Below are 57,671 nucleotides of genomic sequence, written 5' to 3' on the forward strand. Positions count from 1 at the left end.
CATCAGGGCCTGGAGCAGCTGTTCCCCGGCATCCGCCGGGACCTCGTGCGCGCCGGAGCGGTTCACATCCGTATGCCCGAGGACATGCTGCTGCTCGGCCCGGCCGGGCGGCCGGATCTGCCGTGCCGGTGCGGGCGGTCTGCCGTGCGCCGTGGGTGTCGGTGCGGGCGGTCTGAGGCGGGCCATGGGCATCTGTGCGGGCTGCTTGCCGCAGACCATCGGCATCGGCGGGCGGTCTGCCGCAGACCATCGGCGTCGGCGTTTGCGGACCGGTCGTTCTCGGCGGGTGTGCGGCGCGGCCGGTGCGTACGGCGGTGCACGGCATGCGCTGCACCGCCGTACGCAACCGGCCGCCCCGTCAGGGCGCCGGGGCCCGCCCAAGCCCCGGCGCGGTCAGGGCCCGGTCGACCAGGGGGCCGGCTGTGCCGGTGTAGCCGGCCGGGTCGAGCAGGGTGGTTGCCTCCTCCCGGCTCAGGACGCCCGCCAGTTGCGGGAGTCCGGCCAGTACTTCGGCCAGGGGCAGGCCGGTGCGGGAGGCGAGCAGGGAGGCCTGCGTGAGCAGTTCCTTGGCGGCCGTCTTGCCGATGCGGGGGGCCAGGACGGCCGAGACCCGTTCGGAGACGAGCTGGCCGCCGGTCGCCTGGAGGTTGGCGCGCATCCGTTGCGGGTGGACGGTGAGGCCCCGGGCGAGTTCGACGGCGGTGTGCGCGGCGCCGCCGGTGAGCCGCAGTGCCTCGCGCAGCGGCTGCCACTCCGCGTGCCACATCCCGGCCGACCGTTCGTCCTCGGTGGGCAGGCACTGCAACAGCACGGTGGCCAGCGCGGGGACCTGGAGCGCGGCCGAGCGGATCAGGGTCGCCAGCACGGGGTTGCGTTTGTGCGGCATCGCCGAGGAGGCGCCCCGCCCGGCGACCGCGGGCTCGGCCACCTCGCCGACCTCGGTTCGGGTCAGCACCAGCACATCCGCGGCGATCTTCCCGAGCGCCCCGGTGGTGTGGGCGAGGGCGGCACCCAGGTCGGCGACGGGGGTGCGCAGGGCGTGCCAGGGCAGCACGGGAACGGCCAGGCCCGTCTCGTCGGCGAACGCGGCGCCGAGTTCGTCGAGTACGGCCGCGGGGTCCGCGCCCTCACCGGCGTACTGGAGATAGCCCGCCAGGGTCCCGGCCGCGCCGCCGAGCGCCACCGGGAGCCCGCCGTCGGCGAGCCGTTCCAGGCGTTCGACGGCGTCCAGGACCAGTTGCCGCCAGCCCGCCGCCTTGAGCCCGAACGTCGTGGGCACGGCGTGCAGGGCGAGGGTGCGTCCCGCCATCGCCGTGTCCCGGTGGGTGGCCGCGAGGGCGCCCAACGCCTCGGCGACGGCCCGCAGATCGGCGACGATCAGGCGCAGCGCCCGCTGGGCCACCAGCATCGCGCCGGTGTCGAAGACGTCCTGGCTGGTCGAGCCGCGGTGCACGTACTCGGCGGCCTCCGGGGAGCGTTCGGCGACCACCGCGGTCAGCGCCTTGACCAGGCCCACGACCGGGTTCGCGGTCTCCCGCGCGGCCAGCGCCAGTTCGCGTACGTCGAGGAGCTCCGCGCGGGCGGCGGCGGTGATGGCCGCGGCCGCCTGCGCGGGCACGGTGCCGCAGCGGGTCTGGGCGCGGGCCAGGCCCGCCTCGGCGTCGAGCATCGCCTGCAGCCAGGCGCTGTCACCGACGGCCGCCTCGACGGGGGTGCCGGCCCGCACCGGTGAGAGCAGCCCGGCGTCCAGGTGGGCGCAGATCGCTCCGGTCCGCGGGGAGGTGTGCACGGAGCTCATGCGCCCGCCCTCGCCGTCACGGTGACCGGCTCCGCCAGGGGGCGGGCCGGTTCGGGCAGGGCGAGGACGGCCGCCGCGATGGCGTCGGAGTCCTCCAGGGTGACCGAGCCGACGCCGGGCCGGATACCGGCGGCGGTCACCCAGTGCACCGACTCGGTGGGCACGCCGTAGGCGAAGCGCCGCGGGTGCAGCACTCCCCTGGCGTCGATGACGTGGTAGGGCCGCTCGGACACCGCGAGGCCGCCGGTCTCGTAGTCCGCGCCGCCCGTGCCCTCCCCGTCGGGGATGCGGTAGGGGTGGCACTGCCCGGTGCGCAGCAGCTGGTTCATCAGCGGGTCCGCGGTGCGCCTGAGGTCGATCTCGGGCAGGCGGGCCTCGATGAGGACCGTGGCCCGCACCCGTACGTCCGCTATCTCGCTCGACGTACCGATGAAGCTGGGGCCGAGCGGGTCGTCCGGGTCGGTGCTGACGCGCATGCCGGGGCCGGTGACGTCGAGGACGCCGGCGTCCAGGAGCGCGGCCATCTCCTCGATGCGGGAGGCCGGCGGGCCGATGGACAGATAGGCGTTGAGCGGTGTGTACCAGCCGTCGAGGTCGTCGCGGTGGGACGCGGCGGTCAGGCCGGCGTGGTCGACGGCGAGCCGCAGTTCGTTGCGCAGGTCCCGCAGGACGTCGAGGGCGGCCTTGACCGGTCCGCTGACATTGCCCTGGCGGGCCAGGCGGACGTCGTCGTCGAGGTGGCCGCGCAGCCAGTCGCGGAAGGCGGCCCGGCCGGTGAAGACACGGTCGCCGTAGGGGCGGGCGACACGCTTCCAGTCCCAGCGCTCGGCGCCCTCGATGCCGGTCGCGTCGAGGAGGACGTCCTCGTCCCCGCCCGGTTCGGCCTCCAGATAGGCCTCGACGAACTCCTCGACGACGTCCGGGAGTTCACCGCGTGACTCGAGGAGCGCGGCGTAGTAGACGCTGCACACCTCCTTGGATATGAGCGGCCATAGGTCGGCGACGAAGTCGATGGCCCCGTGGTGCGGGGCGCGGGCCCGCAGCGCCGCGATGTACCCGGTGGTCAGCAGCCGCGGGTAGTAGCGGCCGTGGGCGCCCTTCTCGTTCTCGCCGCGCGCCTGGTAGGGGACGCCGCGCCGGGAGCCGGCGTGCAGGCGTGGTTCGCGGCCCGAGGGCCGGTAGACCAGGCGGCCGTCGACGCGGGTGAAGATGCCGCCCCGGCCGTGGGTGAACAGGGCCAGGTAGTCGAAGAAGTTGAGCCCGAGTCCGCGCAGCAGCACGGTCTCGCCGGGCCGGATGCCCGACAGGTCCACGTCGGCCGGGTTGGCCGGGGCCAGGTAGGTCAGACCGCTGAGCTCCGCGTAGTCGGTCAGCTCGCGTTCGGTGTCGGAGAGTCGGGCGGGTACGTGGCCCTGTGCGAGGACGACCGCGGACAGCGCGGACAGCCGGGTGCCGTCCTCCAGCACGATGGTCTGCTCCCCCGCCACGCCGTCGTCCTCGAGGGCGACGGCCCGTACCGGGTGGGTGCGCACCGTCACGTGTGCGGCGGCGCCCGCGACGACCCGCTGGAACGCCCACGTCAGGTAGCAGCCGTACAGGGCTCGGGTGGGGTAGGAGTCGGGGCCCAGACGGCGGGCCTCGGCGAGGACCCCGTCGTCGTAGCCGGCCCGCGGGGCGGCCTCCAGGGTGTGCGAGACCAGCGCCTTGGCCCACTCGTACAGGCTCGGTCCCTCGTCCAGCGGGCCGTCGATCCGGACACTTGCGTCGGTGTAGACCGTGACCTGCGAGGACACCGTGTTCATCAGCAGGTGCCGGGACTGCGTGGGGCGCCACACCCGTCCCGAGCCGGGCGGGTCCGGGTCGACGACGTGCACGGTGACGGTGTCCCAGCGGGGCGACTTCCTCTCCTGTGCGCAGAGCCGTTCCAGTACGGAAAGGCCCCGCGGGCCTGCGCCGACGAGGCAGACCTCCAAGTGCGCCGCCGCGTCACCGCGGGCGGACCGGGCGGATTCCCGGGCGTCCGGACAGCCGAATGGCATCGGATCGTCCAGGGCATACTGTGCGGCCGCCGTCACCGGCGGCCCTGCGGTGAGTCCGACGCTTACTGCGCGTTCGCCTCCATGCGTACCGTCCACAGTGCCTCCTTCCTCCGCCACCGTCGGGGCAGGCGCTCAATCACCGCTCGGACCCTGATGGAAATCCGCTTGAGGAATGGCGGGGCAATTGACCGGACGCGCTCGACCCCCGTCGGACGGGAGGTGACACGGCACCTCCAACGAGCCGCGAACGGGGCTGTATCGGGACTCCAGCACCGCTCGCTACGTTCGGGAAAAAGCGTCACAGGATCGACCCGGCCATTCGGCACGACACGGTCGCGGAGGGCGAGCCGCCTCATGAAGGAGATTCGTTGATGGTTCACCCGTGCCCCAGAAACCACACCCATGAGAGCCGTGCCGTTCCCGGTTTCGTCCTGTGCGCGCCCTGTATCGGTCAGTTGGCACGCAATCTGCGTACACTCCCCGCCCTCCATCAGGAGTGTCTGCACCACGTTTCTCCGACCCATCGGCGGACCAACCCCACCCGGGTTTCGGGAAGCCGTAACCGGGATCACCTGAACATCTCGGTGCTCGACGCCCGGTACAACATCCTCGCCACTCTCGAGTCGTGGTCGGAAATCGTGGTGGAAAAGCTCGGTGTCAGCGCGCCGGCCCGTTCCGTGCCGCAGCTGGCACGGTTTCTGACCCGGCATCTGGAGTGGCTCGCCGCGCAGCCCCCGGCCGCCGACTTCGCAGGTGAGACGGAGGGTCTGGTCGCCGAACTGCGCAGCACGATCGACCCCGACCCGCACGCGTTGCACTCGCTGATCCGGCAGTGCGTCGTGGACGACTGCGGTGGCACCATCAGTGCCTCGCCGCGAAACTCCGGAAAGTCGGGGAGCCGGAGCATCGGATGCTCGGCGGGGCATTCCTGGGAAATGCACGAGTGGCTGACTCTGAGGCAGCTCATGGAGCGGCAGCGAAAGGGTGTCCCGGCATGAGGAAACCGCCCCGCCACAGGCTTGTTCCGACGAATGTCGCCGCACTCGCCGTGGGCGTGTCCGAAGCGACGATCCGTAAGTGGGTGAGCCGCGGGAAGATCACCCGCTATGGCGCGCCGAACTGCCGCTCGGAGTTCGACATCGAGGAGCTCACGGAGATCGCCGTGCGGCGTGGTACCGCGTCCCGATGACGTTCGGGTATTCCCCGCAGCACATTCTGCGGCGCAAGTACAGCCAACCGCCCGTCTCGAAGACTTTCGTGAAACGACAAGGGGAGTGAGTGCGTTGACGCTACCGACCTCAGTGGAGGGGGTTTCGGAAAACCGTCGGGCTCGCTCGGTCGGCATCGGTCGCGCCCACGCCAAGGCGATCCTGCTGGGCGAGCACGCGGTCGTGTACGGGACTCCGGCGCTCGCGCTGCCGATTCCGCAGCTGACGGCCACGGCGAACGCCGGATGGTCCTCCCATGCCTCCGACGCCCAGGGCGGCCTGTCCTTCACCATGACGGGTTCCGCCTCGCGGGCCGTGGTGACGCTGGCGTCCGACGGTCTTCAGCGGCTGGCCGCGGCGTTCAAGGAGCGCATGGGTGTGCCGGGCAGGCCGCATCTCGACGTGATCCTCGACGGTGCCATCCCGCCCGGCCGCGGGCTCGGTTCCAGTGCGGCGAACTCGCGGGCGATCGTCCTGGCGCTGGCCGATCTCTTCGGCCACGAGCTGTCCGAGGCCACCGCGTTCGACCTGGTGCAGACGGCCGAGAACATGGCCCACGGCCGGGCCAGCGGCGTCGACGCCATGACCGTCGGCGCGGCGGGCCCGCTGCTGTTCCAGGCGGGCCGGGCCGAGGAGCTGGCCGTCGGCTGCGACGGCCTGTTCATCGTCGCGGACAGCGGTACCGCGGGCAGCACCAAGGAGGCGGTCGAGCTGCTGCGGGACGGCTTCCGGCGCGAGGCGGGAGCCGAGGAGAGGTTCCTGGGCCGCGCCACCCAGCTCGTCGAGGAGGCCCGGCGGGCTCTCGCCGACGGCGCTCCCGAGGAGCTCGGCTCGCGGCTGACGGAGTATCACGAGCTGCTGCGGGCGGTCGGCCTGAGCACCGACCGCATCGACGCGATGGTCGCGGCGGCGCTCGGCGCGGGCAGCCTCGGCGCCAAGATCACCGGGGGTGGTCTGGGCGGCTGTGTCCTCGCCCTCACCCAGCCGGAACTGGCGAGCGAGGTCGCCCGGCGGCTGCACGACGCGGGCGCCGTCCAGACGTGGGTCGTCCCGCTGAGGAGGCTCGCCGCCCATGCGCTCTGAACAGCTCACACGACCGCCGGTGCGGGGCGGGGCGACGGACGCCACCGCCGTCGCGCACCCGAACATCGCGCTGATCAAGTACTGGGGCAAGAGCGACGAGCGGCTGTTCCTGCCCCGCACCGACAGCCTGTCCATGACCCTGGACATCTTCCCGACGACCACCCGGGTCCGCCTCGCCCCCGACGCGGACCGGGACACGGTCACCTTCAACGGCGAACGCGCCGGCGGTGAGGCCGCACGGCGTATCGCCGCCTTCCTGGACCTCGTACGGGAACGCGCGGGCAGCACCGAGCGGGCCGTCGTGGACACCGAGAACACCGTCCCCACCGGGGCGGGTCTCGCCTCCTCCGCCAGCGGCTTCGCCGCCCTCGCCGTCGCCGCGTCGGCCGCCTACGGGCTCGACGGCGACCCGCGTGCCCTGTCCCGGCTGGCCCGGCGCGGCTCCGGCTCGGCCTCCCGGTCGATCTTCGGGGACTTCGCCGTCTGGCACGCCGGCACCGACGACCTGAGCTCGTACGCCGAACCCGTCGACGCCGCCGCCGGCCTGGACCCGGCACTCGTCGTCGCCGTGGTCAACGCGGGCCCCAAGGAGGTGTCCAGCCGCGAGGCCATGCGCCGTACCGTCGACACCTCACCGCTGTTCGAGCCGTGGGCGCTCTCCAGCAAGGACGACCTCCTCGACATGCGCTCGGCGCTGAGCCTCGGCGACCTGGACGCGGTCGGTGAGGTCGCGGAACGCAACGCGCTCGGCATGCACGCCACCATGCTCGCGGCACGCCCCGCCGTGCGGTACATGTCCCCGGCCTCCCTCACCGTCCTGGACGCCGTGCTCCAGCTCCGCCGGGACGGCGTCCCCGCCTACGTGACCATGGACGCCGGCCCCAACGTCAAGGTGCTGTGCCGGCGCGCGGACTCCGGCCGGGTGGCCACCGCCGTACGCGCCGCCGCTCCGGACAGCGCGGTGCACACCGCCGGGCCGGGCAGGGGCGCCCGGCTGCTCACCGAGGACGGACGATGACTTCCCGGCGCACGGTCGTGCGGCGCGCGCCGGGCAAGCTGTACGTCGCGGGCGAGTACGCGGTGGTGGAGCCCGGCAACACGGCGATCCTGGTGGCGGTCGACCGGTACGTCACCGTCACGGTGTCCGGCACCGCCCGCACCGGCGTGGTGGTCTCCTCCGACCTCTGGCCGCGCTCCGCGCACCTGCGCTGGCAGGACGGCCGCCTGACCGGAGCCGACGGCGAAGCCGCCCACGTGGTCACCGCGATCGAGACCGTGGCCGACCTGCTCACCGAACGCGGCCTGTCCGTCCCCCCGTTGAGCGTGTCCGTCACCAGTGCCCTGCACGAGAACGGCAGGAAGTACGGCCTGGGCTCCAGCGGCGCGGTGACCGTGGCGACGATCGCCGCCGTCGCCTCGTACTGCGGGCTGGAGCTCTCCCGCGACGCCCGGTTCCGTCTCGCCCTGCTCGCGACGGCCCGTATCGACCCCAAGGGCTCCGGCGGTGACCTCGCCGCGGGCACCTGGGGCGGCTGGATCGCCTATCGGGCACCCGACCGGGCGTTCGTGCTCGACCTGGCCCGCAGCCGCGGCGTCGAGGAAGCCCTGCGCACCCCCTGGCCGGGCTCGGAGATACGTCGGCTGCCCGCGCCGAACGGCCTGTCCCTGGAGGTCGGCTGGACCGGGAACCCGGCCTCCACGACGTCCCTGGTGGCCGGCCTGCACCGCAGGACCTGGCGGGGCACCCCCTCGCACCAGAAGTTCGTGGAGAGCACCGCCGACTTCGTGCACGCCGCGATCGGCGCCCTCGAAGCGGGCGACGGCGAAGGGCTGCTGCACCAGATCCGGCGCGCCCGCCAGGAGCTGGCCCGCCTGGACGACGAGGTCGGACTCGGCATCTTCACCCCCGAACTGACGGCGCTGTGCGACGCGGCCGAGGCCGCCGGCGGCGCGGCCAAACCCTCCGGGGCGGGGGGCGGCGACTGCGGCATCGCCCTGCTGGCCGCCGACGCCCCGCACGACATCGCGCAGGTACACGGGCGGTGGACCGCGGCCGGGGTGCTGCCCCTGCCCGTCCGTCCCGCCCCGGAAGGGAACCAAGCATGAGTAGCGCTCAGCGCAAGGACGACCATGTCCGGCTCGCCATGGAGCAGCAGCACGCGCACAGCGGACGCAACCAGTTCGACGAGGTGTCGTTCGTCCACCACGCCCTGGCCGGCATCGACCGCCCGGACGTCTCCCTGGCCACCGCCTTCGCCGGCCTCACCTGGCAGGCGCCGCTCTACATCAACGCGATGACCGGCGGCAGCGCCAAGACCGGCGTCATCAACCGGGACCTGGCCATCGCGGCCCGCGAGACCGGGGTGGCCATCGCGTCGGGTTCCATGCACGCCTACTTCAAGGACCCGTCCTGCGCGGACACCTTCCGGGTGCTGCGCGAGGAGAACCCGGACGGGTTCGTCCTGGCCAACGTCAACGCGACGGCGTCCGTCGACAACGCGCGCCGGGCCATCGACCTGATCGAGGCGAACGCCCTGCAGATCCACCTCAACACCGCGCAGGAGACGCCCATGCCGGAGGGCGACCGCTCCTTCGGCTCCTGGGCGGCGCAGATCGAGCGGATCGCGGCCGCCGTCGACGTCCCCGTGATCGTCAAGGAGGTCGGCAACGGGCTGAGCCGCGAGACGATCCTCGCCCTGCCGAACCTGGGCGTGCGGGTCGCCGACGTCAGCGGGCGCGGCGGCACGGACTTCGCCCGCATCGAGAACGGGCGGCGCGAACTCGCCGACTACGCCTATCTGCACGACTGGGGGCAGTCCACGGTCGCCTGTCTGCTGGACGCGCAGGACGCCGGCATCCCCGTGCTGGCCTCCGGCGGTGTCCGCACCCCCCTGGACGTGGCCCGCGCCCTCGCGCTCGGCGCCCGTGCCGTCGGCTCCTCCGGTGGCTTCCTGCGCACCCTGCTCGACGGTGATGTCGCCGCGCTGGTCGCGAAGATCTCCTCCTGGCTCGACCAGCTGGCGGCCCTGCAGACCATGCTCGGCGCCCGCACCCCCGCCGACCTCACCCGCTGCGACCTGCTGATCCACGGCGAGCTCCGGTCCTTCTGCGTGGACCGGGGCATCGACACGCGGCGGCTCGCCCAGCGTTCCAGCTCCATCGACGCCCTCCACGAGATGACGGGAAGCACACGATGACCGAAGCACACGCGATCGCCGGGGTCCCCATGAGGTGGGTGGGCCCCCTCCGCATTTCGGGGAACGTCGCCAACACCGAGACCCATGTCCCGCTCGCCACCTACGAGTCCCCGCTGTGGCCGTCCGTGGGCCGCGGCGCGAAGGTCTCCCGGCTGGCCGAGAAGGGCATCGTCGCCACCCTCGTCGACGAGCGGATGACACGCTCGGTGCTCGTCGAGGCGACCGACGCGCTGACCGCGCTCACGGCCGCGCGGACCATCGAGGCACGTATCGACGAGCTGCGCGAAGTGGTGCGCGGTTGCAGCCGGTTCGCCCAGCTGATCGGCATCCGGCACGAGATCAACGCCAACCTGCTGTTCATCCGGTTCGAGTTCTCCACCGGCGACGCCTCCGGCCACAACATGGCGACCCTCGCCTCCGACGCGCTCCTCGCGCACCTGCTGAAGACGGTCCCGGGCATCTCCTACGGGTCGATCTCCGGCAACTACTGCTCGGACAAGAAGGCCACCGCGATCAACGGCATCCTCGGCCGCGGCAAGAACGTCGTCACCGAAATACTCATCCCGCGTGACGTGGTCTCCGGCGTCCTGCACACGACGGCCGCGAAGATCGTCGAGCTGAACATCCGCAAGAACCTGCTCGGCACCCTCCTCGCCGGCGGTATCCGCTCGGCGAACGCCCACTACGCGAACATGCTGCTCGCGTTCTATCTGGCGACCGGCCAGGACGCGGCCAACATCATCGAGGGCTCGCAGGGCGTCGTCATGGCCGAGGACCGCGACGGCGACCTCTACTTCGCCTGCACCCTGCCCAACCTGATCGTGGGCACGGTCGGCAACGGCAAGGGCCTCGGCTTCGTCGAGACGAACCTGACCCGCCTGGGCTGCCGGGCCGACGGCGCGCCCGGCGAGAACGCCCGCCGGCTCGCCGTCCTGGCCGCGGCCACGGTGCTGTGCGGTGAGCTCTCGCTGCTCGCGGCGCAGACGAACCCCGGGGAGCTCATGCGCGCGCACATCCAGCTGGAACGCGACAACAAGACCGCAAAGGTTGGTGTATGAGGCATGTCCATATCCATCGGAATCCACGACCTGTCGTTCGCGACAGGCGAGTTCGTCCTGCCGCACACGGCCCTCGCGGCCCACAACGGCACCGAGATCGGCAAGTACCACGTGGGCATCGGCCAGGAGTCGATGAGTGTGCCCGCCGCCGACGAGGACATCGTGACCATGGCGGCCGCGGCGGCCGCGCCCATCATCGCCCGGCACGGCAAGGACCGTATCCGCACGGTCGTGTTCGCCACCGAGTCGTCCATCGACCAGGCGAAGGCGGCCGGTATCTACGTCCATTCGCTGATCGGCCTGAACTCGGCCACCCGTGTCGTCGAGCTGAAGCAGGCCTGCTACGGGGCGACGGCGGCCCTCCAGTTCGCCATCGGCCTGGTGCGGCGCGACCCCGCCCAGCAGGTCCTGGTGATCGCGAGCGACGTCTCCAAGTACGAGCTGGACAGCCCGGGTGAGGCGACGCAGGGCGCGTCCGCGGTGGCCATGCTGGTCAGCGTGGACCCCGCGCTGGTGCGGATCGAGGACCCCTCGGGTCTGTTCACCGCCGACGTCATGGACTTCTGGCGGCCGAACTACCTCTCCACCGCGCTCGTCGACGGCCAGGAGTCCATCGGCGCCTACCTCCAGGCCGTCGAGGGCACCTGGAAGGACTACTCGGAGCAGGGCGGCCGCACCCTGGAGGAGTTCGCCGCGTTCTGCTACCACCAGCCGTTCACGAAGATGGCCTACAAGGCCCACCGTCACCTGCTGAACTACTGCGGCTACGACACCGACAAGGACGTCATCGCGGGCGCCCTGGGCCAGACCACGGCGTACAACACGGTGATCGGCAACAGCTACACCGCGTCCGTGTACCTGGGCCTGGCCGCGCTGCTCGACCAGGCGGACGACCTGACCGGCCGGCCGCTCGCCTTCCTCAGCTACGGTTCCGGGTCCGTCGCCGAGTTCTTCGCCGGGACCGTGGTCGCCGGCTACCGGGACCATCTGCGGACCGAGGAGAACCTTGAGGCGATCTCCCGGCGCCGCACGGTCGACTACGCCGGCTACCGCGAACTGCACGAGTGGACGTTCCCGGCCGACGGCGGCGACCACGCCACCCCGGAGCAGACCACCGGGCCGTTCCGGCTGGCCGGGATCAGCGGCCACAAGCGGATCTACCAGGCGCGCTAGAGCGTCTCGCGGGCATGTGGGCGGCCACCGTGCGCCGCCCACCCGTCGGCCCCTTCGTACAGCCATTCACAGACCACTTGAGGGGAGGGCAGCCGCATGACGCAGGCATCGATCCCGGGCCACGGCAGCCCCATGAAGGACATCAGGATCCTCGGTACGGGTGCCTATGTGCCGGACCGGATCGTCTCCAACGACGAGGTCGGCGTGCCGGCCGGGGTCGACGACGCCTGGATCACCCGTAAGACCGCGATCCGGGAACGCCGCTGGGCCGCCCCCGGCCAGGCGACGTCCGACCTGGCGACGGCGGCGGCACGTGCCGCGATGCAGTCGGCCGGCATCACCGCGGAGCAGCTGTCCATGATCGCGGTCGCCACGTCCACGCCGGACCGGCCGCAGCCGCCGACGGCGGCCTATGTGCAGCGCAATCTCGGCGCGTCCAGCACCGCGGCGTTCGACGTCAACGCGGTGTGTTCCGGCACCGTGTTCGCGCTCTCCGCGGTCGGCAGTGTGATCCTGCGGCGCGGCGGCTACGCGCTGGTGATCGGCGCGGACACGTACTCGCGCATCCTGAACCCGGCCGACCGCAGGACGGTCGTCCTGTTCGGGGACGGCGCCGGTGCCATGGTCCTCGGCCCGACCACCCAGGGCCCGCTGCTGCGGCATGTCGCCCTGCACACCTTCGGTGCGCTCTCCGACCTCATCCAGGTGCCCGCGGGCGGCAGCCGGCAGCCCCTGGACGAGGCCTCTCTGGAGGCCGGGTTGCAGTACTTCGCGATGGACGGGCGGGAGGTACGCCGTTTCGTCGTGGAGCAACTCCCGCAGCTGGTCAAGGGGTTCCTCCACGAGGCCGGTGTCGAGGCCACGGACATCAGCCACTTCATCCCGCACCAGGCCAACGGCGTCATGCTCGACGACGTCTTCGCGGACCTGGCCCTGCCCCGCGCCACCATGCACCGCACGGTCACGCACTACGGCAACACGGGCGCGGCCTCCATCCCGATCACCCTGGACGCGGCCGTCCGCGACGGTGCCTTCCGCCCCGGCGAGCTGATCCTGCTGGCCGGGTTCGGCGGGGGCATGGCCGCGAGCTTCGCCCTGGTCGAGTGGGCGTGAGGGGTCCTCGTAGCAAACCCCGCAGACACCCCTTCACAAACCCCTGTTGAAAGGTTGCATCCATGGCGCTCGTGCTCGACGCCGCCGCCCAGGACCTCCTCTTCCGTGAGGCCCGCACGGCCAACGCCTTCACCGACGAGCCGGTGACCGACGAGCAGATCGAGGCGATCTACGACCTCGTCAAGTACGGTCCGACCTCGTCCAACCAGACCCCGCTGCGCATCACCCTGGTCCGCTCCCCCGAGGCCCGTGAGCGCCTGGTGGGGCACATGGCCGAACCCAACCGTGCCAAGACCGCCGCCGCCCCGCTGGTCGCGATCCTCGCCACGGACAACGAGTTCCACGAGGAGCTGCACAAGCTGGTCCCGCATTTCCCCCAGGTCAAGGATCTCCTCTTCGCGGAGCGCCCGGCCCGCGAGGCGTCCGCCGTCCTCAACGGCGCCCTGCAGGCCGCGTACTTCATCATCGGTGTCCGTGCCGCGGGCCTCGCCGCGGGCCCGATGAGCGGCTTCGACGCCGCCGGCGTCCAGAAGGAGTTCCTGGACGACGACCACACCCCGCTGATGGTCGTCAACATCGGCAGGCCGGGCCCCAACGCCTGGTTCGCGCGCGCCCCGCGGCTGGATGCCGACGAGGTCATCACCACCGTCTGAGTCCGGCCACACCGAAAGGGCCGGGCGCGGCGAGCAGATGCTCGCCGCGCCCGGCCCTTTCGGCTGCCCGGCAGCCCGGCTCCCGTGGCGGTCAGCCGCGCTCGCGGGCGTGCTCGTAGGCGGGCCACACATCGCGGACCAGTTGCCGTTCCTGCGCGGTCAGTGGTATGTCCTCGCGCAGCCGCTCGGGGTGCGCCGGAGGCGGCCCGCCGACCCCTGGCGGCAGCACCAGGAACCGGCCCTGCGCATAGCGCACCAGACGGTTCTGGGAGCGTGTGGCGGGGCGCGGCGGGTCCATGGCCTGCAATGCCTCGGGGCCGACATAGATGGCCCCGTAGGACGCCAGGCCCCGCCACAGAGGCCGCAGGCAGCGGTTGACCATCACCCGTAGAACACCACGCAGCATCCGAATCATGACTGCACCTCCACGCCTCCACTCGTCGTTTCCTATAGAGATTCGCAAGGTTCACTCGCGAATCGGTCGAGAAGACTTGGTGCACGCTTGTGCCGTTTCGGACGGCCGTGGACAGCCGGCGGACACGCCGTACGGGCATGCCGTACAGGCACAACGACGAGGCGCGCTGCGGTGGTGTGCAGCGCGCCTCGTGGGTGGAGCGAAAGGGAACGTCGGTGGTGGTCAGTCGATACCGCGTACGACGTGGGGTTCCCAGCTGTCTTCCTCGTCGATGCCGGCGAGCCGGAGCGGCGGGGCGAGCGCCGGGGCGTCTTGGGACTGTCTGGTGTCCTCCTCCAGGATGTCGTGCACCTGGTCCTCCTGCCGGGTCGGCTCAGTAGCGGTAGTGGTCCGGCTTGTAGGGGCCGTCGACCTCGACGCCGATGTAGGAGGCCTGCTCCGGGCGCAGCGTCGTCAGCTTCACGCCGAGCGCGTCCAGGTGGAGGCGGGCGACCTTCTCGTCGAGGTGCTTGGGCAGCGTGTACACGCCGATCGGGTACTCGGACTGCTTGGTGAACAGCTCGATCTGGGCCAGCGTCTGGTCCGCGAACGAGTTGGACATCACGAACGACGGGTGCCCGGTCGCGTTGCCCAGGTTCAGCAGGCGCCCCTCGGACAGGACGATGAGCACCTTGCCGTCGGGGTAGGTCCAGGTGTGGACCTGGGGCTTGACCTCGTCCTTGACGATGCCCGGCACGCTCGCCAGACCGGCCATGTCGATCTCGTTGTCGAAGTGGCCGATGTTCCCGACGATGGCCTGGTGCTTCATCCTGGCCATGTCGGCGGCCATGATGATGTCCTTGTTGCCGGTGGTCGTGATGAAGATGTCGGCGGTCTCGACGACCTCGTCCAGCGTGGTCACCTGATAGCCGTCCATCGCGGCCTGGAGCGCGCAGATCGGGTCGATCTCGGTGACGATGACGCGTGCGCCCTGTCCGCGCAGCGACTCCGCACTCCCCTTGCCGACATCGCCGTAGCCGAAGACGACCGCGGTCTTGCCGCCGATGAGGACGTCGGTGGCCCGGTTGATGCCGTCGATGAGGGAGTGCCGGCAGCCGTACTTGTTGTCGAACTTGGACTTCGTCACGGCGTCGTTCACGTTGATCGCCGGGAACAGCAGCACCCCGTCGCGCTGCATCTCGTACAGCCGGTGGACGCCGGTCGTGGTCTCCTCGGAGACCCCGCGGATCTCCGAGGCGATCCGCGTCCAGTCCAGCGGGCTGTTCTCCAACAGGCCGCGCACCACGGCCAGTTCCTCGTTCTCGGCGATCGGCAGCTCGCCCGTCTTGCGGTACTCGACGCCCTTGTGGACGAGGAGCGTGGCGTCACCGCCGTCGTCGAGGATCATGTTCGGGCCGGCGTGCCCGGGCCAGGTGAGGGCCTGCTCGGTGCACCACCAGTACTCCTCCAGGGTCTCGCCCTTCCAGGCGAAGACCGGGATGCCGGCGGCGGCGATGGCGGCGGCCGCGTGGTCCTGGGTGGAGAAGATGTTGCAGGACACCCAGCGCACCTCGGCACCCAGGGCGACCAGCGTCTCGATGAGCACGGCGGTCTGCACCGTCATGTGGAGCGAGCCCGTGATCCGTGCGCCGGCGAGCGGCTGCGTCTCGGCGTACTCCTCGCGGATCGCCATCAGACCGGGCATCTCGTGCTCGGCGAGGGTGATCTCCTTGCGGCCGAACCCGGCGAGGGAGAGGTCTGCGACCTTGAAGTCCGTGAAGTCAGCGCTGGGCTGCGAGGGCATGCTGGGCACTCCTTGAGTTCGTCACGTTGCGGTGGATTTCGAGCGTCGCCGTGGAGCGGTTCAGCGTGATGTAGTGCAGTCCCGGTGCGCCTTCGGCGAGGAGCCGCTGGGCCATCGCGGTGGCGTACTCGACGCCGATGCGGTGCCCGTCCGCGGGGTTGTCGCGGACGGCGTCCAGGCGGTGGGCGAGGTCCTCGGGGAAGGCGGCGCCGCTGAGTTCGGCGAAGCGGGCGATCTGGCGTACGTCGGTGGCCGGCATGATCTCCGGGATGATCGGGGTGTCGCAGCCCGCGGCGGCCACCCGGTCGCGCAGTCGCAGGTAGTCCTCGACGTCGAAGAACATCTGGGTGATCGCGTAGTCGGCGCCCGCCCTGCACTTGGCGACGAAGTGCCGGATCTCGCTGTCCCAGTCCGATGAGCGCGGGTGCCGTTCCGGGAAGGCGGCCACGCCGACGCTGAACTCCCCCGACTCCTTGACCAGGCGCACGAGTTCGTCGGCGTGGGTGAAGCCGGCGGGGTGCGGGATCCAGGGGGCGTTCGGGTCGCCGGGCGGGTCCCCGCGCAGGGCGAGGACGTCCCGGACGCCGGCGTCGGCGTACTGGCCGATGATGTGCCGCAGTTCCGCCACGGAGTGGCCGACGGCGGTCAGGTGGGCGACGGGGCGCAGGGTCGTGTCGGTCGCGATCCGTTTGGTCACCTCGACGGTGCGGTCCCGGGAGGAGCCGCCGGCGCCGTAGGTGACCGAGACGAAGGTCGGTGCCAGCGGCTCGATCCGGCGGATCGCGTCCCACAGGGTCCGCTCCCCCTTGGCCGTCTTCGGCGGGAAGAACTCGAAGGAGAACGACGGGGTCCCCGCGTGGAGGATGTCGCGCAGTGTGCTCATTCCCGGCCTCCGGCGTTGAAGTAGCTGGCCTCGGGGTGGTGCAGGACGATCGCGTCCGTGGACTGCTCGGGGTGCAGCTGGAACTCCTCGGACAGGTGGACGCCGATGCGCTCGGGCTGGAGCAGTTCGGCGATCTTCGCGCGGTCCTCCAGGTCGGGGCAGGCGGGGTAGCCGAGGGAGTAGCGGCAGCCCTGGTACTCGGTACGGAACATGCCGTCCAGCGAGCCCGGGTCGCCCGCGGCGATGCCGAGTTCGTCGCGCACGCGTGCGTGCCAGTACTCGGCGAGTGCTTCGGCCAACTGGACGGACAGGCCGTGCAGTTCGAGGTAGTCGCGGTAGGCGTTGGCCTCGAACAGCTTGGCCGTCTCCTCGCCGATGCGGGAGCCGACGGTGACGACCTGGAGACCGACGACATCGGTCTCCCCCGACTCCTCGGGGCGGAAGAAGTCCGCGAGGCACAGTCGGCGGCCGCGGCGCTGGCGCGGGAAGGAGAAGCGGGTCAGTTCGGACCCGTTCTCGTCGAGCAGGATCAGGTCGTCGCCCTTGGAGACGGACCGGAAGTAGCCGTGTACGACGGCCGCTTCGAGCAGGTTCTCCGTCTGGAGCCGGTCGATCCAGCCGCGCAGCCTGGGCCGGCCCTCGGTCTCGACGAGTTCCTCGTACGTCGGCCCGTCGCCCTTGCGGGCCTGCTTCAGCCCCCATTGCCCCTTGAAGAGGGCGCCCTCGTCGAGCCAGGAGGCGTACTCCTTGAGCTGGATGCCCTTGACGACACGGGTGCCCCAGAACGGCGGGGTGGGCACGGCATTGTCGACGGCGACGTCGGAGCGTCCCTGTTCGGGGCTCTCCGCCACGACGACGGCAGCGGTCGCGGTGCTCCTGACCCGCCGCTGCTTCAGCTCGGGCAGCTTGGCACCGGGTACGCCCCGCTTGACCGCGATGAGCGCGTCCATGAGACGCAGGCCCTCGAAGGCGTCGCGGGCGTAGCGGACTTCACCTTCGTAGATCTCGTGCAGGTCCTGTTCGACATAGGCCCGGGTGAGGGCGGCGCCGCCGAGGATCACCGGGTAATCGGCCGCCAGGCCACGCTGGTTGAGCTCCTCCAGGTTCTCCTTCATGATCACCGTGGACTTCACCAGCAGCCCGGACATGCCGATGACGTCGGCGCGATGCTCCGCGGCGGCTTCCAGGATCGCGGAGACCGGCTGCTTGATACCGATGTTGACCACGTTGTAGCCGTTGTTGGACAGGATGATGTCGACGAGGTTCTTGCCGATGTCATGCACGTCCCCGCGGACGGTCGCGAGGACGATGGTGCCCTTGCCCTCGGCGTCGGACTTCTCCATGTGCGGCTCAAGATGGGCCACCGCGGTCTTCATGACCTCGGCGGACTGGAGGACGAACGGCAGCTGCATCTGACCGGAGCCGAAGAGCTCACCGACGACCTTCATGCCCTCCAGGAGGATGTTGTTGACGATGTCCAGAGCGGGAGTGTTCTGCAAGGCCTCTTCGAGATCGGCCTCCAGGCCGTTCTTCTCGCCGTCGATGATGCGCCGCTTGAGGCGCTCCTCCAGTGGCAGGGCGGCGAGTTCCTCGGCCTTGCCAGCCTTGAGCGACTTGGCGGTGGCGCCCTCGAACAGGGCCATCAGCTTCTGCAGCGGGTCGTAGCCCTCGGCACGCCGGTCGTAGACGAGGTCGAGAGCCGTCTTCACCTCTTCCTCGCTGAACCGGGCGATCGGCAGGATCTTCGAGGCGTGCACGATCGCCGAGTCCAGACCGGCCTTCGCACACTCGTCCAGGAAGACCGAGTTGAGCAGGATGCGGGCGGCCGGGTTGAGACCGAAGGAGATGTTCGACAGACCCAGCGTGGTCTGCACATCCGGGTGGCGGCGCTTGAGCTCACGGATCGCCTCGATGGTCGCGATGCCGTCGCCCCGGGACTCCTCCTGACCCGTGCAGATGGTGAAGGTCAAGGTGTCGATGAGGATGTCCGACTCGTGGATGCCCCAGTTCCCGGTCAGATCGTCGATGAGCCGCTCGGCGATCTCGACCTTCTTCTCGACGGTACGGGCCTGGCCCTCCTCGTCGATGGTCAGCGCGATCAGCGCGGCACCATGCTCCTGCGCGAGCCGCGTGACCTTCGCGAAGCGGGACTCGGGACCGTCACCGTCCTCGTAGTTGACCGAGTTGATGACCGCACGCCCGCCGAGCTTCTCCAGCCCGGCCTGGATGACCTCCACCTCGGTGGAGTCAAGGACGATCGGCAGCGTGGAGGCGGTGGCGAAGCGGCCCGCCAGCTCCTCCATGTCGGCTACACCGTCCCGGCCGACGTAGTCCACGCACAGGTCCAGCATGTGCGCGCCCTCACGGATCTGATCCCGGGCCATCTCCACACAGTCGTCCCAGCGGCCTTCCAGCATGGCCTCGCGGAACTTCTTCGACCCGTTCGCGTTGGTCCGCTCACCGATCGCCATGTACGACGTGTCCTGCCGGAACGGCACCGTCTGGTACAGCGAGGCGGCACCCGGCTCGGGACGCGGATCCCGTGCGGTCGGGGTCAGACCGCGCACCCGCTCGACGACCTGGCGCAGATGCTCAGGCGTCGTACCGCAGCAGCCGCCGACCAGCGAAAGGCCGTACTCGCGAACGAAGTTCTCCTGCGCGTCGGCCAACTCCGGGGCACCCAGCGGGTAGTGGGCGCCGTCCTTGCCCAGCACCGGCAGACCGGCGTTCGGCATACAGGACAGCCGGATGCGGGAGTGACGGGCCAGATAGCGCAGGTGCTCGCTCATCTCGGCGGGCCCGGTCGCACAGTTCAGACCGATCATGTCGATGCCGAGCGGCTCCAGCGCGGTGAGCGCGGCGCCGATCTCGGAGCCGAGCAGCATCGTGCCGGTCGTCTCCACCGTCACTGACACGATGAGCGGCAGGTCCAGGCCGAGTGCCGCCAGGCCGCGGCGGGCTCCGAGGACGGCGGCCTTGGTCTGGAGGAGGTCCTGGGTGGTCTCGACGAGCAGGGCGTCGGCGCCGCCCGCGACCAGGCCCTCGGCGTTCTGCTGGAAGGCGTCGCGCAGGGTGGTGTACGGGGCATGGCCGAGGGTGGGCAGCTTGGTCCCGGGGCCGATCGAGCCGAGGATCCAGCGCTGGCGGCCGTCGCGAGCGGTGTACTCGTCGGCCGTCTCGCGGGCGATACGGGCGCCGGCCTCGGAGAGTTCGTGGACGCGCTCGGGGATGTCGTACTCGGCGAGGGCCGCGTGGTTGGCGCCGAAGGTGTTCGTCTCGACGCAGTCGACGCCCGCGTCGAAGTACTCGGCGTGCACCGAGCGCACGATGTCGGGGCGGGTGACGTTGAGGATCTCGTTGCAGCCCTCGAGCTGCTGGAAGTCCTCCAGCGTGGGGTCCTGCTCCTGGAGCATGGTGCCCATCGCCCCGTCGGCGACCACCACACGGGTGGCGAAAGCCTCGCGGAGCGCGGCGATGCGGGTCCTGTGGTCAGCGGTCATGAGTGTTCTCCGAGGACTGGCGCGAGCGGGTCGGCCGTACCGGGGCCGTAGGCTCGCTCGACGATGCCGGACAGCTGTGCCAGGTCGACCTCGTAGGACTGGGAGCCCACCGCGCCGAGGACCACGGAGGCCAGTGCGCAGCCCAGTCGGGCCGCGGGTTCGAGCGGCACGCCGTGGCTGATGGCGGCGAGGAAGCCGGCTCGGAAGGCGTCGCCGACACCGGTCGGGTCGGTCGTGACGGCGTCGGGGACCGCGGGGACGACGAGCGGGGGCTGTCCGGCGCGCTCGATGCGCACCCCCTTCTCGCCGAGGGTGGTGACCCAGGTGCCGACGACCGCGAGGATGTCGGTGCGGCTCCAGCCGGTGCGCTCCTTGAGCAGCGCGGCCTCGTACTCGTTGGTGAACAGCCAGGTGGCACCGTCGACCAGCTCGCGGGCCTGGTCGCCGTCCAGGCGGGCCAGTTGCTGCGAGGGGTCGGCGGCGAAGGGGAGGCCGAGGGCCCGGGACTCGGCGGTGTGGCGCAGCATCGCCGCCGGGTCGTTGGGCGAGACGAGGACGAGGCCGGGGCGGTCGCCATCGGTGACGAGGGCGTTCAGGTCGATGTCGTGGGCTTCGGCCATGGCGCCCGCGTAGAACGCGGCGATCTGGTTGGCGTCCTCGTCGGTCATGCACATGAAGCGGGCCGTCTGGTGTTCGGCGGAGGTGTGCACTCCCCCGGTGTCGACGCCGTGTTCCTTCAGCCAGACCGCGTACTCGGCGAAGTCGGTGCCGACCGCCCCGACCAGGAGCGGCGACAGGTCGAAGCCGCCGAGCCCGAAGGCGATGTTGGCGGCGACGCCGCCCCGGCGCACCTCGAGGCGGTCGACGAGGAAGGAGAGCGAGATGTGGGCCAGCTGCTCGGGGAGCAGCTGGTCCGTGAACCGTCCGGGGAAGACCATCAGATGGTCGGTGGCTATGGATCCTGTCACCGCGATGCGCACGGGAACTCCTTCGGTCGCTTCGGTCGCTGATCGCCGGTGTCGCACGGCGTCGGCCGCGACCGTCGGGCCCGGCCGTCCAGGTCTCGGGCTCAGATGCCCGCGGCCGCCTTGAGCTGCTGGGCGCGGTCGGTGCGCTCCCACGTGAAGTCGGGCAGCTCACGGCCGAAGTGGCCGTACGCGGCGGTCTGGGCGTAGATCGGGCGCAGCAGTTCCAGGTCGCGGATGATCGCGGCCGGACGCAGGTCGAAGACCTCGCCGATGGCCTGCTGGATCTTCTCCACCTCGACGGTGTGGGTGCCGAAGGTCTCGACGAACAGGCCCACCGGCTCGGCCTTGCCGATCGCGTACGCCACCTGCACCTCGCAGCGGGACGCGAGACCGGCCGCGACGACGTTCTTGGCGACCCAGCGCATCGCGTACGCCGCCGAACGGTCCACCTTGGACGGGTCCTTGCCGGAGAACGCGCCGCCGCCGTGGCGGGCCATGCCGCCGTACGTGTCGATGATGATCTTCCGGCCGGTCAGACCCGCATCACCCATCGGGCCGCCGATCTCGAAGCGCCCGGTCGGGTTGACCAGGAGGCGGTAGCCCTCGGTCTCCAGCTTGATGCCGTCGGCGGCGAGCTGCGCCAGCACGTGCTCGACGACCTCCACGCGGATGTCGGGGGTCAGCAGGGACTCCAGGTCGATGTCGGAGGCGTGCTGCGAGGAGACCACGACGGTGTCGAGGCGGACGGCCTTGTCGCCGTCGTACTCGATGGTGACCTGCGTCTTGCCGTCGGGCCGCAGGTAGGGGACGGTGCCGTCCTTGCGGACCTGGGTCAGCCGGCGGGAGAGCCGGTGGGCCAGCTCGATGGGCAGCGGCATCAGGTTGGGCGTCTCGTCCGTGGCGTACCCGAACATGAGGCCCTGGTCGCCGGCGCCCTGCTTGTCGAGCTCGTCCTCGTCGCCTTCGACCCGCTTCTCGTAGGCGGTGTCGACGCCCTGGGCGATGTCGGGGGACTGCGCGCCGATGGACACCGAGACACCGCAGGAGGCGCCGTCGAAGCCCTTGGCCGAGGAGTCGTAGCCGATGTCGAGGATGGCGTCGCGCACGAGTTGGGCGATGGGGGCGTAGGCCGTGGTGGTGACCTCGCCTGCGATGTGCACCTGACCGGTGGTGATCAGGGTCTCCACCGCGACGCGCGAGGCGGGGTCCTGGCTCAGCAGCGCATCGAGGATGGTGTCACTGATCCGATCGGCGATCTTGTCGGGGTGACCCTCGGTCACGGATTCCGAGGTGAACAGACGACGGGACATGGCTCTCCTGATGGTTGCGGCCCAAAGCACGAAGGGCGTCAGAGACCGGGCGAGGTCACCCGTGACACAGCCCAAGATGGACGACCTCGAACGAGGAGCACTCGAAGAGCGGCGGAACCTCGGCGGAGAGGACCGCCCCGACGGCGGTGCGGCCGCTTCGCACGTGGTACGCCGACGCCGTGGCCGCCCGGATCCGCTCGCGGGGCGTCGGCCTCAGGTGTCCGCCGCGGTGGCCTCCTCGATGGCCCGGGCGAGATCGCGGGCCCGGTCCTCCTCGTCCGCGTACGCGCCGGCGAGCACCACTCGGGGCGGACGGCCGCCGTCCGCGCCGATCCGCCGGGCGAGGTCGCAGGCGAGGGCGCCGGCGCCGGAGAAGCCGCCGAGGAGCAGCGACCGGCCGGTGCCGTGTGCGGCCAGCGCGGGCCGGGCGCGGTCGGCGTCGCCGGTGAGCACGAGCAGTTCCTGGGGGCCAGCGTAGGTGTGGGCCAGCAGGTCGTAGCAGGTCGCGGGGGCGCCCGGCGGCGGGACCAGGCAGATGGTGCCCGCCTGCTCCTGGTCCGCCGCGCGCAGGGTGAGCAGCGGGTCGCCGTCCGCCCCGGAGACCTCGGCCATGCTCGGTACGGCCCTGCCCTCCAGCAGCTTCACGGCGTCCGCGACGGTGGTGGACTCGCCCGCCCACAGGGGGAGTTCGCGCAGCAGCAGGGCACTTTGCATCAGCAGTTCGGCAGCCGCTTCGTCGCCGAGCACATCACGGTCGTACACCCCCGTCAGGACCAGGCCGCCCGCACTGTCGTGGTGGGCGAGCAGCCCGATGGGCAGCACCGAGCGGGCGGGTACGGCGCCGGAGAACTCGGCACGGATGCCCTGCGCGGCGAGTTCGCCCTCCAGTCCTTCCACCGGGTGCGGCGGGTCCTCGAAGACGATGACGGTGGCGGCGGGGTCGGTGCCCGTGCCGCGTCGGCCCGGGGGCCTGATCCAGTCGGCGGGCACCCATTCGTAGGCGGCCATGTCCAGGGTGTGGTCGCGCAGTTGCCGCATCAGGTGGGGCAGGGTGCCCGCCGGGTCCACCTCGACGGACATGGGCAGTGAGTTGCGCAGCGGGCCCAGCATCCGGGCCACGCCGTCGAGCGGGATGCCGCGTCCCGGGGCGGTGACCGCGAAACAGACCGGGGCCGGGCCGGCGGCACCGGAGGCACGGTGGATCAGCATGGCCCAGACGGCCTGGAGCACGCTGCTCTCCGCGATGCCCCACATGCCTGCCCAGCGTGCGAGACGGATGGTTTCTGCAGAGTCCAGGCGCAGCCGCGAGCGGCCCACTCCGGTCAGCCCGGTGGCTCCGCCGGGCCGGGCCGGCCGTGACGCCGCGTCGGCGGGCAGTACGGAACGCGCCCAGAACCCCCGTACGGGCTCCAGGTCCTGGGCCGCGATCCAGGCGGTGTAGTCACGCAGGTCGGGCCGGCGCTCGCCGCCGGGCAGGGAGCCGCCCGCGAGGTAGGCCCGGTGGAACTCGCGCAGCAGGATGTGCGCGCTCCAGGTGTCGAGCAGGGCCCGGTGGTAGGTGAGCACGATCCGGGTGGGCGAGGCGGCGCCCTCGAGCGGGCTGCCCTCCGACCCCAGCAGGGTCAGGCGCAGCGGTCCGGGGCAGCGCAGGTCGAAGCCGCGCAGCCGGTCGCGCTCCAGCAGGGCGGACAGTTCGCCGTCGTCACCGCGCCGGACCCGGACGGTGATCTCGGGAGAGACCCGGCTGTGCACCATGAGCTGTGGTTCGGGGCCGCCGGTGAACGCGGTGCGCAGCACCGTCTCGCAGTCGAAGACCGACTGCCATGCCGCGGTGAAGCGTTCGACGTCCAAAGGACCGTGCCAGACCCACACGAGCTGCTCGACGTGCCGGCCGGTGCCGGGCTGTGCGTCGCTCCCCCGGTACAGCGCCGACTGCTGGGGGGTGGCCCGGAAGACGGACGGGATCGGGGCGTTGGCCGCCTCCGCCAGCTCCCCGAGGATCTCGCGCAGCAGGTCGGCGAGAGCGGCCACGGAGGTGTCGGTGATGCCTTCGGCCGGGTCGGGCACCCAGTCCAGGCCGAGGCGCAGCCTGCCGCCGACAACCTGTACTCGGGCTTCGAGACGGTGCGCGGGCCGGCTCGGCGCGCTGCCGGGCACGGGCTGGGCGGAGCCGGGCAGCAGTTCGTCCGGGCCGTGCAGGATCAGACAGGCCGGGGCGGGCGCCAGTTCGCGCAGGGCGTCGCGCAGCAGCGGGTCGGGGTTCCACTCCCGGCAGGCCCCGAATCCGGCGCCGCCCGCGGCCTGTCCGGCGGCGGCCGCCAACGGGCCTGCCACCGCCGCCAGTTGACCGAGGGGGTCGAGGCCCGGGTCGAGGGTGAGATGGACCGGGTGCACATCGGTGAGCCGGCCCACATGGCGCCGCAGGCCCCGATGGCCCGCCCTGGGGTCGCTGCGCACATCGAAGCCGACCTCGTCGACACGCTGCCAGCGGGCGAGGGCCAGGGCGAACGCGCCGGTCAGGACCTGCCCGGCGGTCAGCGCGAGCCGTCGCGCCAGACCCTGGGTGAGGCGCTCGGTCAGGTCCTCGTCCACGGTGAGGTCGATGTGCCGTTCGTGTCCCGGCCCGCTGTCCCACGCCGGCGCCGGGGCGGTGTCGCTCGCGTCTCCGGACCGGGTCACCGCAGCGGAGCTGCGGGCACCGAGGGTGCGGGCCCTGCGGTCGGCGACGAGGGCCCAGTGGCGGACCTCGTCGGGGTCGTGGGCCAGGTCCCGCAGTTCGCCGACCCAGTCGGTCAGCGGGTCGGGCACGCGCCGCGGCCGTACGGGGTTCCCTGCCGCGGCCGCGCCGAGGGCGGTGGTCAGGTCGTCGATCAGGATCCGCCAGGACGCGGCGTCCACGGCGAGTTGATGGACGATCACGGCGAGCCGGTCGGCGCGCGGTCCCGCGGTACGGCAGTCCCGGGCGAGCAGGGCCCGCAGCTGGACGCCGTTACCCGCGTCGAGTGTGTCGCTGATCGAGGCGACGGCCGCGGCGAAGTCGGCCTCGTCGGTGAACTCGCCCTGCGCCAACGGGTCCTGGCCGTCCGCGGCCGTGGCCTGTCCGGTCAGGCGGCCGCCCAATGTGTCGAGGCGGGAGCGCAGTTGAGGGTGGGCGGCCACGACGGTGTGCAGCGCCTCCCGCACCACACCGGCGTCCAGCGGAACGGCCGACTCGATGAACACCGCCTCGTAGCGGTGGCGTGCGGGTCGGGTGAGGACCGCGCACTGGGCGGGGACGAGCGGACGGTCGGTGACGGCCGGCTCGGTGAGGAGGTCGGCGATACGGCCCACCACGGACGCCGCGATCGCGCCGTCGCGCTGGATGAAACGGAGCGTGTGGTGGTCGGGGCCGTGCCGCAGCAGCCGATGCTGCCATCCCGCCCGGCCCGGGTCACCGCAGGCGAGTTCGCCCAGGACGTCTTCCAGCACGGCGGGGTCGAGGGGACCGCGCAACTGAAGGTCCCACGGGGCCGTGTGGGGAGGGGGCCCGGGGTCGACGACCACGGAGACCGCCGCGTGGGAGGAACGGGAAAGAGTCATGCGTGTCCGGGGACGTGCGGTCCGCTGCGACCGGCGCGGTCCCCTCCCTCCTCTCCTCTGTAGGCGCTGGCTGAGCTGCGACGCCCGGCCCCTGCGGGGACCGTGCCGCCGTGCCGGTGGGCGATGTGCCGAGTCCGGCCCTGGAGGCGTCCTGGACGGTTCGCGTCCGGTGGCGCCGTACAGGGCCGTGGCGAAGACAGGAGAGCGCCCGAGAACGGACGGCCGGCGGGGCGGACGGCCCGCGCGCGTGCCCGATGGAACCAGGCCGGAAGAAGTGGCTGCGACGCCGGTGGCGGGGCATGGGACATCCGGGGGCGCTGCCGCGCTGCCTCGCTCCCATGACGCCTCCTGGTCAGCAGAAATCCACCGCACTCCGATTCAGCACGCTAACGGCGGCGGCCGCTCCCCGTCCGTTTTCCCAAGCGGGTGTGCAGCGGTGCCCAAGCCCGCCAGGGCCCATCCATGAGCGGCACGTCCAAGGACTCCCGTCCGCCCCGTCCGGTGCCGCCGTCACAGCATGCGGACGGCGGTCTCCGCATGCTGCTTGGCATGGGCGAGCAGCACCCGGCTGTTGCGGCCGATCGCCTCGCGCACATGCCGGCGGGCGTGTTCCAGGCTCGCCTGCTCGCCGAGTTCGGCGGCGATGTTCTCCTCACGCAGGACGACGGTGTGCTGGGCGATGACGGTCACGCCCCGCTCCTCGGGGACGACGGACCATTCGCCGGTGTGTGCCTGGAGCAGGGCGGGGGGCGTGGTCTGCTTGTGGATGATGCGCTCCGCGTGCGGGAAGCAGATCCGTACCGAGTCGGTGGTGTGCGTGCCGTACTCGGTCAGCGTCTCCATGCTCATGCGCTGCACTCCGGGCTCGTCCTCGGTGAGGTCGACCCGGGTGACGTGCGGGACCATGTCCGGCCAGTCACCGGCCCGGTACAGGAAGTCGTAGACCAGTTCGGCCGGACCGTTGACGTGTACCGACTCCTCGAAGGTCAGGACCAGTTCGTCCAGGCGCTCCCAGCGCTCGGCGACCGCCTTCAGGCCGGCGAGCTGGCTGCGGCTGTGCCCGTCGGCGGCCCGCTCCGCCCACGCCAGGTCGGCGGGCAGGTCGTCGACGACACTGAAGTCGTAGAGCAGCTCGAGTTCGCTGCTGTCAGGTCCTTCGGGGCGTACGTTGACGATGCCGCCCAGCGAGCTCAACGGCGACGCGGGGAGTTCCTGCCGGAACTCCACCCGGCGGTTCACCGGGTCCAGGTGCCGCCACGAGGTCCATGACTTCAGCTGGCCGTCCATGAAACACCATGTGCGCAGCCGCTCCCGTTCCCCGTCGAACTCCAGGCGTTCCACATGAACGCTCGGGGAGAAATAGAGCGGCCAGTTCACCGCGTCGGCGAAGAGTGCGTAGACCACACCGGCGGGTGCGGACACATGCACCTTGTGCGTCGTCTTCTCGGCGACCTCAACAGACATCTGAACACCTCTCCTACATTGCGCCGACGGGTACGCGAACAGAATTCAGACGGCCGGATGAAAACCGCTGAAGAACGAGCGGAAAGCAGATCGAAAAGCGCTGGTCCCGTCAGCCGTCGACTGCCGCGTCGCACAAGGATCCAGGGGCGCGGAGGCAGTCGTGTGCCTGCACCGGGTTGGCGGCGGTACGGGTTCAGCCGACGGGCACGCTCTGCCGGGCGAGGCGGCCGGTGACGCGGCCGGCCCGGCCCAGGAGCCTGGGCAGTTCACGGCCCCGTCCGAAGAAGTGGTGGCCGGGGACGGTACGCAGCCAGGTGGGTCCTTGGGTCCACTGCCGCCAGCCGTCGGCGATCGTGGGCGGTGCCAGCGGGTTCTCCCGCGAGGCGACCACGAGTACGGGGGTGGTGAGCGGTCCCGCGGACGAGGGTTTGCGAGCCGCTTCCTCCAGGGACTGGGCGAGTTCCAGGTCGGCGCGGAGCACCGGCAGCATGGCCCGCAGCCAGATCCCTTCGTCGCTCTGCGCGGGCACGGCGCCCTTGCCGCCCAGGACATGCAGGAGTTCGGCGTCCGAAGCCCCGCGGGCGTCGGGCAGTTCGGAGGGAGTGTCGGGTGGCGGGCAGGCGCCGACGGCGAGAAGTGCGGGGCCGGGCAGCCCGGCCTCGTGCAGGGCGCGCGTCACGGTGAAGGCGACCATCGCGCCGAGACCGTGCCCGTACAGGATGTACGGGTCGGGGTGCGGGTCGGCGAACAGGGGCAGCACATCGGCGAGCAGCGCCTCATGGGTGGTCACCCGGGGTGCGGAGCGCCGCCGTTCGCCGCCCGGCAGGGCGACCGGGAGCACGTCGACACCGGGGCCGGTGTTCGCGGCCCAGTGATCGAAGATCGAGAGGCCCCCCTCGGAGTGCGCGAAACAGTGCAGGCGCACCGACGGTCCGTCCGACATGGCATCCTCCTCGCCCGCCGCCCCTGGACACACGGGGCGGGGTTCGAGAATCGCCGGACTACCTCAAAGACCGCTTGAGAGCGGGCAGAGGACGGCTTTCGCCGACTCGGGCACACCGCCGAACGATGCGATCATGGAGAGGACTTCCCGCGCGGGGAGCTCTCGCGGCGGTCCGTCCGTCGTACGACGTTGCAGCGACCGCGTCCGCGGACGGTCTGGCGGACGCCGGGCCGACGCTGTTCCCCCGGCCGGTCCGGCCCCCTGCACTGCACTCCCCACTCCGCCCCGGGGCCGCGTTCCACCTGGCCGGGGCCGATCCGACGGCCCGCCGTCCCCCCGGCGGAGCCCTTCTTCCAGTACCACCGGGACCGCGGGGTCAGGCACGGTTCCGGGAGGAGGCAGTGGTGGAAAACGACCTCTGAGTACGACTCGAGCCCCCGCTCCGGCCGGCCTCAGGCGGCGTAGAGATCGAAGGTCGAGCTGCGCCGGATACCGGCGGACACGTCCAGCTGCGGGTCGACGGCGAGCATCGCCTGGTGCAGCCGCTGCACCTGCGGTGAGGGCTCGACGCCCAGCTCCTCGATGAGCCTGATGCGCAGCTTGCGATAGACCGACAGGGCCGATGCCTGCCGCCCCGACCGGTACAGCGCCACCATGGCCTGCGAGTGCAGCCCCTCGTGCTGCGGGTAGCGCGCCGTCAGTTCGGCGAGTTCCGCGATGAGTTCGGAGTGCCTGCCCAGCCGAAGGTCGGCGTCGATGCGCCTCTCGACGGTGCCCAGCCGGCTCTCCTCCAGGCGCATGACCTCGATGCCGAGGATCGGCCCGACCCGTACGTCGACCAGTGCGGGTCCGCGCCACAGTTCCAGCGCCTTGCGGAAACAGTTGGCCGATGTCTCGTCGTCCCCGGACTCGAACGCCGACCGTCCTTCGGTGACCATGCGTTCGTACTCGTGGACGTCGACGCTCTCGGGGGATATCTGCAGCAGATAGCCTCCGTGCCGGGTGGCGAGCACCTCCTTGGCCGCGCCGGGGGCGTCGGGTCCCATCGCGGTGCCCAGGCGCCGGCGCAGTTGCAGGATGTAGGTCTGCAGAGTGGTGAGCGCGCTCTGCGGCGGTTCCGTTCCCCAGATTTCTTCCATGAGCATGGGGACAGGCATGACCCGTCCGGGGTAGAGAGCGAGCAGGGAAAGAATCTGCCGCGGCTTACCGGCCGTCGGGACAATCGACCCCCCGTTGACCTCGGCACTCAACGGACCCAGAACTTGAATCTTCACTGCTTTCCTCCGTACCTCGTCGAGTTCCTCTCGTGGCTGAATTCCGTCACCGTCAGCACACTAGCCGGATTCGCGCCACACCCGACTTTCCTCAACCAGGGCTTGAGAGCGTTTCAACTGAAGGCCGCAGTCCGGAAATTGATCCACTCAAGGGCATGTGAACGACGGCTGGAAAAAGCCCGCCGCACTATCACAGAACACCCCGTCGGGTTACCTTTTCCATTGAGTTCCATTGAATTCTGTTGCAGTGAAACCGAATTGCGGAATGCACGGCACCGTTTGACGGACCGGCCGTATCGGCCCGATGTCGCCCCTCCCCCGGCATCGGGCCGCAGGCATGCGGGGGAGAGGGCACCACGAGGAAGGCAGACCGCTGCGGGCCGGAGCCGGCCACGGATGACGGCGGCGGCGACTGGCCGGCGGACGGTGAGGAACACCGTCCCGTTGCGGAACATGCCCAGCGGCATCAGCGGCTCCACGCATCGCGCCGCACGGTCCGGGCCCGCACATGCCGCTTCCCAAGGCGTCGGCGAACCGGACGGACCGGCTGCGCGGAAGCCCTGGGAAAGGGGGGCGGTCACACTCAGCTCGTGGGAACGAGGCGCTCCTTGGCGGTCTTGGGTGCCGCCGTCACGGTCTCGGGGTTGGCCGTGAGGATGGAGCGCTGCAGGCGCCGCAGCCCCGCCGACGGCTCCAGACCGAGGTCCCGGACGAGCGTGGCGCGCAGCCGCTGGTAGACCTCCAGGGCCTCTCCCCGCCGCCCGGACCGGTACAGCGCGAGCATGAACTGGCCGTGCAGACTCTCATGGGTGCGGTAACGATTCACCAGAACGGTCAGCTCGGACAGCAGCTCGCGGTGGCGCCCCAGCCGCAGATCGGCCTCTATGCGCTGGTCGAGCGCGCACAGCCGGCTCTCCTCAAGACGCTTGATCTCCATGTCCAGCTGCGCCCCGGCCTGGACGTCCGCGAAGGCGGTCCCCGACCACAGCATCAGCGCTTCCCTCAACTGCCGTGCGGCACCGGGGAAGTCACCCGCGTCCATGGCCCGGTAGCCCACACCCGCGAGGCGCTCGAACATACGCACATCGCTCTCGCCGCCGCCGCTGGCCAGCAGGTAGCCGCTGGGCATCGTCACCAGCACGTCCTTGGCGGTACGCCGCCTGCTCTCCCCCTCGCCAGCGTCCTGCTCGTCCTTCTCCACGGCCACGGCGATGAGTTCACGCAGCTGGAGGACGTACGTCTGAAGGGTGGTGCGGGCGCTGCGCGGCGGCGTGGTGCCCCACAGCTCCTCGATGAGTGCGGAGACGGGCACCACCCGGTCGGCGTGCAGGGCCAGCAGTGCCAGCACCTGCCGCGGCTTGGGAGCCGTCGGCGTGATGGAGATTCCGTTCTCCTGTACGGCCAATGCGCCGAGTACCTCGATGTCCACGCGATCTCCCCTGTCTTGTGCCCGAGTGCTCCGGTCGGTCCGCGGCCGTCAACAGTTGTCAGTCCGGCGCCATGGCAAGAGTAAAAACAGCACGAGCGGTCTGTCAATACCAAACCGCATATCCTGTATTTTCTTAGCGGACACGTAGGGTCTACAGGCCTCTGAACAGCATCTATTGGAGATCTCTAGCGGGAATCAAGGTGTCCTGGAGTCATCCTCCAGGGAACAACCGGGCGATGGAGACGGGGATCGATCAGTAAACAGACCTTACGGTCTGTTCAGATTCGAGGTCAGCCCGAGGGGCGCTCCGTCGAGGAGACGGCAGCCGACGGCCGCGAGCCGGAGCTCACCAGCCGGTCCAGGTCCTGCCGGCCGGCGAGCCGCGGCAGGAGCACCTCCCAGAAGCGGGTGACGTTCTGCCGCGACAGCCAGGAGTTGTCATCGCCGCCGAGGACCTCGAAGCCCGCGGTCGCGGCGACGATGACGCGAGCACTGTCCGCCCAGGACACCCCTTCCGCCAGAGCGCCGTTGCGCTCGGCCCGGCGCAGGCTGTCCTCGACCCAGTGCTGCCACTGCGTGCGCAGAGAGGACTCCCCCCGCCGTGTGCTGTCGCCCGCGAGTTCGAAGCCGCCGCGGACCACGGTGTCGTGGGCGAGGCTGCGCATCAACTCGTGGGTGGCGTCCACCACCGCCTGCAACGAGTCGCCCTGCCAGGCCCGTGCCGCCTCGGTGATCCGGCCGACGGCCTTGGCGGCCTCCGCCTCCACCGCGTCGGCGAGCATGCCCTTGTTGGCGAAGTGGAAGTGCAGCGCACCGTTGCTGACACCGGCCCGCTTGCTGATGGTGCTCAACGACGCGGTGACGAAGCCCTCCTCGGCGAACACCTCGGCCGCGGCCTGGATCAGTGCCTGCCGGGTGCGGGCCGCTCGCTCCTGTTTGACCATGTGCTGTCTCCTGAGAACAGGGACGTCGAAGGCCGGCACCGCACCGACATCCCAAGTCCCTCGGAACGTACTGCTACTGCGGGGGGTTGCCGTGCTTGCGCGACGGCAGGTCGGCATGCTTCCTGCGGAGCATGGCCAGGGAGCGGATGAGGACCTCGCGGGTGCGGGCCGGGTCGATCACGTCGTCCACCAGGCCGCGCTCGGCCGCGTAGTACGGGTGCATGAGCTCGGCCTTGTACTCCTTGACCATCTTCTGCCGCATGGCCTCGGGGTCCTCGGCCTCGGCTATCTGCCGACGGAAGATGACGTTGGCGGCGCCCTCGGCGCCCATCACGGCGATCTCGTTCGTCGGCCACGCGTAGGTCAGGTCGGCGCCGATGGACTGGGAGTCCATGACGATGTACGCGCCGCCGTAGGCCTTGCGCAGCACCAGCGAGACCCGTGGCACGGTCGCGTTGCAGTAGGCGTACAGCAGCTTCGCGCCGTGCCGGATGATCCCGCCGTGCTCCTGGTCGACACCCGGGAGGAAGCCGGGGACGTCCAGGAAGGTCATGATCGGAATATTGAAGGCATCGCACATCTGCACGAACCGTGCGGCCTTCTCGCTGGCCTCGATGTCCAGGACGCCGGCCAGGGTCTGGGGCTGGTTGGCGACGAACCCGACCGTCTGTCCGTCGAGCCGGGCCAGCGCGCAGATGATGTTCCGCGCCCAGCCCTCGTGGACCTCCAGGTACTCGCCGTCGTCGACGACCTCCTCGATGACCTTGGCCATGTCGTAGGGCCGGTTGCCGTCGGCCGGCACCAGGTCCAGGAGCGCGTCCGAGCGCCGGTCGATGTAGTCGGCGCCGCGCACCCTCGGCGGGGCCTCCCGGTTGTTCTGCGGCAGCAACGACAGCAGGAAGCGCACCTCGGCGATGCAGGTCTCCTCGTCGTCGTACGCGAAATGGCACACGCCCGAGGTCTCGGCGTGCACGTCCGCGCCGCCCAGCCCGTTCTGCGTGATCTCCTCGCCCGTCACGGCCTTGACGACGTCCGGGCCGGTGATGAACATCTGCGAGGTCTCACGGACCATGAACACGAAGTCCGTCAGCGCCGGACTGTAGGCCGCACCGCCCGCGCACGGACCCAGCATCACCGAGATCTGCGGGATCACCCCGGACGCCTTGGTGTTGCGCTGGAAGATGCCGCCGTACCCGGCGAGCGCCGAGACGCCCTCCTGGATACGGGCGCCCGCACCGTCGTTCAGCGACACCAGCGGAGCCCCGGTAGCGATGGCCATGTCCATGATCTTGTGGATCTTGGTGGCGTGGGCCTCGCCCAGCGCGCCGCCGAAGATCCGGAAGTCGTGCGCGTACACGAAGACGGTACGTCCATCGACCGTGCCCCAGCCGGTGATCACACCGTCCGTGTAGGGCTTCTTCACCTCCAGCCCGAAACCGCTTGCCCGGTGCCGGCGCAGTTGCTCGACCTCCTGGAAGGAACCCGGGTCGAGGAGCAGCTCGATGCGCTCCCGGGCGGTCAGCTTGCCCTTGGCGTGCTGCGCCTCGGTCGCCTGCCGACCGGGGCCGGCCAGCGCCAGTTCGCGGATGCTGTCCAGCTCCGCCACGCGCCCGCGGATATCGGCGGGCCCCGGTTCTGTCGAAGCCCGACTCGTCATAGCCATGTCAGGTGCCTTCCTGGGACAAGGCCGAGGAGGTCCCGCCCCGGGTCCGTGAAGCCATCATAACAAACCGCACGTGCGGTATCTGGTTGAGGAGTGAAGGAACTGAGAAGACACGCCTCTCCATCAGCGCCAGCTCTCGGGCGCCGCATAGCTGTCCGGCTCCCGCCACCAGCGGTTTTCGGCCGCCGACGGTTCCTCGGACGCCTCTTCCGTGCCCGCCTTCAGGGCGAGCAGTACCGCGACCACGGCAGCCAGTTCTGCCTCGTCTGGCCGCCCTCGCTCCACCCTGATCAGGGCTTCTGCCGTCCCCATGCGTCCGATCCCCCTTTATGTCGGGCCTGGAGACACGGTCGGGGAAGCCACTCAAGGACGGCTTTGACCTCGCTTGAGGTAGGGGGGCGGGCCACATCCCATGTGCACCGGACAGCAGCAGGTGCCACATGCATAAGTGACTGCGGACGACCTGCGGGGGCGGAGTCGAACCCGAGGTCACCGAATGATCATCTACACATTTAGGAACGCATCGTTCCATTTATCGGTGGCTGGAGGGTGGCATTCCTTCTGGAAATTAAACCGGATGGTATGTATCTTCGCTCTCCTGAGGGATCCACCACTCACATTCAAGTCAAAGCGGCCAGGGGGGACTATGTCTGCGAGCACGTTCCGCATGTACCGCGCGATACCGGGCGCGGCACTCAAGGACAGCGACACGAAGAACGGTGCCCTGCTCTTCCCGTCCCTGACCACCACCGTTCCCAAGGAACTGGTGCACCGGGCGAGCATCGCCGAGGTCATGCTGACCGACTGGATGCGTGTAAGCGACGATCACTTCACCATCGACGCGCAGTGGCCTCGTGCCCACAGCTTCTTCACCGCCGTGGACGGCTGCCACGACCCGCTGATCGTGGCGGAGACGATCCGACAGGCCGGCATCCTCCTGGCGCACGCGGAGTTCAGCGTCCCCCTCGACCACCAGTTCCTCATGTGGGACCTGGCGGTCACCGTGGACCCGGCGAACCTCCGCGTCGCCAGCACTCCGAGCTCGGTCAGCCTGGAGATCTTCTGCAAGGACATCAAGTACCGCCGCAACGAGCTGGCGGGCTTCCACTACGACGTGGTGATCCGCCTCGACGATCAGATCGCGGCAACGGGAGGCGCGACCTTCTCCTGTGCTTCGGGCAAGGTCTACGAACGACTGCGCGGCGACCGCCGTGAGAAGCTCCAGCGGCAGCTCCCGCTCACCGCCCCGACAGCACCTCAGGACGTCGGCCGTGTCTCCCCCATGGATGTGGTGCTGTCCCCCATCGGAGAGCCGAACCGCTGGCAGCTCAGGCTGGACACCCGCCACCCCGTCCTCTTCGATCACCCCGTCGACCACGTGCCCGGCATGGTGCTCCTCGAAGCCGCCCGCCAGGCCGCGGTGGAGGCCCTGGGGCATTCCCTGCCGATCGCCATCACCAGCGAGTTCCAGCGGTACGTCGAGCTGGACGCGCCCTGTGTCATCGAGGTGTGCCGTGTTGCCGGGACACACGCGGACGGCGGCGGGAGCGTGCTCGTGACCGGACGGCAGTACGACGAGACCGTGTTCAGGTCCACCGTGACCATGGCCCCGACACCCGCGTGACCCGCACCTCAGCACCGGCCTCCCCCAGAAGATCTGCGGCGTCTGGGGGAGGCCGGTTCCACGTCTGCCGGAGGATCACCGGGTCCGGTGCGCGGCTGCTGGGTGAGGCGCCGCAGGTGCGAACTCCCGGAGATGGTCCTCGGCCCACGCACGGAACGTGCCCGCCGGGCGGCCGGTCAGCATGCGGACCGTGTCGTCCACCCCGGCCTTGGCACCCGATCGCTGGCGTTCCGCACTCTGTAGCAGCGCCTCGGCCACACACGCCGGATAGCGCCTCATCAGCGCGGCGCGGGCCTCGTGCGGAGTCAGCTCCTCGAAACGCAGCGGCACACCGAGCAGCCGACCGAGTTCCTGCGTCTGCCCGACCGCGGTAAGGGCCTCAGGCCCGGTCAGAGAGTAGGCGCGTTGGGCATGCCCCTCCTCCGTCAGCACGCGTACGGCGGCCTCGGCGATGTCCCGCGGATCCACGCAGGCATTGCCCGATGTCCCGTACAGGGCACGGACGGTGCGGACGGAACGGACGGACTGCGCCCAGGAAAGGCAGTTGGACATGAACGCACGAGGACGCAGCAGCGTCCACTCCAGGCCGGAGGCACGCAGTAGTTCCTCGCTGGCGCGCTGCCACCGCGTGATGAGATCGTCGGCCCGTTCGTCGAGGACGGCTGCCGCGGAGAGCTTCACCACCCGTCGCACTCCGGCCATTCGAGCGGCGCGGACGAACGCCGCGTCCTCGTCGCCGGCGACGCGCGTGGTGACAAGGAACGCCGTCCGCACTCCTTCCAGTGCCATGGCCAACGACTGCGGATCCGAGTAGTCCCCGGCGGCCTTCTGGGCCGTCGCGGCCGCCCCCGTGATCTTCGACGGGTCCCTGGCCATGAGGCGAACAGGCAGTTCGGCCGGAAGCCGCCCAACCAAAAGCCGACCCACCGTCCCCGTGCTTCCCGTCACCAGGATCACCGCAAGCCCTCCCCCGTCCGATGAGGCGCCGCACCCTCGACACACCATGATCCACTCACGGCTCTCCGCTTCTCCGGTGCGGTGGTTTTCCGCAATTTATTGAATCTCGTACGGCTGGAAGGAGTGCGCGAGCGCCAACCGACTGTAAGATACAAACTGGGCGGTTTTTTATTGGGTCTCCGGGCTCACCGAACAGAGGAGGCCGAAAGTGGTGAAACAGGACAGGGCGATCCGTACGCGGCGGACGATCCTCACGGCGGCTGCCAAAGTCTTCGAAGAACGCGGTTACCAGGCCGCGACGATCAGCGAGATCCTCAGCGCCGCGGGGGTGACCAAGGGAGCTCTCTACTTCCACTTCCCCTCGAAGGAACACCTGGCGGAAGGGGTGCTCCACGAGCAGGACCAACTGCTTCCCATCCCTGATCGCGCCTGCAAGATCCAGCAGTTCGTGGACACCGTGATGCTGCACTCCTTCCGCCTCCAGACCGATCCCATGGTCCGGGCAGGGGTCCGGCTCTCACTCGACCAGCAGGCGGCGGGGCTCGACAGAAGCGGACCGTTCCTGCGCTGGGCGGAGATCTGCAACGAGCTCCTGGAGAAGGGGCAGGCCCAGGGCGAGCTGCTCCCGCATGTCGTGGCGTCCGAGACCGCCGATGTCATGGTGGGCTGCTTCGCCGGTGTGCAGGCCATGTCCCAGGCCGTCTCCGACCACCAGGACCTCCCGCAGCGGGTGAACGCCTTTCTCAGGCATGTGCTGCCCAGCGTGGTCGTACCCTCCGTCCTCGCCTCCGTGGACCTCACCGAGGGCCGGGGGACCGCGGTCCACACCGAGTTGAAGGCGCTGCACGCCGAACATCAGCCGACGCACCTCAGCTGACCGCTCCGGCGAGAACACCGCGGCTCTCCACCCGCACCCTCCGACCGAAGTACGCCGTCAGAGCCGCAGCAGGCCCATCGCTCCCCGACGCCCAGGCGATGTACCCGTCGGGCCGCACCAGCAGTGCGCCACAGGAGAGTTGGGGTACCGGCTCGGCACGCACCACCCTCAACAGGCCGGCCCACCCACGGGCCTGCTCCTCATAGCCGCCGCTGCCCTGCTCACCGAAGAGCAGCAGCAGCGGCCGCCCCTCACCCAGCAGGCCGATCACATCGGTGTGACCCTGCCGGGTCACCAGGTCTACGTTGGGAAGAAACCTTCCTTCCCATGGTGGGGAGTCCACGCCACGCGTCGGCAGCACGGTGTCCTGGGCGCTGACCATGGACGCCAGCACACCGCTCTCCCCTCCCCTGGCCATCAGTTCCCCGAACAGAGCCCGCAGCGGGTCGAGTTCAGGGCCGGGCCGCATCAGGGCGAGCTGCGCCCGGGTGTTGTCGATGACCCGCTGCGCCGCGGGGCGCCGCTCCTGGTCGTAGGTGTCCAGCAGTCCCGCCCCCGCGATGCCGCGCACGGTGAACGCGAGCTTCCAGCCGAGGTTCACGGCGTCCAGCAGTCCGGTGCTCAGGCCCTGGCCGCCGATCGGGAAGTGCACATGTGCCGCATCCCCCGCCAGGAAGATCCGCCCCTTGCGATAGGCCCCGGCCACCCGGGAGAAGTCGCTGAACCTGCTCAGCCACCTGGGATCCCGCATCGCGATGTCCCACCCGGCGATCCAGGAGACCTCGCGGCCCAACTCCTCCAGCGTGAGCGGCAGATGACGTTCCCGGTGCGCGCCCTCACAGTTGAGGGTCCGCAGCCGGGCCACACCGCCCGCCACGTTCTTCACGACGATCCAGCCGCGCGGTGTGCGATGCCATCCCTCCTCCAGCCTCTCGCCCTCGTCGAAGCGGACGTCGCCCGCCATCGCCGAGATGGTCGCCGGATACGTCCGTGAGGCGAAGCCGGCCTGCTCCCGCACCAGGCTGCGCGCCCCGTCGGCACCCACCAGATACGCGCCCGTGCAGTTCACCCGGCCGCGTGGCCCCTGCGCCATGACGGTCACTCCGCTGGGCCCCTGCCGCACCCCGATCACCCGGTGTCCGCGCAGGATCCGCGCGCCGGCGGCCCGCGCGCGCTGCTCGAAGTGACGTTCCAGCTCGTCCTGCGAGCACTTCAGGATCGGCTCCGGCTCCGCGGCCGGGGCCGAGATGGCCAGTCCCGGGATGCCCGCGAAGTGGAACGCGCTGCTCGTCCATGCCGTGCTGTCGCTCTCCCCGGCGGTCACCAGTCCGTCGAGATGACCGCGCCGGACGAGACACTGCACCGTACGGGCGTGCAGCGTGGTCGCCTTGGGCCGCCGACAGACCTCGGTCCGCGACTCCACGACCACGGTGCGCACCCCCTGCCCGGCCAGCTCGCAGGCGAGGAGCATGCCCACGGGCCCTCCGCCGGAGATCACCACTTGTGCCTGTATGCCACGCACCATCCCTGACCTCCCCCATCATGGATCAGCACATGAGCGAGGAGGCTGGAGCGAACGGGGCGCACGAAGGTTCAGCGGCTTCCCCGTCCGGAACAACTCCCTGTCTCCCCACAGGAGTTGAGTTGCCCAGCTCGCTCATTCGTACGGATGTCGAAAAAATATACCGGGTGGACGGTTCTTTGCAACGCTATTGATGCCACCGACAGTCCTACTTCTCCGCTGTGCGGCGCCCTCTCCCCCACGCTGCCGCTCACAGCGGCAGCGTGATCCCCAGTTCGCGCATCGCCGAGGACGGCGGACCGCCCTCCGACCGCTCGGTCTTGCACCCCTTGCTGCCGGGTGCCAGCGTGCGCGGATCCACCGCCTCGGCGGGAGCACCGGTCGCGTAGAGACCTTCGGGGTCGGTGTCACGGTCGTGCGGAAGCAGCCAGAACACCCGGCGGCGGAAAGTACCCGAGGAACGGGACGGCTTGGCGCCAGAACCCAGCAGCGCATAGCCGACCATGCGTCCGTCGCGGTGGTAGGCGGGCTTGCCGCGGCGCGTCGGCAGCCGGTCCAGGCTCTGGCGTACGTAGTCGAGCGTGTCGATGTCCTCGAGCCAGACGAAGTCGTCCTCATGAACGAGCTCGTCCTCAGCAATGAGGGCGCTCATGCTGTCTCCTCGTCGGCGACCAGTCCGATGCCCGGGTAGTACTTGCGCTGGTTGGACAGGATCATCTCCTTGGGCGACGCCAGTCCCACCACCTCTCGGACCCGTGCCGCGAAGGCCCGGGACGAGATCGCCGGGGCCCCCTCATTCTGACACCACGCCTTATAAACCGCGTAGAGCTGTGCCTGTTCCGCCCTCAGCGCCGGTGCGAGCCGGCAGGACTCGGAGAGGAACCGCCCGGTGTGGTCCTCGGTCTCCGCATACGCCGTGGTGGCGATCCGTACCCGTTCGGGACCGGTGAGGTCCTTCTCGCCGCCCAGGTAGCGACGGGCGCCCAGGATCAGCCAGTTGAGGATTCCGGGACCCTCCTCGGTGACGAGGATGTCGGCCAGGTTGTCGATCTTCCGGTCGTCGGGGACGACCCGCTCGAACGGGATCAGCCGCATACGCCGCCAGAACGCGAAGCCGCCGGTGCCCACTTCGGGCCGGTGGTTGCCCAGCAGCCAGAGCTTGTGGGTGGGTTCGAAGCTGAAGAAGTCCTGGCGCATGCGGCGTGCCTTGATCCGGTCGCCGCCCGTCAGCAGCTTCACCCGGGCCTCGTCGAAGCGGTCCCCCGGCTTGACCTCGCTGCACACGATGACCCGCCGACCGTGCAGTTCGGCCAGGTCGGTGGGATGCCCCTCGTAGGGCCGGGCCATCAGGAAGCCGGGCGGCGCCGCGTCTGCGTAGTCCCCCACCAGCTTCATCAGGACGTCCAGCAGCACCGACTTGCCGTTCTTGCCGGACCCGAACAGGAACGGCATGACCTGCGCGCCGACGTCCCCGGTGATGGAGTACCCGAGCAGCAGATGCAGGAAGTCGATCATCTCCGCGCCCTCGGCCCCGTCGCCGAAGGTGTCCACGAGGAACCGGTCCCAGCGCGGGGTGGGCATCGGCTGGGGGCCCGCGGTGGTGGAACGGGAGTGGAAGTCCTTGTCGGGGTCGGGCGTACGGAGCAGTCCGGTGCGCAGATCGACGATGCCGGCCGGGGTGCACAGCGCGTACGGATCGGCGTCCAGACGGGCCGCGTTCAGCACCATGCCGGGCGCGGACCTGGCCTGCGCGAGCATCGCGTTCATCCCGCTGGTGCTGAGCGCCCGACGGCGGTGCTGCTGGAGTGCCACGGAAGTGAACACGCCCCGCGGATCGTTGCTCGCCAGGGATTCGGCGAGGTCCCCGGCGGCCCACATCACGGTGTCGTCCTCGTCGATCTGCCAACGGGTGCTGTCCCAGCGGAACCAGCCGAGGCCGGGCACGTGCCGGTAGTCGTTGGAGTAGAGCTTGACGAACAGTTTGGCGTTGCCCCGGTCGCTGAGGGTGTCGGGCAGCAGTCCGTCGGCCGTGGCCTCTCCCTGCGCAGGGGCATCCTCCTCAGGACGGCGGGCATGCGGCACGGGCGGCTGGGCGAGGATCTGCGCGGCGACGGCCTGGGCGTCGAAGAGGGTGTCGTCCTGGCGGGACGTCATGCGCGTCCTCCTGGGGACAGCGGGCGCAGCCGGCCGGCGTTCAGACCGCTGCGGATGATGGCCGTGTAGCGGCGCTCCTGGCCCGGCCGGGCATGCTCGGCGGCCTCGCTGAGAACCCGCTCGGCCTCCGTCGCGTCGAGCTGCCCACCGGCCACGAGCCCTCCTGCGGTGTACGCGGCACGGTTCAACTTCTCGGAGAACGCGGCTCCTTCGGCTACGACGGCACAGGCGGCCACCTCTTCGAGGAGCGCGCCCAGTACCCGGCTCACGGCTCCACGGCCGCCGCCCGCGGCCAGCACGGCCTGCCGGGCCCGCGGGGGCACCGGTCTCGGCGCGGGCACGTACGCGGGCGGCAGGTGTCCGGTGCGCTCCAGCTCGCGCGCCAGCCAGTCGGGCAGCGGTGCGGGCTCGCGGGTGTCCCCCACGGCTTCGTACACCCCGGCGTCGGTCACGGTGCCGGGGGCGACGATGTACCCGCCGTGCGCCCGTACGTCGACCTGCCAGGCGAGCGCGCGGCCGCCGGACCCGGTGGAGCACTGCCAGCGCCGCCCGCTGTGCGCCCGGTACCAGACGTGCAGACCGCCCGAGGGGGTTCTCACCCGCAGGGTCGACTCGTCGTCGGCGGGACTGTCGTAGCCGCGCAGGGCTGCCAGCAGACCGATCGTGTGGAAGCCGTTCGCGAGCCCGGTCAGGTCGATCCCCTCAGAAATGCCGATCCCGGGTAACAGCCGGTCCCGTCCGGGGAGTTCGCGCTCATGGGCATCAATGTCGACGACCAGCAGACTGGCGGGCCCACAGGCGATCCCGACACCGAAGCCCGGATGCGCACCCCACCACTGCTCGATGCGAGCGAAGTCGAGCGTGGCGGCATGGAAGCCATGACACCAGCGGCCGGCGGCCGGACAGCCGCAGCCCTTGTGATGGTGCCCGGGCAGGCGGCAGCTCTCACAGTTGCCCGCAGGCGTCTTGCGTCCCGGTGCCAGCGGATGGACGGGCCAGCCCCGGCTGGCACACCACCGGGCCGTCGCCAACGGGCCTGCCACAGGAGCGGACGACCGTGAGTAGCTATGCGAGTTGTGCAGCTCAGAGGCCATTCGCACCCCCCACCAGCGACCGAAGCGACTGAGCGACCGGCACAGCATAGCTAAGGAGGTGGGACCGGAACGTCCCCTGGGGAAACAGATATTCGAGCCAGTTGAGGGGCCAGCGACTCAGGTGGTTTCGGTAGCTGCCCAGTCACCTCGACGAAGCCGCAGGTCAGCGAAGAAGAAGCGATCAAACAGCGACTGAAGCGACTCTGGCTCCCTATATATGAGCCCCACACGCATGCACACGCGCACACGCGAATGTCTCCATATACCCGGACCTTCGGTCGCTTCAGTCGCTGTTCAGCCGAACAGAAAGCCCTGACCTGGCCTTTTCCAACAGCGACCCAAAGCTACCGAAGGGGTCGTCGGTAGCTGCTCCTCAGTCGCTCCCCACGTAGGCCCTATTCGGCCACAGCGACTCAAGCGACTGTGCAGCGAGACCGCCCTCGCGCGCCCGCGGCAGGTACCGGGCTCCCCACGGCTGAGTCGCTTCGGTCGCTATTACGACGTAATAACCACGCGGCACAACAGCCGCGACCCCGCTCCCCTCCCCCACCGCCCAGGCTGAGGAACTTCTCCCCTGGCCTGCCTCATACTGATCTCCCGTAATGACGAGGAAGGAGACGGGATGCCGGATCGCACCCAGGAGTTCGGCAAGTACGGCGCCCGAGGCGTCAAGGGGTACGAAGCAGTCGCCCACCGACTCGACGGCCTCGCCGGCTACATCACCACCCCCGTCACAGCCCGGCGCGGTCTGCTGGCCCGCCTGCACTACCTCACCCGCAGCGACCACGCCCTGGCGGCCGCGCGCGCCGCAGGCCTCACGGTCACCGACCGCACCCTCAAGGCGTGGCTCGACGGCAGGCGCAGCCCGTCGAGGAAGAACCTCGAACGCATCGAGACGGCGTATCACACCGTCCGTCGCCACAACGTGGCCCGCTATCTCCTGGCCCGCCTCAACCGCGAAGGCCGCGGGACCCGCGTCGAGATCCACCCGCTCAACCAGTCCCAGGTCTCCCGCCCCCGTCAGCGTGTGGTGGAGTTCCGCACCCTCAACATCCGGCACTGGGACCGCATCGTCGAAGCCTGGGCCAACGACAACATCCAGGCACTCGACGACGCCTGGGTCGACCAGATCGTCGATCTCGGCTCCCAGTGGGGCCAGTACGAGTACGTCACCAACGTGGGCTTCGCAGCCTGAGCTATTACGTCGTAATAGCTCAGCCCCCTATTACGACGTAATAGGGGGCTGACTCATCAGACGGTTCAGACGGTTCAGACGGCCTGGCTGTCGCTCTCCACGAGGTCGGCGCGCTGCTCCTGGTGCTCGTTGAGGATCCGCAGCATCTTGTCGAACTCGGTGTCGCTCATCTTCCGGATGAGGTGCATCGCGAGGAAGGCACCATCGTCGTAGGGAAGCTTCGGCGGCGTCCGCAGATCGACCTCAGCCGCCTCGGCCTCTTCGACCTCTTCAGTCGCTTTGCGCACCGAGGTGTTGCCACGAGGCTCCGGAACCGTCTCCGCACCCTGCACGGGGACCACGGGGACTTCGACAGTCGCCGTCTGCTCCGGGCGGGGACCGTCCTCTATTACGCCGTAATAGCCCTGGGCCCCGTCGTCCTGCTTCTGCGCCCTGCGCTCCTGCTTCAGGACCTCCTTGCGGACCCGCTCGGCCTTCAGCTCCTCCAGTACCTCTTCCTGCTGTTCGGCCGGCTTGTTGCCGACAGCCCGCAGCAGGTCGATGGGCTCCTGGCCGACCCTCTGCTGAAGCTCGGGCGTCAGATTGAGCAGAGCGAGCCTCTGCGACACCCAACCCTGCGAACGGTGCAGCCGCTTCGCCAGAGCCGTCTGGCTCCCGTGGATCGCCAGCAGCCGTTGCAGCGCGCGGGCTTCGTCGAGCTCCTCAAGGTCCTGGCGGTGGATGTTGGCGACCAGCGCCGACTCCAGGAGCTCTTCGGAGGTGGCGCCCTGCTCGTCGCTGACCATCACCTTGACGGAGGCCAGGCCTGCCTCGCGGGCAGCGGCGAGCCGACTGCTGCCGTCGATGACGACATAGGTCGTGTCCGCCTCCAGGGTGGCCTCGTGCGCGGGGTTGGCCTTCACATAGGCGTCGCGGTTCATGACCGTGATCGCCTGCTTCTGGCCGTGCGTTTTGAGGCTCCCCGCCAGATCGGTGAGGTCGCCGAGGCTGGAGCGTGGGTTGTCGGGGTTGAGGCTCACCCGGTCGGTGGGCAGTTCCGAGGGCGGGGCGACCCCTTCGGTCGGTACTCCCGTCGCGGCGGCCACGGCCTGCCGGCGCGCACTGATGCCCCGGCTGGCTCCACCGAAGCGGCCGGTGCCCAGCTGATCGGCCTTGCTCATGAGATCTCCCGTGCGAGGGCGCGCATACCGACCGCCTGCTGGGACTTGGGGGCGTAGGACAGCAGTGGCTGCTTCACCCGCACAGCCTCCTTCTGCTCCTTGAGGTCTCCGATGAGCCCGACGACCTTCGGATCCTTTATGTCGACCCACCCTTGCAGGGAGGAGGTGGCGATGTAGCCGCGTCGGGAGTCGTAGAGGTTGACGACGATCCCGAGGTAGTCGATGTCGATCTGGAGGTCGCCCCGCAGGTCGTCGATCTGGGTGGTGAGCAGTTCGTAGGCATCGGCAGAGCTGTCCTCGGCCTGCACGACGATCAGCGCCCCGGACTGGCCGGGCTTCTCACCGTCACGTCGCCTGCCGTAGTAGGCGGCGGCGTCCATGCTGAGCCCGAGGCTGGGCGGGCAGTCGACGAGGATGACGTCGTAGTGCGCCTCCAGAGGGGCCAGGGCCCGCTCCAGGGCGGCTTCCCGCGCCCGGACGGCCGACAGGCGTACGTCGAGGAGGAAGGCGTCGTTGCACGCGGGCAGCAGGTGCAGCCGGCCGGTGAAGTGTTCGTCGTCGACGGAGACGATGAGGTCCCGCAGGTCGCCCTTGGGGTCGCCTGCCATGTGGTTGGTGAGACTGTCGCCGTTCATCGGCAGGGGAGTGCCACCCAGTTGGTTGGTGAGGTGGCACTGCGGGTCGAAGTCGACGAGCAGGACACGCAGCCCGAGCCCGGGGAGGTCCTCGGTGTCGAGCGGGCTGTCCAGTGCGTCGCTGGCGGCCGCGAGCTGCTTGGCGATACGGACGGGGTGGAGGCGGCTGGGGTCCTCGGCGAGGGCCTCACCGGTGCCCGCCGTGATGGCAGTCTTGCCGACTCCGCCCTTCTGGTTGCAGACGACGATCCGGCGGGTGATCGCCGGCCTCGCGACGTCCGGTGCGGGATGAGTGTCCAGCCACAACTGCACGGACTGGGCCAGACCCTGGATGAGAGAGACTCGACGGTCACCCGCGATCCGCTTGAACTCGTCCCACTGACCTTCCGGCAGGAAGGTGGAGAACGAGTCGGCGCCGGAGGTGTCGACCCCGGCTGTCGCCGATGCGAGGCCGCACCAGTCCTGGATGCCCTGTTCTACGGCCGCCTGGATCTCGATGCCCTTCTGGGCGGCTCTGATCTTGAGGTCCTGCCGGAGCCATCCCGGCAGCTTGGAGACGACCTTTTCGCGGTCGTTCGGGGAGGCTGGAGAAGTCATGGGGTCACCTTACTAACGCAGGTGATCAAAAACGCGAACGACGCGTTAGGTAGGCCAGGTTTATTACGACGTAATGAGCCGGAGGGACGGAAAAGGGCCTGAGGGACTGTTCGGTCCCTGGGCTTCAGTCCCTGCTATCTGTGCAGGTCAGAGCGTTTTGGGGGTCCAGATCAGGGACTGTAGGGACTCAACTTCCTAATTATGAGCTGGAGTAGAGCTTTTTTCGTACGCGCGTGCGCATCTGCACCAACATGTCTAGTTCAGCTCATAATTAGCGAGTTGAGTCCCTACAGTCCCTGCTGCAGATGGGTGAAACGCTCTGACCTGCGGTTATGTGCAGGGACTGAAGAGAGGGACGGTCCCTGCAGGGACCCTAGGTTCAGTCCCTGGAGGCGCTCTCGAGGATTCAGTCCCTCCAGCCGCCCTCAAGGGACCCAAACGGAACCTGCCGGTGGGGGAGTGGCGCCTCACCGGAGCCCCAAGGGACTCAAGGGACCGAAGGAACTGATAGGACGCCACGCGGTGGGAGTTGCCGGGCTCCCAGTTGACATGCCTCTACACTCTTCCCGAAACACAGTCCCTTCGGTCCCTGATACGGCATCACCCACACCCGTGGCCTGGTGTTTTCTCAGGGACCGAGCCACAGAACCGAACCACGAGACCCGACAAGGACGATCAGCGTGCCGCGCCCCGGTGACATCAGCCTGCCTGCCGCCATGGCCAGGTCCGCGACACCGCACGCCGTCGCCCGCTGGTGCGCCGCCCAGGGCTGGCCGGTCCACCCCCTGGCCCCCGGTCGAAAGACCCCCGCCGCCAACTGCCCGGAATGCAGGGACCGAAGCCACGACCCGAAGACATGCCCCTGTCTGCCCGCTGGACGCCCCTGCCACGGCTTCCACGCGGCCACCACCAACATGGGGTATATCGACGCCTGGTGGGGGAGCAGTCCCTCCGCTGGGGTGGGTGTCGCCTGCGGTCCCGCCGAGCTCGTCGTCCTCGACGTGGACGCGCACAGCGCCCAGGTCCCCGACCGCGGCCGCCTCCTGCCCGGCATCCCCATCCCCGACGCCGTGAACCTCACCGGCCTCGCCTCGGGCTTCGACACCCTCGCCCTTCTGGCAGCCTTCCGGGGCCAGCCCGACCCGGCCCACGACGAGACGACCCTGCGTGTGCGCACGCCCTCCGGAGGCCTGCACATCTGGTACCGCAACCCGTACCCGGCAACCCGGCTGCGCTGCTCGACCGGCTCCAGCCCCAAGGTCGCGCTGGCCTGGCAGGTCGATGTGAGGGCCGATGGCGGCTACATCATCGCCCCCACCACCCGCACCGCCCAGGGCACTTACGCCCCCGAGGGCACAGCCCGCCTGCCCGCACCGCTGCCCGGCTGGCTGCACACCGAACTCGTCCGCACGGGCCATGTCGTCACCCCACCGGTCCCCAGGCAGCCCCTCGCGCGCACCCGCCGTACGCGCAGACCCGCCGCAGCCCACCGTGTCCTCACCCCGCTGCTCGACGAGATCGCCGAGTGCGCGACCGCGTCCGAAGGAACCGGGTTCACGGAGAAGCTCAACCGAGCCGCCTACACCGCAGGAGGCCTCGTGGCAGCCGGCCACCTGGAGGACACCGCAGTCCGCGACCAACTCCGGGCCACGGCCGACGAGGCGAGGCCCTGGCAGACCGCCCGCAACGAAAAGATCATCGACGACGGCCTTGCCGCTGGGGCCGCCCACCCGTTCCGTCTCGAAGGACGTTCATGAGCAGCGCCGAGAGCATGCCGCGGTTCGACGCACAGGCCGCGGCTCAGCAGATGCTCGACCTCCAGGCGGCCGAGCAGCCACCCACACTGCTCCCCGCGCAGGCCTCCGGCATCGGAAGCACCCTGCCCTTCGCGTCCCTGCAGTCAGGCCTGCTGCCCCCGCACCTCAGCGACCGGGGCAACGCCCGTCTCTTCGTCCAGCTCTACCGCGACCAGTTCCGCCACGTGGAAGGCCTCGGCTGGTTCTCCTGGGACGGCTACCGCTGGAAGCGCACAGGCGGCGAGAAGGCCGCCTTGTGGGCAGCGGGGGAGATGGCCGAGGACATGCCCGAGACCGACCCCCGCGGGGTCTTCAGCAACCGGGAACTGTCCTCGCACAAGAAGAAGACGCTCTCCACCACCGGCATGAAGGCCCTGCTCACTCAGGCCAAGGCTTCCCCGGATCTCTCCGTCGACCCCGACACCCTCGACGGTGACCCCTACGCCCTGTGCACCCCCGGCGGCGTCGTGGATCTGCACACCGGGCACGTCCGCAAGGCGGACCCCACCCTGGACTTCCACTCCCGCGCCACCAGCGTCGCCCCCCAGCCCATGGAGACCCCCCGCTGGCACCGCTTCCTCGCCGACACCTTCGGCGACGACGCGGAGGGCCAGGAGATGATCGACTTCCTTCACCTGCTGCTCGGCTACTCCATCACCGGCGACGTCGGCGCCCAGGTCCTGCCGTTCCTCCACGGAGAGGGCAAGAACGGCAAGAGCGTCCTGCTCGACACGATGATCCAGATCCTCGGCGACTACGCGGACGCCGCCCCGCCCGGCTTCCTCATGGACCGCGGAGCCTTCTCCGAGCACTCCACCGAACTCACCGAACTTCACGGCCGCCGCCTGATCGTGTGCAGCGAGCTCAAGCCCAACGACAAGTTCGACGAGGCCCGGGTCCGCCTCCTGACCGGCGGCGACAAGATCAAAGCCCGTCGTATGCGGCAGGACTACTTCTCCTTCACACCCACCCACCACCTCTGGCTGCTGGGCAACCACCGCCCCGAAGTCTCGACCGGCGGCTACGCCTTCTGGCGTCGCATCCGACTTCTGCCCTTCAGCCGCACCGTCCCCGCCGCCCGCCGGATCGACAACCTCGCCTTCGAACTCGTCCGGGACGAGGGCCCCGGCATCCTTCACTGGCTCATCGAAGGCGCCCGCCGCTACCTCCTCACCCGGGACCCCCTCGAAGGCCCCGACCGGGTGCGGATCGCCACCACCGCCTACGCCAACACCGAAGACCACATCGGCCGCTTCCTCGACGAGTGCTGCACCCGTGCCGGCGACAACGGCAGCGAACTGCGCGTCGAGCAGGGCCTGTTGTTCACGGAGTACAGCTCCTGGTGCAACGTCGGTGAAGGGATCCGCCCCGCCTCGCCCCGCGCCTTCGCCACCCGAGTCCGCCAGGAAGTCGGTCTCGCCTCACCCACCGACATGATCAAGTCCAATGGCCGCAAGTACTACCCGGGCATCGCCCTCCTGGGGACCGAATGACGCACCGCACACCACCCCCGACCACCCCCCACGCCCTACATCTCACCCAGCGGCCGAACTACGATGTACCCCTGGCCCCGCTAGCGGTGGCCCCCAGAACACGCACAGACCAGTCCGGCCCCCGCCCAGCGCACAGGCCGGCGAAGGAAGGGCTGCGGCCATGAGCTCGCTGTTGACCGAGAGCGACCTCACTCACGAGGCGGACGTCGTGTGGCTGGAAGAGCCTGACAACCTCGATTACGTCCGCCAGGCCCTGGACAAGACCAAGCGCCGCAACAACAAGCCCCCGTATGCCCGGGACGGCCGTATGGTCGGTTACGCCCTCCTCAACGACGAGGCCGAACCGGACCCCGACAGCGGGCTCTACAAGCGTCGGGTCTTCTTCCTCCTCCCGCACGACCGGGACACCCTCCCCGACGGGCTCTACCGTGAGGGAGCCCCCGGCGAGGCGGTCGACCCTCGCACGATCGAACCCAAGAAGCCGGGCGCGAAGACCCCTCGCTCGCAACGAGGCCCGGCCGCCATAGCGTCCGTGACGCCGTAATCGGCCATCACAAATCACCCAAAGGGTCTTTTAACGTCCTGAACTGCCCACCCTGGCAAGCTATTACGTCGTAATAGCTTGGGCGCGGAAGGACGTGGCGGGGCGAACTCTCCCTACGCGGGCCCCTATTACGACGTAATAGTCGAGGGCGAACCCAGAGGGCGTAGAGAGCGGGTCCGGGGCATCTTGAGGTTTCGGGGGCACCACGGTTCGTGGGTGTTAGATGAACTTCGTACCCGACTTCCATCACGCCGAAAGGTGGGCATGTGATGACCGCAAAGGCTGTTGTTGACATGGTCCCCGCCGCTGGTCTGTGCGACATGTTCACCTCGACGTCGGTCGTAGCGGACGGAGGCGGTGTCGTGCTCTCTCTCGCGGACGAGAAGTGGCAGTAGGAACCATCTGACTGTGTAGCAGTGCGTCTGCGGCGAGTCAGCCAGCGCCATCGCGCCGCTCGCCGCAGACGCAGCGAGTTGTGGCAAGACACCCTGCCGGAGCGGCTGGCCCGTGCCTCCTGCGCACGCTGTGCCCCCTCACGGCCGAAGAGACACCGGATGCCGAAGAGTCCACACCGGTAGTCCCGACGCCACCCGCGTCTATCGCAGACTCGGCATCTCCCGGAACGGCGAACCCTCCTCGGACCCGCGCGGTGAACTCACCCGGGCCCCGGAACCCGCCCGAACCGCGGACTCATGCCTCCCACGCCAGATCCCCGGCCGGACCTCTGTCCAGCCCGGATGGGCAGAGCCGTCCCGCAGGCGGCCCAGCCAGCGGCGTGCGAAGGCCTCCAGGCGCCGGTCGCCGAGTGTTCCGGCGAGGGTGAGGCACTCTCGGAAGTGATCCTCGGCAGTGGAGGCGCCTCCGGCGACCAGGGTGTGCAGGCCGAGCACCCGATGCGCTTCGAAGCAGCCTCGGGTGTCGTCGGGAGCCCGGAGCAGGGTGGGCGTGACGAGACCGGCCGCGAGGGTGCCGGCTCCGTCGACCAGGTGCACATCGGCCAGCCCGGCCAAGGCACGGCTGCGCTCGGTACTGACGGCCTCCGGGCTGGCCAGTACCCGCTCGTACAACTCCCGCGCGGCTACGGAACGCTGGCGCTGCCAGGCCAGGTCGCCCAGGGAACGCAGCAGCCGAGCCCGAGCCGCCTCGTCCGTCAGATGTCCCGCGGCGTCCAGAGCCAGCGTATGAGTGTGTTCCCAGACGTCCCAGGCGGCCAGCGCCTCCAGGAAGACGGTCATGGCGTCGGCCAGGCGCACGGTCTGCGCCCACAGGCCCGCGTCGTGGACCTGGTCGAGCAGGGCGACCAGGTCATGGCGTCGGCGGGTGAACCAGTCCAGAGGGTGCAGTCCGTCCACGCGGGCGGCCTGCTGCGCGGACCCGGCCTGGTCGGCTGCCGCTGTGCTCAGCCGGGTGAGGGCGGCACGCACCCGGGCCGGCTGCTCCTCGCCGAGGGCCTCGGCGGCGGTGAGCCGCTGTAGTTCGGGGAAGCGGTGGCGGGTGCCGTCCGGGGCGCTGATCAGGAGGCCCGCGGTGACCAGGGAACGCAGGGAGAGCGTGGCGGCCTCCGGGGATACGCCGAGCGCCACAGCGGCGGCGGCCGTGGTGAACGGCCCCGAGGGCAGAAGGCTCAGGAGGCGGGCCGCCTGGCGGACCTTCTCGGGTGCCGTGGTGTACGCGGCGTAGAGCGAGCGCCCGTACTCCTCGTCGAGCGTGCGCAGCGCGGCCGGGCGGCTCTCGGCGGACAGTCGGGTGGCGATGTCGGTGGGGGAGTGGTGCGGGTGGAACATCAGGTGCTGTGCCACGGCGCGCAGTGCCCCGGGGGACCGCCCGCACTGGTCTGCCAGCCGGTCCCAGACATCCCTCGCGCCGCGCGCTCCGGGCGCGATCTCCGGCTCGTCCGTGTCGTAGTCGTGTCCCTCGTCGGTGCCTTCGGTGTCGTCGGTGTCTTTGACGTAGGCGGGGGTGGAGTACGGGGCGGTTCGGTGGTCGTGCGATGTGAGCAGCAGGTCGCGGGCATCGGCGGACGGCAGTTCCTCAAGCGGCAGGACGGGGCCGTCGAGGCCGGACAGTACGGGGCGGCTGGTGGCCAGGGCTGTGCAGCCCGCCGGCAGTGGCAGCAGCAGGCGCAGTTGGCCGGCGTCGACGGCGTCGTCCAGGAGCAGCAGCAGGCGTCGTCCCTCGGTCAGCCGGTGCACGGTGTCCCGCAGGGCAGTCACGGAGTGCGGCGGCCGGCCGCCGGCGCCGAGGGCACGCAGTACCGCGTGCAGGACCTGCACCTCGGGCAGCGGATGCCCCGCCTCGTCGCGCAGCCCGACCAGGACTTGCCCGTCGGGGAACAGCTCCGTCACGCGGTGCGCCGCGCTCACCGCGAGTGCGGTCTTGCCCATGCCCGCAGGGCCGGTCACCTGGACGCAGCCGCCGGGCAGGTCGCGCAGCCACCTGGTGAGCTGCTCCAGCTGGGTCGTGCGGCCTGTGAACAGCGGGTCGGGGGAAGGGAATTGAGTGAGCCTCAGGGAAGTGGTGGGGGCCGGGTCGGTGATGGCGGCGGAGGGTGGCCGGTCGGCGGTGAGCCGCTGCTGCCGCTTTGCCGCAGGCTCCAGCAGGGACGGGTCGCCGGTCAGGATGCGGCCGTGCAGCTGCTGGAGCCGTCGGCCCGGCTCGATGGCCAGCTCCTGGACCAGGGTGCGCCGCAAATCGCTGAAGGTGCGCAGCGCGTCCGCCTGCCGGCCGGTCCGGTACAGCGCCACCATCAGGTGTGCGTGGAAGTCCTCGTGCAGAGGCAGCTCGGTGGTCAACGCCTGGAGTTCGCCGAGGACTTCCTGGTGCCGGCCCAGCTGGAGTTCGGCGCGCACCCGCTGTTCGAGCGCGGCGAGGCGGGCCTCGGTGAGCCGGACGGACATGCTCTTGAGCAGGCTGCCGTGCGGGGTGTCCGACAGGAGCGGCCCGCGCCACAGGGCGAGTGCCTGCCGTTGCAGGTCGGCGGCGTCGGCGTGGTCGCCCTGGCCGAGGGCCTCGCGGCCCTGGCGGTGCAGGTCCTCGAAGACGGCCAGGTCCAGCTGGCCGGGGTCCACCCGCAGCAGATAGCCGGGAGCGCGGGTGAGCAGGGCGTCGCGGCCGAGCTCCGGCTGCACGTCCTGGAGCAGCTTGCGCAGTTGGGAGATGTACACCTGGAGTGTCGTCATCGCGGTGCGCGGCGGATGCTCGCTCCACAGTTCGTCGATCAACCCGTCGACGGAGACGACCTCGTTGGGACGCACCAGCAGTGTCGAGAGCACCACCCGTACCTTCGCGGCGCGCGGTGTCACGGTCCGGGCACCGGCCGCCGTGGTCACCTCCAGAGGTCCCAGCACCTTGAATCGCATACGAGAACCCCCGCTCTCTGCCGTCGGTACGGGACGTGCCGGACCCTTGGCCGTGCGATCAGCCGGTCAAAGGCATGAGGCATCTGCACTGTAGGGACATGGCATCCCCCTGCTGCGGACAGGCACACCCCAGTTTTGCGCTCCGAGGGCCGTTTCCTGCGGGAATGCGTGCTGCGGTGGGGTATCCACAAGTGTCTCTTTAGCCGGTCTCGACACGATCCGGACTGAGAGCGCAGCGCCGTGCGGTGCGGCGTGCGGTGCGGCGTGCGTCAGGGGGGTCGACTTGAGCTCGCTTTCCATGATCACCGCGCCGGTCCGGGTGGCCCCGGCGCGTGCCCGGGTGCGGCGGATCGAGGCGTTGCTGGGCGATCCGGCCGAGGACACCAACCCGGCCGGGTACCGGACGTTGCTCGCCGCCGACCGGGCCGCGGTGATCTGCGATCCTGCCGAGGCAGTGCTGGACTCCTTCGGGATGAACGAGGAGTTCGTTCCCACGGCCCTGGGTGGCCGCTTCGACTCGCCCGAGACGCTGGTGCAGGTGCTGCGGGCGGTCTTCCGCCGTGACGCCGGCCTCGGCATGGGGTACGGCATGAGCACCTTCGTGGCCGCCAACCATGTGTGGATGCGGGGGACCGCCGTCCAGCAGCGGACCTTGGCCGGGCAGCTGCTCAGCGGTTCCAAGGCGGCCATGGCCCAGCACGAGACCGCCCACACCAACGACTTCCTGCGCAGTCAGGTGCGGGGCACCGCACGGCCCGGCGGACTGTCGGTGACCGGGGCCAAGCCCGTCATCAACAACCTCCAACGGGCCGACGCGCTCGTCATGGTGCTGCGTACCGCCGAAGGACACGGCGGCGGCTGTCTGTCCGCGCTGCTGGTGGACCCTCGGGAGCTGCCGTCCGGCCGTTTCGAGATCACCCGTCGGCCGAGTGCCGACGCGGTGGGCCTGCGGGGCTACTTCCGCACCGGGGCCCGCTTCACCGACTGCCCGGTGCCTGAGGACGCCCTCCTCGGCCCGCTGGGCAGCGGGGTGCCCACCTCGCTGCTCTCCTTCCAGATGAGCCGCACGCTGGTGGCGTCGTTGGCGGTCGCCGCCGTCGACACCGGTCTGCGCACCGCCCTTCTCGCCGGCCGCGGCCAGGGAGCTGGGGTGGGGGAGGCCTCGGACCCGCGCAGTGCGGCGGCGACGCTCGCCTGCGCGTTCACCGACCTGTTGCTGTACGACAGCCTGGCGGTGGCCGCCACCCGGGCGCTGCACCTGCGGCCCGCCGAGACCGGCCTGTACTCGGCGGCCGTCAAGTCGCTGCTGCCGAAGGTGCTCAGGGACACCCTTCACGACCTGGCCAGCGTGCTCGGCTCGCAGATCTACACCCGTGAGGCCCCGGTCGGCATCTTCCAGAAGCACCTGCGCGACGTGCCGGTCATCAGCCTCGGACACGCGGGCACCGCCGCCTGCCAGGCCACGATCATCCCCCAACTGCCCTGGCTGGCCGGGCGGTCGTGGTTTGTGGACGAGGAGGCCCCGGCGGCGATGTTCCGGCCGGGCGCCCCCTTGCCGCCGTTCTCCTACGACAGGCTGGTGCTGACCGACGGACGCGACAGCCTGAGCGCCTCGTTGCCGGCCATCACGGCCGGGCTGCCCGCCCGTGATCCGGTACAGCGCGCCCTGCGCACGCTGGCCGGGCTGATGGTCGACGAACTGAGGGATCTGCGCGGCCGGGTCCTCGCGCTGGAGCCGCCCGGCCCGCAGAGTGCTGTCAGCCCGGCGTGGTTCGCGCTCACCGACCGCTATGTCCTGGTGCTGGCCGCGGCCGCGGTCCTGGGGGTGTGGCGGCACAGCGACGCGCTGAGCGAGCCGTTCCTGGCCGATCCCGCGTGGGCGGCGGCGGCACTGCACCGCATCGCCGGACGCCTCGGCATCAGGGACGTCGAACTGCCCGCGGAGTGTCTGACGCGGGTGCACCGGGAGCTGCTGACCCGGTTCCGCGATCCGCACGGCTTCGACCTCTACGACATGCCGCTGGCCGACTGACACCCCTGCCCGGGGGAGGCGGCCCCACGAGCCGGGCGGAAGCGAGGAGTTGACCGATGAACGTGGCCACACCACCGTGCACCGCGGTGCACGAGACGTACTACGCCACCGTGCGCGCCCTGCGCGGGTGGGCGCCCGGCGGGCGGCGGTCCGCGCGAGCGGCGTCGCGGCGTACGGCACGCCCGACCTGGGCACCGGTCCCGGCGGCCTCATGCCGTGCACCGCGCTCGGCGAGGTGCACGAGATGACACGGGCCGAGCCGTACACGATCAGGCCGGCCGAGAGCGACTCGCCGGCCCTTTCGGCGCGCCCGTCACTGGGCGAGCCGATCGCCGTGACCTCCGGCGGCGCCGACTGGTCGCGGCTCCGTGCCGACCTGCGCCGTCACGGCACCGCGCTGGTGCACGGCCGTCTCGCCGACTGGCGGCTGCCGCCCGGTGAGGAGAGCCTGCTGCGCGAGGTGCTGGGCCGTGACCTGCCGTCCTACCTCTCGCTCGGCGATGTGGAGTTGCGCGCCCGCTACGCCGCCTCGCGCCGGCTCCTCAAGAGCGCGGCGGCCGCCGCACTGGGAGTCCGCCCCGCCGAGTTGGAGCTGACGTACGGGCCGACGGGCCGTCCTTCGCTGCGCGGCTTCGACCAGATCGACATCAGCCTCAGTCACACCGGTGACCTGCTGCTGGTCGGCCTGACCAGCCGGGGGCTGATCGGGGTGGATGTCGAACTCGCCGCCCGGCAGCTGTACCGCCGCAGTCTGAAGCGGCACATCTGCACCCCGCAGGAGAGCAGGGACCTGGAGCGGCTGCCGCAGGAGGACCGCAACGTCAACCTGGTGCGGCTGTGGACGCTGAAGGAGGCCTACAGCAAGGCGATCGGGCAGGGCATGGCGTTCCGGTTCACGGAGTTCGGTTTCGGCCCGGGTGACAAGCCGGTACGGGTCAACCGGCCGGACGGCCGACCGGGCACCGGTGCCCAGTGGTCCTTCGGCACCTACAGCGTCGACGCCGGCGGAGCCGCCTTCGTGATGAGTGCGGCCGTGCACGACACCGGGCTGGGCCGCACCCTGGACACCGACGTCGCCACGATGCTCGACGCACAGACGGTCACGGCCATCACCGGGGCGCTGGCCGCGCTCGGCTGACGGGGTGGGGGAGTGGCCGCTCACAGGTCCTCGACCACCGTGGCGACCGCTTCCAGCACGGCCCGTCCGCCCTGGGCCAGCGTCAGGGTCACCGGGCTGAGCCGGCGGCCCTCGGTGTCCCGTCCGCACAGGCCGACCACCGCCGCGCACCGCATCGCCAGGTCCGGCTCCGCGTACCCGCGGAAGTGGACCTTCAGCGAGCCCAGGGTGCACCGGTCGGTGGCCAGTTGGTGCATACGGCCCGCGGCGAGCAGTGACGTCTGGCGCAGCGCCTCCAGCTGGACGAGGGCCGGTACATGGCCCTCGTGGGTGCCGTCGGGCAGCGGCCAGCTGTCGGGGATGCGCACGGTGGCCGACAGCCGTCCGTGGGTGAGATCGAAGGGGCCGTGCACCAGGACGGTGTCCGGGTGGCTGCGCCCGACGTCGGCGGGGTCGGCCGGCCTTCCGGCGGCGGACTCGCCGGTGGGGGCGGCCAGTGCGGTGGCGAGGCTGAGCACACGGTGGCTGCGGTGCACCACCGGCGGCAGGAAGACCACGTCGGCGCTGCCCGAGCCGCACGGCACGTCGTCGATGCTCAGCAGGGTGCTGAACCGCAGAGCGCGCGGTACTCCGTCGATGACCTTGTCGGGGCGTACCCGCAGTTCGCTGGTGAGCAGCGCGGGGTGTTCGCGCGGGTCCGGGGAGGTGCGCCAGGCGGAGATGTCCCGGGTGGCGACGGCGACACGGTAGAAGACGGCGGTGCGGTTGGCGGGCACCGAGAAATGGGTCTGTCCGATGAACTCGCCGGTCTCCCGGACCATTTCGACGGCCGTCTGCAAGTCGTGGAAGCGGTGTGGTCCGGCGGCGACGAGCGGGTGGCGGGTGGGCAGTTCACCGGTCAGTACGAACTCCTGGCGGTGGTCCGCGGCCGCGTCGGACAGGCCGAACGTTTCCCAGGAGCGCTGCCGGTGGACCAGGCTGCGCGCGCCGCTACCGGGTGCCGGTGGGTCGGCCAGTGCGGAGTGGCTCATGCCGTCCATGCCGTCACCGCCTTTGGTCGCGTGGTGCCGCGGCCCGGCCCCGAAAGCGGGCCCTCATGCCGGACCGCGGCCTGTATGCCGCCTGTTCCAGGGTGGACGGTCATGCGGGGCCGGCACCAGCGCGGTCCGGCGGCAGCAAGTTGCGCGGCAGCAACTTCCGCGCCGAGGGGCGGCCTTCGACGCTTTCGGGGGTGCCCGCCGGTCAGGGCGGCGGGGAGGGGGCGGATCCGGGGAACAAGCCGGAGAGCACCGCGTTCACGCCGGCCTGGAAGCGGCTGGTGGCGTCCAGCTCCTCCATGATCTCCGAGATGTGGCGGCGGCAGGTGCGCACCGACATGCCGAGCCTGCGGGCCACCATCTCGTCCTTGTAGCCCTGGGCCATCAGCCTGACGATGGCCCACTTCACGTCGTCGGAGATGTCGGTGTGTTCCTCGGCGTCGGGCTCGAACGGGGTGGCCTGGAGCCACAGATGGTCGTAGAGCTTGCACAGGAAGGCCACCAGGGTCGGCTCGCGCACCACGATGGCCCCCGGTGGGCGCCCTTCGACGCCCTGCTCGGGCAGGAACACGATCTCCCGGTCGTAGATGATCATGCGGTCGATCAGTTGGTCCGTGGTGCGCACCTCGGCACCGAGGGCGGTGACGTCGCGTATGTAGGCGGTGTTGGCCAGGTCCCCGCGCACGGTGTGCTGGTAGATGTGCTGGACCCGGATGCCCCGGGCGAGGCGTTCGCCGGTGATGCTGCGCGCGCTCTCCAGGAGGTGGTTGGGGCGCGGGCCGCCGGGCTGGACGGTGAGCACCTCGGTGCGGCAGCGGTCGCCGCAGTCCTTCAGGAGGGCTTCGACGACGAGGTAGTCGCTGATGATGTCGAAGGACTCCATGGGGTTGCGCTGCCGCCGGCTCTCGAAGTAGGCGGGCAGCAGGGCGAGCAGGCCGTCACGGGTCCGTGAGACGGAATGCTGGAGTTCGCGGATCTGCTCCTCGGCGGGCCCCACCAGG

General features: G+C 70.3%; 47 protein-coding genes (1 of these 47 running past the window's edge). 19 read left to right on the plus strand and 28 right to left on the minus strand.

Features of this window, described 5'->3' with window-relative positions; translation table 11 throughout:
• The 3 genes from HLK59_RS15850 to HLK59_RS15860 form a co-directional block, all read right to left on the minus strand.
• The coding region (locus HLK59_RS15850; RefSeq protein WP_206327179.1) for a hypothetical protein at nucleotides 1-225 on the minus strand (225 nt) is incomplete at its 3' end.
• 133 nt (nucleotides 226-358) lie between these two features.
• Entirely contained in the window at nucleotides 359-1,798 is a 1,440-nt protein-coding gene (pcaB, locus tag HLK59_RS15855; RefSeq protein WP_171142066.1) for a 3-carboxy-cis,cis-muconate cycloisomerase, read from the minus strand.
• The gene (locus HLK59_RS15860) at nucleotides 1,795-3,837 is read right to left on the minus strand and encodes an FAD/NAD(P)-binding protein (protein WP_171142067.1); all 2,043 of its coding nucleotides are present in this window, start codon (nucleotides 3,835-3,837) and stop codon (nucleotides 1,795-1,797) included. The genes pcaB and HLK59_RS15860 overlap by 4 nt, the downstream gene beginning before the upstream one ends.
• 584 nt (nucleotides 3,838-4,421) lie before the next feature.
• On the opposite strand from HLK59_RS15860, the gene HLK59_RS15865 reads away from it, so the two are divergent.
• From HLK59_RS15865 to HLK59_RS15910, 10 genes are all read left to right on the plus strand, one after another.
• Entirely contained in the window at nucleotides 4,422-4,835 is a 414-nt protein-coding gene (locus HLK59_RS15865) for a hypothetical protein (RefSeq protein ID WP_240982434.1), read from the plus strand.
• Entirely contained in the window at nucleotides 4,832-5,026 is a 195-nt protein-coding gene (locus HLK59_RS15870) for a hypothetical protein (RefSeq protein WP_171142069.1), read from the plus strand. The genes HLK59_RS15865 and HLK59_RS15870 overlap by 4 nt, the downstream gene beginning before the upstream one ends.
• A 94-nt stretch (nucleotides 5,027-5,120) precedes the next feature.
• Nucleotides 5,121-6,128, plus strand: coding sequence for a mevalonate kinase (mvk, locus tag HLK59_RS15875; protein WP_240982435.1), 1,008 nt, complete (start codon nucleotides 5,121-5,123; stop codon nucleotides 6,126-6,128).
• On the plus strand, nucleotides 6,118-7,146 hold the full coding sequence (gene mvaD / locus HLK59_RS15880; protein ID WP_171142071.1) for a diphosphomevalonate decarboxylase: 1,029 nt from the start codon (nucleotides 6,118-6,120) through the stop codon (nucleotides 7,144-7,146). The genes mvk and mvaD overlap by 11 nt, the downstream gene beginning before the upstream one ends.
• On the plus strand, nucleotides 7,143-8,234 hold the full coding sequence (locus HLK59_RS15885; RefSeq protein ID WP_171142072.1) for a phosphomevalonate kinase: 1,092 nt from the start codon (nucleotides 7,143-7,145) through the stop codon (nucleotides 8,232-8,234). Before mvaD ends, HLK59_RS15885 begins: the two co-directional genes overlap by 4 nt.
• Complete coding sequence (gene fni, locus HLK59_RS15890; RefSeq protein WP_171142073.1) at nucleotides 8,231-9,325, plus strand: type 2 isopentenyl-diphosphate Delta-isomerase; 1,095 nt, start codon at nucleotides 8,231-8,233, stop codon at nucleotides 9,323-9,325. Before HLK59_RS15885 ends, fni begins: the two co-directional genes overlap by 4 nt.
• Nucleotides 9,322-10,383, plus strand: coding sequence for a hydroxymethylglutaryl-CoA reductase (locus tag HLK59_RS15895; protein WP_171142074.1), 1,062 nt, complete (start codon nucleotides 9,322-9,324; stop codon nucleotides 10,381-10,383). The genes fni and HLK59_RS15895 overlap by 4 nt, the downstream gene beginning before the upstream one ends.
• Before the next feature lie 3 nt (nucleotides 10,384-10,386).
• Nucleotides 10,387-11,556, plus strand: a complete 1,170-nt coding sequence (locus HLK59_RS15900; protein WP_171142075.1) for a hydroxymethylglutaryl-CoA synthase — start codon at nucleotides 10,387-10,389, stop codon at nucleotides 11,554-11,556.
• A gap of 132 nt (nucleotides 11,557-11,688) precedes the next feature.
• Nucleotides 11,689-12,669 (plus strand): ketoacyl-ACP synthase III, encoded by a 981-nt coding sequence (locus tag HLK59_RS15905; protein ID WP_171142106.1) that lies wholly within the window; start codon nucleotides 11,689-11,691, stop codon nucleotides 12,667-12,669.
• A 62-nt stretch (nucleotides 12,670-12,731) separates the two neighbouring features.
• A complete protein-coding gene (locus tag HLK59_RS15910) occupies nucleotides 12,732-13,322 on the plus strand; it encodes a malonic semialdehyde reductase (RefSeq protein WP_171142076.1) in 591 nt (196 codons plus the stop codon).
• A 91-nt stretch (nucleotides 13,323-13,413) separates the two neighbouring features.
• On the opposite strand, the gene HLK59_RS15915 is transcribed toward HLK59_RS15910, so the two are convergent.
• The 15 genes from HLK59_RS15915 to HLK59_RS15980 form a co-directional block, all read right to left on the minus strand.
• The gene (locus tag HLK59_RS15915) at nucleotides 13,414-13,737 is read right to left on the minus strand and encodes a DUF6059 family protein (protein ID WP_171142077.1); all 324 of its coding nucleotides are present in this window, start codon (nucleotides 13,735-13,737) and stop codon (nucleotides 13,414-13,416) included.
• Nucleotides 13,738-13,959: 222 nt separating this feature from the next.
• Nucleotides 13,960-14,088, minus strand: a complete 129-nt coding sequence (locus HLK59_RS51965) for a hypothetical protein (protein WP_277349486.1) — start codon at nucleotides 14,086-14,088, stop codon at nucleotides 13,960-13,962.
• Nucleotides 14,089-14,110: 22 nt separating this feature from the next.
• Nucleotides 14,111-15,520 (minus strand): adenosylhomocysteinase, encoded by a 1,410-nt coding sequence (gene ahcY, locus HLK59_RS15920; protein WP_171142078.1) that lies wholly within the window; start codon nucleotides 15,518-15,520, stop codon nucleotides 14,111-14,113.
• Nucleotides 15,498-16,403 (minus strand): methylenetetrahydrofolate reductase [NAD(P)H], encoded by a 906-nt coding sequence (gene metF, locus HLK59_RS15925; protein WP_171142079.1) that lies wholly within the window; start codon nucleotides 16,401-16,403, stop codon nucleotides 15,498-15,500. The genes ahcY and metF overlap by 23 nt, the downstream gene beginning before the upstream one ends.
• Entirely contained in the window at nucleotides 16,400-19,903 is a 3,504-nt protein-coding gene (gene metH, locus HLK59_RS15930; RefSeq protein WP_171142080.1) for a methionine synthase, read from the minus strand. Before metH ends, metF begins: the two co-directional genes overlap by 4 nt.
• On the minus strand, nucleotides 19,900-20,883 hold the full coding sequence (locus HLK59_RS15935; protein WP_171142081.1) for a carbohydrate kinase family protein: 984 nt from the start codon (nucleotides 20,881-20,883) through the stop codon (nucleotides 19,900-19,902). Before HLK59_RS15935 ends, metH begins: the two co-directional genes overlap by 4 nt.
• Nucleotides 20,884-20,972: 89 nt before the next feature.
• Complete coding sequence (metK, locus tag HLK59_RS15940) at nucleotides 20,973-22,181, minus strand: methionine adenosyltransferase (RefSeq protein WP_171142082.1); 1,209 nt, start codon at nucleotides 22,179-22,181, stop codon at nucleotides 20,973-20,975.
• A gap of 213 nt (nucleotides 22,182-22,394) precedes the next feature.
• The gene (locus HLK59_RS15945; RefSeq protein ID WP_171142083.1) at nucleotides 22,395-25,760 is read right to left on the minus strand and encodes a condensation domain-containing protein; all 3,366 of its coding nucleotides are present in this window, start codon (nucleotides 25,758-25,760) and stop codon (nucleotides 22,395-22,397) included.
• A 510-nt stretch (nucleotides 25,761-26,270) separates the two neighbouring features.
• Nucleotides 26,271-27,224 (minus strand): aromatase/cyclase, encoded by a 954-nt coding sequence (locus HLK59_RS15950; RefSeq protein WP_171142084.1) that lies wholly within the window; start codon nucleotides 27,222-27,224, stop codon nucleotides 26,271-26,273.
• Nucleotides 27,225-27,417: 193 nt separating this feature from the next.
• Complete coding sequence (locus HLK59_RS15955; RefSeq protein ID WP_171142085.1) at nucleotides 27,418-28,167, minus strand: thioesterase; 750 nt, start codon at nucleotides 28,165-28,167, stop codon at nucleotides 27,418-27,420.
• 452 nt (nucleotides 28,168-28,619) lie between these two features.
• Nucleotides 28,620-29,441, minus strand: a complete 822-nt coding sequence (locus HLK59_RS15960) for an AfsR/SARP family transcriptional regulator (RefSeq protein WP_171142086.1) — start codon at nucleotides 29,439-29,441, stop codon at nucleotides 28,620-28,622.
• A 583-nt stretch (nucleotides 29,442-30,024) separates the two neighbouring features.
• Nucleotides 30,025-30,870: an AfsR/SARP family transcriptional regulator gene (locus HLK59_RS15965; RefSeq protein WP_171142087.1), complete on the minus strand. Its 846-nt coding sequence runs from the start codon at nucleotides 30,868-30,870 to the stop codon at nucleotides 30,025-30,027.
• Nucleotides 30,871-31,160: 290 nt separating this feature from the next.
• A complete protein-coding gene (locus tag HLK59_RS15970; RefSeq protein ID WP_171142088.1) occupies nucleotides 31,161-31,814 on the minus strand; it encodes a ScbR family autoregulator-binding transcription factor in 654 nt (217 codons plus the stop codon).
• Nucleotides 31,815-31,887: 73 nt separating this feature from the next.
• Nucleotides 31,888-33,471 carry an acyl-CoA carboxylase subunit beta gene (locus HLK59_RS15975; protein ID WP_171142107.1) on the minus strand — a complete coding sequence of 528 codons (1,584 nt, stop codon included), beginning with the start codon at nucleotides 33,469-33,471 and terminating at the stop codon, nucleotides 31,888-31,890.
• A gap of 129 nt (nucleotides 33,472-33,600) precedes the next feature.
• A complete protein-coding gene (locus tag HLK59_RS15980; RefSeq protein WP_206327180.1) occupies nucleotides 33,601-33,789 on the minus strand; it encodes an acyl-CoA carboxylase epsilon subunit in 189 nt (62 codons plus the stop codon).
• Between the two features lie 334 nt (nucleotides 33,790-34,123).
• On the opposite strand from HLK59_RS15980, the gene HLK59_RS15985 reads away from it, so the two are divergent.
• Nucleotides 34,124-35,101 (plus strand): ScbA/BarX family gamma-butyrolactone biosynthesis protein, encoded by a 978-nt coding sequence (locus HLK59_RS15985; protein ID WP_171142089.1) that lies wholly within the window; start codon nucleotides 34,124-34,126, stop codon nucleotides 35,099-35,101.
• A gap of 75 nt (nucleotides 35,102-35,176) precedes the next feature.
• On the opposite strand, the gene HLK59_RS15990 is transcribed toward HLK59_RS15985, so the two are convergent.
• The gene (locus tag HLK59_RS15990; RefSeq protein ID WP_171142090.1) at nucleotides 35,177-36,058 is read right to left on the minus strand and encodes an NAD(P)H-binding protein; all 882 of its coding nucleotides are present in this window, start codon (nucleotides 36,056-36,058) and stop codon (nucleotides 35,177-35,179) included.
• 208 nt (nucleotides 36,059-36,266) lie between these two features.
• On the opposite strand from HLK59_RS15990, the gene HLK59_RS15995 reads away from it, so the two are divergent.
• Nucleotides 36,267-36,935 (plus strand): ScbR family autoregulator-binding transcription factor, encoded by a 669-nt coding sequence (locus tag HLK59_RS15995; protein ID WP_171142091.1) that lies wholly within the window; start codon nucleotides 36,267-36,269, stop codon nucleotides 36,933-36,935.
• Here the strand turns inward: HLK59_RS15995 and HLK59_RS16000 are convergent.
• The 4 genes from HLK59_RS16000 to HLK59_RS16015 form a co-directional block, all read right to left on the minus strand.
• Nucleotides 36,928-38,460 (minus strand): FAD-dependent monooxygenase, encoded by a 1,533-nt coding sequence (locus HLK59_RS16000; protein ID WP_171142092.1) that lies wholly within the window; start codon nucleotides 38,458-38,460, stop codon nucleotides 36,928-36,930. The two genes, HLK59_RS15995 and HLK59_RS16000, sit on opposite strands and share 8 nt — an antisense overlap.
• Before the next feature lie 247 nt (nucleotides 38,461-38,707).
• Nucleotides 38,708-39,109 (minus strand): DUF6009 family protein, encoded by a 402-nt coding sequence (locus HLK59_RS16005; RefSeq protein WP_171142093.1) that lies wholly within the window; start codon nucleotides 39,107-39,109, stop codon nucleotides 38,708-38,710.
• Nucleotides 39,106-40,611 carry a phage/plasmid primase, P4 family gene (locus HLK59_RS16010; RefSeq protein WP_171142094.1) on the minus strand — a complete coding sequence of 502 codons (1,506 nt, stop codon included), beginning with the start codon at nucleotides 40,609-40,611 and terminating at the stop codon, nucleotides 39,106-39,108. Before HLK59_RS16010 ends, HLK59_RS16005 begins: the two co-directional genes overlap by 4 nt.
• Nucleotides 40,608-41,654: a bifunctional DNA primase/polymerase gene (locus HLK59_RS16015; RefSeq protein ID WP_346779738.1), complete on the minus strand. Its 1,047-nt coding sequence runs from the start codon at nucleotides 41,652-41,654 to the stop codon at nucleotides 40,608-40,610. Before HLK59_RS16015 ends, HLK59_RS16010 begins: the two co-directional genes overlap by 4 nt.
• A gap of 673 nt (nucleotides 41,655-42,327) precedes the next feature.
• Between HLK59_RS16015 and HLK59_RS16020 the strand changes: the two genes are divergently transcribed.
• The gene (locus tag HLK59_RS16020; protein ID WP_171142096.1) at nucleotides 42,328-42,900 is read left to right on the plus strand and encodes a transcriptional regulator; all 573 of its coding nucleotides are present in this window, start codon (nucleotides 42,328-42,330) and stop codon (nucleotides 42,898-42,900) included.
• A 74-nt stretch (nucleotides 42,901-42,974) separates the two neighbouring features.
• Here the strand turns inward: HLK59_RS16020 and HLK59_RS16025 are convergent, their stop codons facing one another.
• Both HLK59_RS16025 and HLK59_RS16030 read right to left on the minus strand, forming a co-directional pair.
• Complete coding sequence (locus HLK59_RS16025; protein WP_171142097.1) at nucleotides 42,975-44,060, minus strand: ParB/RepB/Spo0J family partition protein; 1,086 nt, start codon at nucleotides 44,058-44,060, stop codon at nucleotides 42,975-42,977.
• The gene (locus tag HLK59_RS16030; RefSeq protein ID WP_171142098.1) at nucleotides 44,057-45,292 is read right to left on the minus strand and encodes a ParA family protein; all 1,236 of its coding nucleotides are present in this window, start codon (nucleotides 45,290-45,292) and stop codon (nucleotides 44,057-44,059) included. Before HLK59_RS16030 ends, HLK59_RS16025 begins: the two co-directional genes overlap by 4 nt.
• Before the next feature lie 716 nt (nucleotides 45,293-46,008).
• Between HLK59_RS16030 and HLK59_RS16035 the strand changes: the two genes are divergently transcribed.
• The 4 genes from HLK59_RS16035 (at nucleotide 46,009) to HLK59_RS51970 (ending at nucleotide 49,520) form a co-directional block, all read left to right on the plus strand.
• Nucleotides 46,009-47,049: a bifunctional DNA primase/polymerase gene (locus tag HLK59_RS16035; protein WP_171142109.1), complete on the plus strand. Its 1,041-nt coding sequence runs from the start codon at nucleotides 46,009-46,011 to the stop codon at nucleotides 47,047-47,049.
• A complete protein-coding gene (locus tag HLK59_RS16040; protein WP_171142099.1) occupies nucleotides 47,046-48,581 on the plus strand; it encodes a phage/plasmid primase, P4 family in 1,536 nt (511 codons plus the stop codon). The genes HLK59_RS16035 and HLK59_RS16040 overlap by 4 nt, the downstream gene beginning before the upstream one ends.
• A gap of 160 nt (nucleotides 48,582-48,741) precedes the next feature.
• Entirely contained in the window at nucleotides 48,742-49,125 is a 384-nt protein-coding gene (locus tag HLK59_RS16045; protein WP_171142100.1) for a DUF6009 family protein, read from the plus strand.
• A gap of 269 nt (nucleotides 49,126-49,394) precedes the next feature.
• Complete coding sequence (locus HLK59_RS51970; protein ID WP_277349487.1) at nucleotides 49,395-49,520, plus strand: hypothetical protein; 126 nt, start codon at nucleotides 49,395-49,397, stop codon at nucleotides 49,518-49,520.
• A gap of 201 nt (nucleotides 49,521-49,721) precedes the next feature.
• Here HLK59_RS51970 and HLK59_RS16050 read toward each other — a convergent pair whose 3' ends face one another.
• Entirely contained in the window at nucleotides 49,722-52,484 is a 2,763-nt protein-coding gene (locus HLK59_RS16050; RefSeq protein ID WP_171142101.1) for a BTAD domain-containing putative transcriptional regulator, read from the minus strand.
• A gap of 283 nt (nucleotides 52,485-52,767) precedes the next feature.
• On the opposite strand from HLK59_RS16050, the gene HLK59_RS16055 reads away from it, so the two are divergent.
• Nucleotides 52,768-54,516 (plus strand): acyl-CoA dehydrogenase, encoded by a 1,749-nt coding sequence (locus HLK59_RS16055; protein ID WP_171142102.1) that lies wholly within the window; start codon nucleotides 52,768-52,770, stop codon nucleotides 54,514-54,516.
• A 127-nt stretch (nucleotides 54,517-54,643) separates the two neighbouring features.
• Nucleotides 54,644-55,654, plus strand: coding sequence for a 4'-phosphopantetheinyl transferase superfamily protein (locus HLK59_RS16060; protein ID WP_346779739.1), 1,011 nt, complete (start codon nucleotides 54,644-54,646; stop codon nucleotides 55,652-55,654).
• A 20-nt stretch (nucleotides 55,655-55,674) separates the two neighbouring features.
• On the opposite strand, the gene HLK59_RS16065 is transcribed toward HLK59_RS16060, so the two are convergent.
• Nucleotides 55,675-56,673, minus strand: coding sequence for an AfsA-related hotdog domain-containing protein (locus HLK59_RS16065; RefSeq protein ID WP_206327182.1), 999 nt, complete (start codon nucleotides 56,671-56,673; stop codon nucleotides 55,675-55,677).
• 202 nt (nucleotides 56,674-56,875) lie between these two features.
• On the minus strand, nucleotides 56,876-57,671 hold the 3' portion of the coding sequence (locus tag HLK59_RS16070) for a helix-turn-helix transcriptional regulator (protein WP_171142104.1). It continues 242 nt past the right edge of the window; only the last 796 of its 1,038 coding nucleotides appear in the window; its start codon lies off the right edge, out of view — the gene reads right to left on this strand; its stop codon occupies nucleotides 56,876-56,878.

The organism is Streptomyces sp. S3(2020) (genome assembly GCF_013044505.1).
In the GTDB taxonomy this organism is placed as follows: domain Bacteria; phylum Actinomycetota; class Actinomycetes; order Streptomycetales; family Streptomycetaceae; genus Streptomyces.

Coding starts and splice junctions, on each gene's coding strand:
- ahcY (WP_171142078.1), bottom strand. CDS start 15,520: ATGCCCTCGCAGCCCAGCGCTGACTTCACGGACTTCAAGGTCGCAGAC.
- HLK59_RS16000 (WP_171142092.1), bottom strand. CDS start 38,460: ATGGTGCGTGGCATACAGGCACAAGTGGTGATCTCCGGCGGAGGGCCC.
- HLK59_RS16025 (WP_171142097.1), bottom strand. CDS start 44,060: ATGAGCAAGGCCGATCAGCTGGGCACCGGCCGCTTCGGTGGAGCCAGC.
- HLK59_RS15870 (WP_171142069.1), top strand. CDS start 4,832: ATGAGGAAACCGCCCCGCCACAGGCTTGTTCCGACGAATGTCGCCGCA.
- HLK59_RS16050 (WP_171142101.1), bottom strand. CDS start 52,484: ATGCGATTCAAGGTGCTGGGACCTCTGGAGGTGACCACGGCGGCCGGT.
- HLK59_RS15970 (WP_171142088.1), bottom strand. CDS start 31,814: ATGGTCAAACAGGAGCGAGCGGCCCGCACCCGGCAGGCACTGATCCAG.
- HLK59_RS16045 (WP_171142100.1), top strand. CDS start 48,742: ATGAGCTCGCTGTTGACCGAGAGCGACCTCACTCACGAGGCGGACGTC.
- HLK59_RS16035 (WP_171142109.1), top strand. CDS start 46,009: ATGGCCAGGTCCGCGACACCGCACGCCGTCGCCCGCTGGTGCGCCGCC.
- metK (WP_171142082.1), bottom strand. CDS start 22,181: ATGTCCCGTCGTCTGTTCACCTCGGAATCCGTGACCGAGGGTCACCCC.
- HLK59_RS15895 (WP_171142074.1), top strand. CDS start 9,322: ATGACCGAAGCACACGCGATCGCCGGGGTCCCCATGAGGTGGGTGGGC.
- HLK59_RS16065 (WP_206327182.1), bottom strand. CDS start 56,673: ATGGACGGCATGAGCCACTCCGCACTGGCCGACCCACCGGCACCCGGT.
- HLK59_RS15860 (WP_171142067.1), bottom strand. CDS start 3,837: ATGCCATTCGGCTGTCCGGACGCCCGGGAATCCGCCCGGTCCGCCCGC.
- HLK59_RS15910 (WP_171142076.1), top strand. CDS start 12,732: ATGGCGCTCGTGCTCGACGCCGCCGCCCAGGACCTCCTCTTCCGTGAG.
- HLK59_RS15945 (WP_171142083.1), bottom strand. CDS start 25,760: ATGACTCTTTCCCGTTCCTCCCACGCGGCGGTCTCCGTGGTCGTCGAC.
- HLK59_RS16005 (WP_171142093.1), bottom strand. CDS start 39,109: ATGAGCGCCCTCATTGCTGAGGACGAGCTCGTTCATGAGGACGACTTC.
- metF (WP_171142079.1), bottom strand. CDS start 16,403: ATGAGCACACTGCGCGACATCCTCCACGCGGGGACCCCGTCGTTCTCC.
- HLK59_RS16010 (WP_171142094.1), bottom strand. CDS start 40,611: ATGACGTCCCGCCAGGACGACACCCTCTTCGACGCCCAGGCCGTCGCC.
- metH (WP_171142080.1), bottom strand. CDS start 19,903: ATGACCGCTGACCACAGGACCCGCATCGCCGCGCTCCGCGAGGCTTTC.
- HLK59_RS15985 (WP_171142089.1), top strand. CDS start 34,124: ATGTCTGCGAGCACGTTCCGCATGTACCGCGCGATACCGGGCGCGGCA.
- HLK59_RS15950 (WP_171142084.1), bottom strand. CDS start 27,224: ATGTCTGTTGAGGTCGCCGAGAAGACGACGCACAAGGTGCATGTGTCC.
- fni (WP_171142073.1), top strand. CDS start 8,231: ATGAGTAGCGCTCAGCGCAAGGACGACCATGTCCGGCTCGCCATGGAG.
- HLK59_RS15915 (WP_171142077.1), bottom strand. CDS start 13,737: ATGATTCGGATGCTGCGTGGTGTTCTACGGGTGATGGTCAACCGCTGC.
- pcaB (WP_171142066.1), bottom strand. CDS start 1,798: ATGAGCTCCGTGCACACCTCCCCGCGGACCGGAGCGATCTGCGCCCAC.
- HLK59_RS51970 (WP_277349487.1), top strand. CDS start 49,395: ATGACCGCAAAGGCTGTTGTTGACATGGTCCCCGCCGCTGGTCTGTGC.
- HLK59_RS15900 (WP_171142075.1), top strand. CDS start 10,387: ATGTCCATATCCATCGGAATCCACGACCTGTCGTTCGCGACAGGCGAG.
- HLK59_RS15975 (WP_171142107.1), bottom strand. CDS start 33,471: ATGACGAGTCGGGCTTCGACAGAACCGGGGCCCGCCGATATCCGCGGG.
- mvaD (WP_171142071.1), top strand. CDS start 6,118: ATGCGCTCTGAACAGCTCACACGACCGCCGGTGCGGGGCGGGGCGACG.
- HLK59_RS16020 (WP_171142096.1), top strand. CDS start 42,328: ATGCCGGATCGCACCCAGGAGTTCGGCAAGTACGGCGCCCGAGGCGTC.
- HLK59_RS16040 (WP_171142099.1), top strand. CDS start 47,046: ATGAGCAGCGCCGAGAGCATGCCGCGGTTCGACGCACAGGCCGCGGCT.
- HLK59_RS16030 (WP_171142098.1), bottom strand. CDS start 45,292: ATGACTTCTCCAGCCTCCCCGAACGACCGCGAAAAGGTCGTCTCCAAG.
- HLK59_RS15905 (WP_171142106.1), top strand. CDS start 11,689: ATGAAGGACATCAGGATCCTCGGTACGGGTGCCTATGTGCCGGACCGG.
- HLK59_RS15885 (WP_171142072.1), top strand. CDS start 7,143: ATGACTTCCCGGCGCACGGTCGTGCGGCGCGCGCCGGGCAAGCTGTAC.
- HLK59_RS15980 (WP_206327180.1), bottom strand. CDS start 33,789: ATGGGGACGGCAGAAGCCCTGATCAGGGTGGAGCGAGGGCGGCCAGAC.
- HLK59_RS15955 (WP_171142085.1), bottom strand. CDS start 28,167: ATGTCGGACGGACCGTCGGTGCGCCTGCACTGTTTCGCGCACTCCGAG.